The following is a 50,977-nucleotide window of genomic DNA, read 5'->3' as shown; positions in this document are numbered from 1 at the left end:
CCGGGGGTGAGAATTTCGTCGGCCAGCGTCGCGACGGGGAATTCGCCCATGGCTTCGGGCAATTCGCGCACCCGGCTGGCCCAGCGCCCGAGCCGGAACGGCCGAGTCCGCACGATGCCCAGGGCGGCGGCGGTGGCGAACATCGCGCCGCCCGGCCGGTCCAGATTGCCCGTGAGCACGTTGATCACGTCCACCAGCCACTGCGTGAGGGTGCCGAATTCGGCGGTGCAGGTGCCGATGCGCGCATAGACCGCGGCCGTCGGCGCCGCCGCCAGCTCCCGTGCCAGCCGCCCGACGGTCTCGGCCGGAATGCCGGTGCGTGCCTGCACCGCCTCGGGAGTGAACGGGAGTGCGGCCGAACGGATCTGCTCGAGGCCCGCCACCTCGACGCGGATTTCGGTCAGATCCTCGGCGAAGAGGGTGTGCACGATGCCGAACAGCAGATACGCGTCGCTGCCGGGCCGGATGAACAGATGCTCGTCGGCGAGGTCCGCGGTGCGGGTGCGCCGCGGATCGACCACGACCAGGCGCCCGCCGCGCTTGCGCAGCGCCTTCAACCGGCCCGGATAGTCCGGGGCGGTACACAGCGAGCCGTTGGATTCCAGCGGGTTGGCGCCGAGCATCAGCAGATAGTCGGTGCGGTCCAGATCGGGTACGGCGACCGTGAGCGGATCGCCGAACATGAGCCCACTCGACACCTGCTTCGGCATCTGATCGGCGGTGCTGGCCGAGTACAGGTTGCGGGTACTCAACGCCCGGATCAGTGCCGGCACGTACAGCGCGCCGGCGACGGTGTGCGCATTCGGATTGCCCAGATACAGCGCGGCGGCCTGGCGGCCGTATTCGTCGAGGACGGCCGGGGCCCGCTCGGCGATGAGATCGAAGGCCTCGGCCCAGGTGGCCTGCCGCCAGGTGTCGGTGGCGCGATCACGGATGATCGGTTCGGCCAGCCGGTCGGGGTCGGCGTCCAGCGCCCCGAGGCTCGCGCCCTTCGGGCAGATGAAACCACGGCTGAACGGGTCCTCGCGGTCGCCGCGCACGCGCGTCACCCGGTCCTGAGGGTCCAGGGTGATCTCGAGTCCGCAGACGGCCTCGCACAGCGGGCAGGTGCGGTAGGTGGTTCGGGATTCTGCGGTGACGCGCGTCATGGATCCATCATCGTCGGCGGTCGGTCGTCGCGCCGCGATTCATCCGAAATGCACGAAAACCGCGAAACCGCGAGAACACTGTCGTTCTCGCGGTTTCGCGGATGGTCGATTCAGCTGGCGATGCGAGCGACCTGCGGCTTGCGGCCGGAGTTCGCCGAACGCACGGCCGCGGCGATCGCGACGACCGGCGGCAGCCAGCGGGCCTCGGTCGGCGCTACACCCCAGCAGGCCTCGCCGGCCGAGAGCTGGGTGGGCGGCAACGGGATGCCCGCACCGTCGGTGTAGACGATCGCGCCGGCCGCGCGCAGCGCCTCGAGCGCCATGGCGGCTTTGGCGAGTCCGGTCACCAGGTGGATCTCGCGGCGCTCGGCGCCCGGGATCTCGATCACCGGTCCGGACAGGTTGTTGGCCCGCAGGAATCGGCGCACGTTCGCGGCCAGTTCGCCGGCGACCTCGATACCCGAGACATTCGTGTCGGTGATCAGGCAGATGCCGTTGGCCGTTTCAGCGACCGTCCACCCGCGCTGGATGTAGTCCTGCGCGGTAGCGGCCAACGTCGCCGCGTGGACGGAAGTCGGAAACGCTGTACGCACTGTGTTCTCCATTCCCCGGGTAGATCTGGGTCCTGCGTCGGTGTTCATGGGACGTATCGGGCCGCGCTACCGGCGGTGTTACAACTTGGTGGAAATTTCTTCGTGAGGGTCGGATACGTCACACGGGCGGGCGGTGATCGCGGGTGGCTATGAACCTTTCGGAGCGCCGTAGCCCGCCGTTGTGAACTGCTACGACTACCACCTTTGTGCGCGTGGCTGTGAATCGAATGCGTTGCCGCTGTTGGTTCCCTGGCAGCTCGCTGCGAAGAAAGGGGGAGAAAGTGTGACGTGAGTCGCATGTGACCGATGGGATTCGAGCCCGCCCGGAGATTGCTCGCTTCCGCTGTCCCGGGAGAGGATTCGAACCATGAGCGACGACCCGCAGCGGCCCAGGAACCGGGATTCCGAGACCGCGGCCGCGCGCGATTCCGCTGGGGGCCCACGGGATAGGGATGAGACACCCGAACCGACCGGACGCGACGGAGTCGACGACCGCTCCGGCGAAGACACGGGCGAGGCGGACTACGCCGTGGAGTCCCGCTGGCTCGCGTGGAAGGACTCCGCCCGTCGCCGCTGGTCGCCGGATGAGACCGCGGAGGACGAGCGACCCGAACCGTTCCGGAGTCCCGGCGCCTTCCGCGCCTGGTGTGGTGCGGCCGCCCGCGCTCTGCTGGATGTGCAGTTCCGCACCCCGGCCACGCGCACGCTGCTGCCCCTGGCCTATCTCCTGGGACTGGCCTTCGCGATCGGCATCCCGCTGGTCCTGGTGGTGGTGCTATGGCAGGTGTCGGCACTGCTGGGAGTGATCTTCGCGATCGTGGTGGCGATACCCCTCGGCCTGACCATCGCGGCGTCGGTGCGACTGGTGCTGGAATTCCTGGTCAACGCCTCGCGGCTGGCGACCCGGGTGGAACACATCAACACCCTCGCCGACGATCTGTTCCGCGCGCTGTCCGATGTCGCCGAGCCGGTGAACCAACTCTCGGAAGATGTTCGCGCCGTGCAATTCTGGCGGTTCCGCAAACGTCCGCCGCGCAGGTAGAAGGGTTCGCGGGGCCGGGTCGATCGGCGCGGCTGTCGGGTGCTGTTCTGTTGTGCGACAATCCGTTCGGGGGTGTCCGGAGCGAGTTCCGATGCCCGCGAAGGTTTCTGCCGAGGGGGGAAAATGGCTTCACCGCAGGGGATCACCGGTTCGACCATGCCGCGGCGGCAATTGGGCCGTCGGCTGCGTGACCTGCGTAATCGCGCGCGGATGACGACCCGGGTGGCTGCCCGCCGGCTGGAATGGTCGGAGGCCAAGATCTGGCGGATCGAGACCGGTCAGACCTCCCTGCGCAGCCTCGACGTGGAAGCCATGTGCAAGATCTACGGCGCGCCCGAGGCGGAGCTGGAACCTCTCACCGCGCTCGCCCGCGAAACCAAGGCCCGGGGGTGGTGGGCTCCCTACGGCGATGTGATCGCGGAGGGTTTCGACGCGTACATCGGCCTCGAAGAGGCCGCGACCCACATCTCCACCTTCGAGAACGAATTCGTGCCGGGCCTGCTGCAGACCGAGGACTACACCCGCGCACTGCTGACCGCGGCCCGGCCGAATCTGAGCCCGGCCGAGGTCGAGCGCCGGATCGAGCTGCGCAGGCAGCGGCAGCGTCTGCTCACCCGCACCCCGGATCCGGTGCGGTTGGTGGCGATCATCGCCGAGTCGCTGCTGTGGCGGCGGATCGGTGATCCGGCCGTGGTCGCGGGACAACTGGATCATCTGCGCCGGATGTGCGAGTGTCCGACCATCGATCTTCGGCTGGTGCCCAACGATTCCGGCTACCACGAGGGTCTCGATTCCGGACGATTCGTCCTGCTGGAATTCGGCGAAGCAGGCCTGGAAACGACCGAGCCGCCGGTGGTGTACGTCGAAAATTTCGCCGGCTCCACGTATTTCGACAAAAGTTCCGATGTCGACCGTTATCAGGGCGCATTCGCGAATATTCGCGCCGCCTCGGTGGACGGGCGAGCGGTCCTGGACGAGGCCATCGCCGCTGCGTGACGTTCGGCCGGATTCTGTGCGGGCCGGATTCAGTGCAGGGTGCGTTCCAGGACGTCGCGGTGAGTCGGGACGGCGGCGGTGTGGACCGCGCGGCCCTTGTCGGTGAGGCAGACGTAGATCGCGCGGCGGTCCTCGGTGCACAGGGTGCGGTCGACCAGTCCGTCGCGTTCCAGGCGTGCCACCGTACGGGACAGTGCGCTCTGGCTCAGGTGGATGTCGTGCGCCAGATCGCTCATCCGGTAGCTGTCGCACGAGGCGTCGACCAGGCGGTCCAGCGTCTCGAACTCGCTGAGGCCGATGTGGTGTTCACGCTGCAGATCCTTCTCCAGCGCGCAGGACACCGCGGCATGGCGAGCGAGTAGATCGCGCCATTCGCCGACCAAACCGCCCGGCCCGTCGTTGCGGACGATCGGCGCAGGGCAGCCGGTGTCCGTATCACTCGGCGCTATGGACGGCAGACCTGCGGAAGACGCCGTGTCCGGTGCTACCGCGTCCGTCGAATGCGCCGGAAACGCTGTCGACGCCTTTGTCATGTCGTCATCCTAGTGCCTGCGTCGGTTTCATGCAACCACATTAAATGCTTGTGCATTAGATGCGCACGCATGTAATGTCTCGCGACATGACTTCCACAGCAACACTTCCGGCCGCCTCGGCGGTCGACACTCGGTGGCCGATCCGGCTCTGGGGCATGCTCATCACGCTGTGCATCGTGCTGTTCCTGGACGGCCTCGACGTCTCGATGGTCGGCGTCGCGCTGCCGTCCATCGGCACCGAACTCCATCTCGAAACCTCGACCCTGCAGTGGCTGGTCAGCGGATACGTCCTCGGCTACGGCGGTCTGCTGCTACTCGGCGGCCGCACCGCCGATCTGCTGGGGCGCCGCAAGGTCTTCCTCATCGCACTGGCCGTCTTCGCGGTCGCCTCGCTGGCGGGCGGGCTGGTCAGCTCCGGGCCGCTGCTGATCGCGACCCGCTTCGTCAAGGGTCTGGCGGCCGCCTTCACCGCGCCGACCGGGCTGTCGATCATCACCACGAACTTCGCCGAGGGGCCGGCGCGCAACAAGGCGCTGTCCATCTACACCGTCTTCGGTGCGGGCGGCTACTCCATGGGCCTGGTCTTCGGTGGCCTGATGACCGGTTTCGGCTGGCGCTGGACCTTCCTGCTGCCGGTGCCGATCGCGCTGGCCGCCCTGGTTTCCGCGGCGATCCTGGTGCCGAAGGACAAGGGTGACACCGCCGAGGGCGGACACGATCTGCTGGGTGCGCTGTTCTCCACCACCGCCATGCTGCTGCTCGTCTACACCGTGGTGTCCGCACCGCAGGCCGGCTGGGGTTCGGCGCGCACCGTGGGCTCGTTCGCGGCCGTCCTCGTCCTGTTCGCCGCCTTCGTCGCGGTGGAGAAGCGGGTGCGGCATCCGCTGATCCGCCTCGGCATCCTCCGCAAGGCCACGCTGGTGCGGGCCAGTCTGGTGATCGTCGCGGTGGCGGGTTCCTACTTCAGCTGGCAGTTCATCGTCACCCTGTATCTGCAGGACAGCCTGGGCTGGTCGCCGCTGACCCTGGCGATGGCGCTGCTGCCGGTGGGTGTGCTGGTGGCGCTGTCGTCGGTGTTCTCCGACAAGTTGGTGGACCGGTTCGGCACCGGCCCGATCATCGCGGTCACCACCACCGTCATGGCGATCGGTTACCTGCTGTTCCTGCGGATCGACACCGCACCGTCCTACGTCGCGGTGATCCTGCCCGCGGTGCTGCTGATCGGTATCGGATGGATCGGCTTCCCGGCCATCAACATCCAGGCCACCAACGGCATCGACGACGAGGAACAGGGCCTGGCGGCCGGTGTGCTGCAGACCTCGATGCAGGTCGGGGCGGCGATCGTCCTCGCCATCACCACCGCGCTGATTTCCTCGGGCCCGCACGGCAATTCACCGCAGGCGGTACTCGACAGCTACCGTCCCGGCCTGATCTTCGCGGGTATCGCGGCGATCATCGGCGCCCTCATCGCCTTCACCCACTTCCTGCCCACCCGCAAGAAGCAGCAGGAGGTCGAGGACACCGAACAGGCACCGGAACTCGCGGCGGCCTGAGCTCCTCCCGAAACGCCACGCCCGGCTCCTCCGTTCGAGCCGGGCGTGGCGTCTGCGCGATCCGGGCCGGGACGGTGAAATCCGGCCGCGACTCTCAGCGAAGTTCGCGCAGGCGTGGCGCGGCCGCATCCTTCGGCGAGCGGATGAAGGTGAGCGGAGTGCCGTCGGAACCGGCCGTGGGCCAGTCGATTCCGAGATCCGGATCGAAGGCGTCGAGGTCCCGGTCGAATTCGGGGGAGTATTCGAGCGAGCAGAGATAGGTGACCGTGGAATCGTCGGCCAGCGACAGCAGGGCGTGACCGAGCCCCTCGCAGAGAAAGACCGAGCGGCGCGAGACGTCGTCGATCACCACGCTGTCCCAGCGGCCGAAGGTGGGGGAGTCGCGGCGCAGATCCACCACGACATCGAGGAAGGCGCCGCGCATGCAGGTGACGTATTTCGCTTGGCCGGGCGGATTCTCGGTGTAGTGGATGCCACGCAGGACGCCGGCCGCCGAGGTGGAGGTGTTCATCTGGAGCAGGTCCAGGGGCCGTCCGGTCGCCTTCTCGAATTCCGAGGCCTTGAACGTCTCGGCGAAGACGCCGCGCTCGTCGCCGCGCAGCTCCGGCGTGAACTCCCACGCACCGGGGACCGCCAGTTCTCGAATCCGCATGTCAACCGTCCTGTCCGTAGCTATCGTCGCGCCCGCGATTCAGCAGGTCCAGCAGGTAGGTCCCGTATCCGGAGCGCACCAGCGGCTCGGCCAGCCGGCACAGTTGTTCGTCGTCGATGAAGCCCATCCGCCAGGCCACCTCCTCGGGCACGCCGATCTTGAGGCCCTGTCGTTCCTCGATGGTGCGCACGTAGTTGGCGGCGTCCAGCAGCGAGTCGAAGGTTCCGGTATCGAGCCAGGCGGTGCCGCGCGCGAGGGTTTCGACCTGCAACCGCCCCTGTTCCAGATAGGTGCGGTTGATATCGGTGATCTCGTATTCGCCGCGCGCGGACGGCCGCAGTCCCCGGGCGATCTCGACGACGTCGTTGTCGTAGAAGTACAGGCCGGGAATGGCGTAGTTGGACCGCGGGCGTTTCGGCTTCTCCTCGATGGAAACGGCTCTACCCCGGTCGAATTCGATCACGCCGTAGGCCGAGGGGTCGGACACCCGATAGGCGAAGACCGCGCCGCCGTCGAGTCCGTCGAAGCGCCGCAACCGGGTGCCGAGACCGGGACCGTGAAAAATATTGTCGCCGAGCACCAGCGCCGCGCATTCGCCGCCGATGTGGTCGGCGCCCAGCACGAAGGCCCGGGCCAAGCCGTCGGGTTCGGGTTGCACCACGTAATCGATCACCACACCGAACTGGGTGCCGTCGCCGAGCAGCCGGCGGAAGGCCCCGGCATCCTCGGGAGTGGTGATCAGCAGGATGTCGCGAATGCCCGCCAGCATCAACGTGGAGAGCGGGTAGTAGACCATCGGCTTGTCGTACACCGGGACCAGTTGCTTGCTGACCCCGCGCGTGATCGGGTGCAGCCGGGACCCGGTGCCCCCGGCCAGAATGATTCCGCGCATGTGACGCAAGTCTGCCAGCTCTCGCCCGCTCGGGCTCGATGAGGTTCCGAGTAGACCGCGAAATGGTCACGATGGTTTCGCCGGACCCTGGTCGGGCGATCAAGTATTGCGTAGGTCACATATCCGTGGTGTTCTGAAACACCAGTATGTGAGATGTCAGCGCCGACACCTCAGCTACCGAATCTGCCGGTAGCCGGTCACTCGGCGCCGAGTGGCAGGTAGGTGCGCGATGACGGCGATTCCCATCGGCGAGGCCGAATACCGGCCGGGGCTCGAACCCGGTGTTGTCGTGGATCCGTTGGTGGTCAACCCGGACCGTGCGAGCCTGCATTCGCAGGCGGTGCTGCTGACCTGCCGGGGCGTGGTGGGCCCCGTCATCCGGCGCTATCCGATCACTCCGATGACCATGCCCGTCGCACGGGTCCTGATCGACCGGCTGGCGGCGCTGCGGCCGCAGGTGCGCGGCGTGGAACGTGAACAGGTGCGGATGAGCGGCTTCCGGATGGAGATCATCCGCCCGGCCGGCGCTCGGCGATCCCTGCGCGACGGTGCTGTGATGTACATGCACGGTGGCGGCTTCTTCCTGTGCGGACTGGATTCGCACCGGCCGGTGGCGGCCAGCCTGGCCCGCCGTACGGGTCTGCCGGTGGTGAACGTGGACTATCGGCAGTTGCCCGGGACGAATATCGCCGGGTCGGTCGAGGACTGCCTCACGGCCTATCGCTGGTTGCTGCGGCACGGCGCCGATCCGGCACGCATCGTCTTCGCCGGAGATTCGGCGGGCGGTTTCCTCACCTTCGCCACCGCGTTGCGGGCGGCGCAGGCCGGGCTGCCCGGCCCGGCCGGCCTGGTCGGCCTGTCGCCGCTGCTGGATCTCGATTACCGGCTCAAGGGCGAGTACATGAACGTCGGTCGCGACGCCTACATCCCGATGGCGGCGGTGCGGCAGATGGTGCGTTACGGGGCCGAGGCGGAGCGGCCGCTCGACCCGGCCTTGTCGCCGGTGAACGGATCGCTCACGGGGCTGCCGCCGGCGCTGCTGATCGTCGGTGAGGACGAATTGCTGCGCTGCGACAGTGAATTGATGGCCCGCCGGCTCACCGCGGCCGGTGTGCCGAATTCGCTGGAGCTGTGGCGCGGGCAGGTCCACGCCTTCATGAGCATCCTGCCGAATATGCCGGAGAGCCGCGCCGCGCTGGCCCGGGTGGCGCGATTCGTGCGGGCGCGGGTCGAACCGGAAGAGGCCGCGCGGACCGCCTGAGAGGGAAGGTTCGGAGGCGGCGGCGGAGTGTGACCACGGAGGGGCCTCCCCGTCGGGCGCATCGAACACCCACTGACAGGCGAAACGACAGTGCCCCGCCCACCGAACGGTGGGCGGGGCACTGTCTCTGATCCGAGGTATCCGCCCGCTCAGGGGGACGGGCGGCCTGCGGAATTACTTGGCCGGCGCCGGCGGGTTGAACGGCGCGGTGGTGGTGGCCCAGTACTGGATCGCGGCGCCGATCGCGACCGGAGCGGTCACGAAGATCTGGCCGGCGAGCACACCCAGGAAGCCGACAGCGGCGGCACCGGCGATGCAGCCACCGAGCGGGCCGAGGCCGAACAGGGTGGCCAGCGCACCGGTCGCGACGACACCGAGGGCAGCGCCCGCGATGCAGCCGATGGCCGCGCCACCGATACCACCGACCAGGGTGCCGATGGTGGCACCGGTGGAGATGGTGTCCTTCAGACGGGTGAAGGCCGCGACCTCACGGTCGTAGGGGGTCTTCCACGGGGCCGACTCCTCGAAGGGCAGCGCGACCGGCTTGTAGACCGCGTGCTGCTCGTCGAACTGCGGGGTCAGGGTGGCGGTGTTACCGGAGATGTCGGCGGCGATCGGGAACTCGAAGTCGTCGACCCGGAAGTTCAGCGGGGTGCCGGCGAGCACGGTGCCGTTGGCGGCCTTGATCTTCAGCATGCCGTCTTCGTTGACGATCGAGCCGCCGTCGGTCTTGATGACGGCCTTGTCGTTGTCGACGACGCTGGCCTTGTAGTAAACGCTCTCGGGCGCCGCGGGGGCGGCGGGGTCGGCCGTGGCGGTGCCGGCTGCGACACCGACGGCGGCGACCAGCATGGCGGCGGTCGCGACGAATTTCCTCATCATCATTTTCTGCGGAACCTCGATACAGAGTGGTTCTGGGACATGAGAAATAGAAATCGACGTCAGCTAACGAGCGGTGAACCTGTTGTGTCCGTTCATTCAAATTCTGTTCACCATCGGGTTCTTGCCGATTGTCAGGTTGTGGAAACATGCAGTATGCGTGCGGTTTTCGGACACCACCAACAATTCGAACAAATAGGACATCAAGAGCATGGTGTGATGAAGGTCACACGTCGCCATGTCGCCGGTGTGACTCGCAGGTGATTCAAAGTCCGTATTCGCGTCCACGTTAGGGTGGCACGGTGCGATTGCTCGTAACCGGCGGAGCCGGATTCATCGGCGCGAACTTCGTCCATCAGACCGTGGCGGATCGCCCCGACGTCCGCGTCACGGTGCTCGACGCACTGACCTATGCCGGAAATCGCGCCTCGCTGGCACCGATCGCCGATCGGATCGAGTTCGTACACGGCGATATCGCCGATTCCGGTCTGGTGGACCGCTTGGTCTCCGGAGCCGACGCGGTGGTGCATTTCGCGGCCGAATCCCATAACGACAATTCGCTGGCCCGCCCCCGGGCGTTCGTGCAGACCAATATCGTCGGCACCTTCACTCTGCTCGAGGCCGTCCGCAAATACGATGTGCGCTACCACCACATCTCGACCGACGAGGTCTACGGCGACCTCGAGGCCGACGATCCGGCATTCACCGAGAACACCCCTTATCAACCGTCCAGCCCGTATTCGGCCACCAAGGCCTCCAGCGATCTGCTGGTCCGTGCCTGGGTGCGGTCGTTCGGCGTGCGGGCGACGATCTCCAACTGCAGCAACAATTACGGCCCGTATCAGCATGTGGAGAAATTCATCCCGCGTCAGATCACCAACCTGATCGACGGGGTGCGACCGCGCCTCTACGGCGCCGGACATCAGATCCGGGACTGGATTCACGTCGCCGATCACAACCGCGCGGTGTGGGACATTCTCGACCGCGGGCGCATCGGACAGACGTATCTGATCGGGGCCGACGGTGAACTGGACAACCGGACTGTGGTGGAGTTGCTGCTCGCCGAATTCGGCCGCGACCCCGGCGATTTCGACCACGTCACCGATCGGCCCGGACACGATCAGCGCTACGCCATCGACGCCACCCTGCTGCGCGCCGAACTCGGCTGGCGTCCCCGGTACGGCGATTTCCGCGCCGGACTGGCGGCGACGGTCGCCTGGTACCGCGACAACGAGGCATGGTGGCGCCCGCAGAAGGAACACACCGAACGCGCCTACGCGGCGGCCGGCGAAAAGGTGCTCTAACCCCAGATCAGGACGTTGTATTTGATCGCGGCCGCGGCCAGCGCCACCACGGTCGCGACCACCACCGTGATCGCGGGCCCGCGTACCGGCGTCACGCCGCGGGAATCGCTCAGCCGCAACGGCATCCACCGCAGCAGCACCGCGAACCCGGCAATCGCCAGCGGCACGAAATAACGCCCCTGCACGCCGTCGATCATCCAGTAGCCCACGGGGGTGAACGACATGTAGAGCGTCACGTAGATCATCGCGACACTGGCCAGCACGGTGAGCGCGACGATCCAGGTGCGCCACCGGTTACCGGTCAGCCGATCCGCGATTCCGGCGCTCACCGCCAGCGCCAGCAGACAGGCCAGGATCGACAGCGCGGGAACGTCCACATAGGCGAATCCCAGCTCGCCGAAGAATTGGATGAACCATTTCTCGTCCCGATACCAGATGCTGTCGCCGAAGGTATTCGCGAAATGGACCGGATCGGAAAGAATTTCGTGCAGCTGGTCGCCGGGGCGCACCGACCGCCATTCCGACGGCTTGCGCATCAGACCCATGCCGTCGCCCGTCGGCGCGGCGATCTTCATCCATACCGCGAACAGGATCGCGCCCAGCGCCGCGAAACACCACGGCAGCCAGCGCAGCGCCTTCCCGAAGCCGTACTGCCGGGCGGGAATCAGGACCACCAGCATGGCGAGGATGACGTAGGTCGGCTTGCTCAGCGGCAGCGCCAGCGTCGCCGCCAGTGCGGCCACCATCTCCGGCTTCGACAGCCGGGTGTCGAGGAAGACCCCCTTCACCACCAGGCACGACACCAGGACGGCCAGGGCGTTGGTGACGGTGTCTGCGGTGACCGTGCCCGCCTGGAACAGCGCGATGGGCAGCACCGCGACCGTGAACACCAGCCATTGGATGCGGAACGTCCGCAGCGCCCGCAGCGCGAACGCCACGATCACCAGATAGGCGAGCAGTCCGGCGAGCCGGGTGAGCAGCACCGTATCGCCGACGTCGAGGCCGATCGCCTGGGCCAGCCGGATGCCCACGGCCGCGGGCACATACGGCACCGGCGAGTAGGCGGCGGTATTGGTGAACCACATCTGCTTGGTCGCGGTGGCGGTCACCGGTGCGGATCCGAGCCGGTCGTAGGCGGTCTCGTCGGCGGCCAGCGGGGCCGGCTCGGTCGGGTGGCGGTTGTAGTCGGTGAAGGCGTAACCCATCAGACCGTCGACACTCAACGGGATCTGCCCGCCGTAGGAGACGCCGCGGTCGTCGGTGATCCGCTCGGGGGTGAATCCGCCGTGCGCCACCTGGTACGCGCGGCCGAACTGGGTGATCTCGTCATGACCCCAGAACGGCGGGGTGATGGTCGCGAAGACGATGCCGAAGACGCCGGCCACCAGGACGAAAACCGCCGCGGCCGGGCCGAGGTGGTGCGCGATGCCGGATCGGGCGCGCCGGAGCAGGCCCGAGGGCTGCTCGGCGCCGACGCCCGCGGTGCCATTCTCGCGGTTCGCGTCGTCGCGGGTCGGTTGCTCGGTGCCGGCTTCGCTGGTCACGGCCTCGCGATCGGAGGGCCGCCTATCGGCGGCCTCCTTGTCGGCCTGGGTCGTCATCAGTGCGCCTGCCGCACCTGCTCGGGCGTTTCGGCGCCGACGGCCGAATACCGCAGGTACATCAGGCGGGCGGCCTCGTGCCGGGATCGGCGGATGCCGTCGAGGATCAGACCGGCGGTCCACGCCAGGCTGCCCAGCAGCAGCAGGGTGAAGCCGAGGAACAACGTGGGGAAGCGCGGAACCTGGTGGATTTCGTAGAACTGGATCACTATCGGCACGATCAGGATGACCGAGATCAACCAGGCCAGCGTGCCGAACAGTCCGTAGAACGCGACCGGGCGTTCGTGTCGGGCCAGACCGAAGATCAGGCCCAGAATCTTGAATCCGTCGTGGTAGGTGCGCAGTTTGGATTCACTGCCCTCCGGCCGGTCGCGGAATCCCACCCGCACCGAGGTCTGCGGTACGCGCAGATGCAGCGAATGCACGGTCAATTCGGTTTCGATCTCGAATTCGCGCGACACCGCGGGGAAACTCTTCACGAAGCGACGGGAGAACACCCGGTACCCGGAGAGCATATCTTCGACGTTCTCGCCGAATACCTTGCCGACCACGCCGTTGAGGACGCGGTTACCGGCTTCGTGGCCGGCGCGGTACGCCTGTGTGCCTTCGTCCTCTTTTCGCACGCCGAGGACGTGGTCGTAGGGGCCGGACAGCAGCGCCTCGATCATCTTCGGGGCGGCGAAGGCGTCGTAGGTGTCGTCGCCGTCGATCATCAGGTAGACGTCGGCCTCGATATCGGCGAATGCGCGCCGGACGACGTTGCCCTTGCCCTTGACGGTCTCGGTGCGCACGATCGCGCCCGCCTCCCGGGCACGTTCGGCGGTGGCGTCCGTGCTGCGGTTGTCGTAGACGTAGACGTCGATGCCCGGCACGGCAGCCTTGAGGTCCGTGACGACCTTGGCGACCGCAGCCTCCTCGTTGTGGCAGGGCACGACTGCGGCGATGCGAAGCTCGGTGGGGTTCACCCCGTCAATCCCTCATTTGATCGGCCGATGAAATACGGAACACCGGGAGGGTACAGGTCGGCGCCGGACTCGCGCCCGCTAACCCTCACTGTGTCGGGTGCGGGCCGGTGTACCCGCCGCGACCTCGCGCCCTTTGCGTCCGCTGTGAGCCGCCCGGTCGCACCCGCGGCGAGCCGCGCTTCCCACCGGCATCACGCGGTGGGGAACAGGGGTGCGGTACCGTCGCCGGGTGGCCAGCAGTGAGACGGCGACCGAACCGGTCGATCGAACCGGCGATACGTTGCGACACAAGGTCGTCACCGCCCTGCGGCAGGGATCGGCCTTTCTGGTGGTCGGCGCGATCGGATTCCTCGTCGACGCCGGAACCTATAATCTGCTGGTCTTCTGGGGCGGCGACGGAGTTCTGAATCACGCGCCGCTGGTCGCGAAGATCATCTCGATTCTGGTGGCCACGGTGGTCACGTATTTCGGCAACAAATGGTGGACTTTCGCGCACAAGCAGGGTGGCAGTCCCGCCCGCGAATATCTGCTGTACGCCGTTTTCAATGTGGTTGCCATCGGATTGCAGCTGGGGTGTCTGGCATTCTCCCGATATGTCCTGCACCTGTCCTCGCCGCTGGCGGACAACATCTCCGGCACCCTGATCGGCCAGATCGTGGCAGTGGTTTTCCGCTACTGGGCCTACGACACTTTCGTCTTCGCCGAGTCGCGCTCGGGTCGGGATTTGCGGGACACCCGTACCCGGTCGGGCCGGTGATCGTGCTTCGCAATTGTCGATCACCGGCCCTCCGGTCGGACGCCGCGACATGAGACGGACATAATGGGTATCGCTCGCACCGAGCCCGCACTTGACCGCGCCCGCGCCGGATTCGGCGCCATCGGACACTGTTTACGAGGGATTCCACCATGGATCAGTCGGCTGGCCAGGCCGTGACCGCCACCGAGAACGACCCGCGGATCGCCGAGCCCGCACCCGGCGCCCTGCGGACCGAGCACCGCGCCCCCGACCGCCTGGTTCTGGCCCGGGGCATTTTCACCGGCCCGGCGCCCAAGATCAGCGACGAACTCTATGCGGTGGTCAAGGGCAAATCGCATCGCGAACGGCTGTCGCTGCGGCTGGAAAAGGGCGCGCACGCCCACACCAACACCTATTTCGGCCGATTCGCGGCCAGCTATTGGCAGCGCTGGACGACGGTGACCGAGGTCCAGGTCTCGATGCGGGTCGCGGTCGGCGACCGGGCCCGGATCCGGCTGGCCGCCTCCGATATCGCCGGACACCGGCGCATCATCGACTCCGCGGATGTGAATTCCGACGGCGTGATCACCCTGCGGGCGCCGCTGGATCAGTACGTGGACGGTGGGGCGCTGTGGGTCGAATTCGATGCTGTCGGAGGCGAACTCGCGATCGGTGAGCTCACCTGGACCGCACCCGCGCCGGATCGCATCCGCCCGGTCGCGATCGCGATCTGCACCTTCAACCGGGCCGAGGACTGCGCGCACACCGTCGCCGCCCTCGCCTCGGATCCGGAGGTGCTGGCCGCCATCGACGCGGTGTACGTGGTCGACCAGGGCACCGACCTGGTGTCGGACCGGGAGCTGTTCCAGCAGACGCAGCCGCGTTTCGGTGACAAATTGCGCTACATCCGCCAGCCGAATCTCGGCGGGGCGGGCGGTTTCACCCGCGGGTTGTACGAGGTGTCGGCGGCGAACGAACACGCCGACGTCATCCTGATGGACGACGACATCCTCTGCGAGCCCGAAACGGTGTTGCGGCTCAACGCCTTTGCCAATCTCACGGTGGAACCGACTCTGGTCGGCGCGCAGATGCTGTTCCTGCTGAACCCCGACTATCTCAACGTCGGCGCCGAGGAGGTGCACCTGAACGAGCTTCGCCACGGTCAGAAGGTGCCCAAGGCGTTGCGCAACACCAGCATGCTCAAGCGCAATCAGGAGCGCCGCGTCGACGCCGGCTACAACGCCTGGTGGACCTGCCTGATCCCGGCCGAGGTGGTGGCCCGGATCGGATTGCCGCTGCCGATCTTCTTCCAGTGGGACGACGTCGAATACGGTGTCCGCGCCCGCGAGGCGGGATTCGTGACCGTGACGCTGCCGAATGCGGCGGTCTGGCACGCGGACTTCTACTGGAAGGACTTCGACGACTGGGCGCGCTACTTCAGCATGCGCAATTCGCTCATCGTCAGCTCCATGCACACCGATCTCGACGCGAAGGCGGTGACCCGCAAGCTGTTCCGTGAGATCGCCGAATATCTGGTGGGTATGCAGTACGGTCTCGCGCACACCACACTGCAGGGCATCGAGGACTTCCTGCAGGGCCCGAAGATCCTGCGCGACGGTGGAATTCAGGCGTTGGCGGCCGCCCGCACCAGCCGCGGTGACTACGGCGAGACCAAGAAGCACGCGGCCGCCACCGCACCGGTCCGGCAGTCCGACATCCAGCTCCGCCGCGCCGGCGGCGAACCGAGTCGCCCGCTGCTGGTGCTGGTCAAGCGTGCGATCCAGCAGTGGACCGGACGTACCCAGCACGGCGTCGTGGGCGTCACCCGCGAGGATGCGCACTGGTGGCATCTGGCCCTGTTCGATCACGTCGTGGTGACCGACGCCTCCCAGTCCGGCGTGCGAATCCGGCAGCGGGACAAGGAGAAAGCCCGTGCCCTGTTGCTGCGCACCATCCGGGTCCTGCGCCGGCTGCGCCGCGAACTTCCGGAGCTGAGCCGCCAGTACCGGGCCGCGGCACCGGAATTGACCAGCCGCGAGAACTGGGAACGGCTCTACGGCATCTGAGCCGCGGGCCCGCCCGGTACGCCACCGGGCGGGCACGCCGCAGATCAGCGGCCGAACGAGCCGGTCGGCGGTGGCGGCGGATTGTTGTCGACCACTGCGCCGAGATAGCGGTACGAGGTCGGGTAGGTCGGTTGCGGAAGGTCCGGGACGAACCGCGGCGGCTGCTGGTTCCAGGTGCCGTCGGGCCGCATGTCGGGCGGCGGGGTCTCGAAGTGGCCGGGGCCGCTCTCCATCGGGCACGCGTCGTTGATGCGGGCGTCACCGTGCGGCGGCACCCACGCCGTACCCCGGACCGTGCCGCCCAGGCCCGAGCAGACGATCTCGGCGTCCACTCGATAGGTGTCGTCGTTGTCGTTGTGGCAGCCGGCCCACTCGCAGAACACACCGGGTGAGACCTCTACGGCCGATGCGCCGGCCGCGCCCCCGATCAGTGTGCTCGCGGCGACGGCCGCCACGACCGTCGCGCCGAAAATCCAGCGGTATTCCATCGCGAATCAACTCCCCCCGATATCGCTGCGGTGAACTCTACCCTGCACGGCCGAAAACCGTTGTGGCACACATAATGCCGCGTCCGCACCGCATGCGCTGACCATCTTCGCACTCCTGTCGACAGCCCGACCCGTGTGCCAATGTATCGGCGTCGGATCGGGCTGTCGGTAGTGGCAACACCACTGTGGCGGGAGTGTGGACCGGCCTAGAGGAACAGGTCCGTGGTCAGCGGGCCGTCACCGGGGACCACACGGTACTTGTCCAGATCGGTGACGCCGTGCGCGTTCAGCACCTCGTCGTCGATGAAGAAGTTGCCGGTGGTGTCCTTGGCGGGGGAGGTGAGGACCAGATAGGCGGCGTCGGCATAGATGTCGGGGGTGCGGGAGGTCTGGACCATTTCCTCACCGCCGAGCAGGTTGCGGACCGCGGCGGTGGCGATGGTGGTGCGCGGCCACAGCGAGTTCACGCCGATGCCGTACTTGCGCAGTTCCTCGGCCAAACCCAGCGTGGTGAGCGACATTCCGTACTTGGCGATGGTGTAGCCCAGCGAGCTGCCGGCCCATTTCGGGTCGAGGTTCAGCGGCGGCGACAGGGTGAGGATGTGCGGGTTGCGCCCGGCCTCGGCCGATTCCTTCAGTGCCGGGATGCTGGTCTTCGACAGCAGGAAACTGCCGCGGCAGTTGATGTCCTGCATCAGGTCGTACTTCTTCATCGACAGCGTCTCGGTCGGTGACAGATCGATGGCCGAGGCGTTGTTGACGACGATATCGATGCCGCCGAACCGTTCCACCGTCTGCCGCACGGCTTCGGCGACGCCCTCGTCGTCGCGCACATCGCCGACGAATTTGTGCACCCGGCCGCCCGCGGCCTCGAGTTCCTCGGCGGCGGTGTGGATCGTGCCCGGAAGTTTCGGATGCGGCTGATCGGTCTTGGCGATCAGCGTGATGTTCGCACCGTCGGCGGCGGCCCGTTTGGCGATCTCCAGGCCGATGCCGCGGCTGCCGCCCGACATGATCATGGTGCGGCCGGCCAGTGGCTTACCAGCTTCGGTCATATCCCTGCTCCCATCTGTGCGATCACCCCGGCTCCATGATCGGCGATCCGAAGGAGCCGGGGTGCTGAACTACCCGATTCGCACAGTAGGGCACCGAGCTGGGCTATGCAATCAGTTGCATAGCGGTCAGCGACGATGGCGACGAGGATCACGTTCCTTGTACATCCGCCGCTGCGATTTGCTGATCTCGCGCCAGACCCGCTCCCGTTCGGCCCGTAACCGGGCATCGCTGCGGGCGGCGAGCCGGTCGTTCTCCCGCTGCAGTTTGCGGTAGCTGTCCAGTCGTCGCCGCGGCAGCTCGCCGGTGTCGAGGGCCGCGAGAATCGCGCAGCCGGGTTCGGTGCGGTGGTCACAGTCGGAGAATCGGCACTGCGCCGCGAGCGATTCGATATCGGTGAAGGTCCGGGCCAGACCCTGGTCGGCAGCCCAGAGCCCGATCGCCCGAAGACCGGGTGTGTCGATCAGAGTGCCGCCGCCGGGTATCGGCCGCAACTCGCGATGCACCGTGGTGTGCCGCCCCCGCTTGTCCGAGACGCGCACCCGGTCCGTCGCGAAAACCTCCTCGCCCAGCAGCGCATTGGCCAGGGTCGACTTGCCGGCGCCGGACGATCCGATCAGTGCGACCGTGCCGGTGGCCACCGCGCGCAGCGCATCCATACCGGCGCCGGTGGTCGCGGAGACCGGCACTACCGCCGCACCCGGCGCCGCGGCGCGCACGCCGGGCAGTGAAACATCCGGCGCCAGATCGCTTTTCGTCAGGACCACGACCGGCTGCGCACCGGACTCCCAGACCAGGGCCAGCATCCGTTCGATGCGACCCAGGTCGATCTCACCGTCGGCGGCGACACAGATCGCGACGGTATCCACATTGGTGGCCAGCACCTGTGCGTCGGAGCGACGGGATACCGTCGCGCGCTGCAGAATCATGCGGCGCGGCAACAACTTTCGTACCGTGAACGCCGGGCCGGCGGACGTTTCGGCCGGTGCGACGGCAACCCAGTCACCGGTACACAGGCCGTTGATGTTGGTATCCGCCCGCGGACAGGATGCGCGGGCGAGCCCGTCGGGCGTCGCGACATCGCATTCACTGCGATCCATCCGGATCACGCGGGCCGGGACCCAGCCGGTATCGAGCAGTCCTGCGTACGCGGCGGAGAGGTCGGCGGTCCAGCCGTAGGGAAGGAGACGGTCGTAATCGACCATGAGGGGAGACATCCTTCGTCGGGCACCGAGCCCGCGAAGGGCTCAGTGCATGGGGAGGAGAGTGGAAATACGTGCGGCGGAGCGCTTTTCGGTCTGATACCGGGCTCCGTCCGCGACAATCCGACTGCCGACGTTCACGTATTCCACCTCCTCGACCCTCTCGTGTCTCGATACTCGGGTTCGGTCGCCTCCGCGACCGGATGGATAAACAATGACAGCCCGCCGCGCGGGCCGCAACGTATTTTCCGGGCCTACTTCCTCCCGGGCCGCGAGATCAGATCGTGCAGGCGATCAGCAACTGCAGCAGGATGAACACCCCGACCACTCCGAGGCTGATGTAGGAGACGATCGCACCGGGCGCGGCCTGCGGCACCGGCCCGATGGCGCCGTTGATGAAGGCGATGGCGGGTGACTTGTAGTAGACGTGCGTGCTGTGGCCCTCCGCGACCGGCACGGTCGTCTCGGCCGGACCCATATCCCACAGCCACTTGGTCGCCACGCGCACGTGATGCTGCCCGGGACCGACCGGAATGTGGGTCTGTCCCCACTTCGCCATCGGCACCTCCATGCCGTCGACGAGGATCTTCGGGCCGGTCAGCGCCAGCAGGAAGCCCAGCGGGAAGTACGAGGCGTCGACGACGATGCCCTGCGGTCCCGGTTGCGGCTGGAACTGTACCGCCGGGCCGTAGGCGCCGTATTGGCCCTGCGGTGCCCCGGGATTGGGCGCACCGTAGGGCGCCGGCCCGCCGTTGAACGGCGGCTGGCCCGGATAAGGCTGCGCCCCATAGGGATTCGCCGGCGGCTGACCGTAGGGCTGCGGCGGAGCCTGGGGCGCGCCCCAACCCGGCGCGTGATGCGGCTGGGAGACGTTGTGCGGCTGGGGAATATGCGGCTGCGAGCCTGCGTGCGGTTGCGGATGTCCCGGCGCGGCAACGGCTCCGCTACCGCCCTGCGGCGGTGGCGCGCCGTAGGGACCGTTGGGCTGCGGAGCTCCGGGATACGGCTGCGCCGGTGGATACGGCTGTGCACCGTTCGGTGGGAATGGTTGCCCATAGGGTGGCTGCCCACCGTAGGGGTTGCTCACAGCCGTACCTCCTCATGCCAAAAGCACTGATCTAACCGGGTTTATGGAACTGCTCGCGTCGCCCCAGACGCCGCAGCCGCAACCATTCTCGCAGACCGGCCGGATCTTTTTGCTGTACGAGGAAGAACCAGGAGAACCGCGCCCATTCCTGGGGCAGCAGCTTGCGCATACCGGGCTGTGCCATCAAATAGCCACGGTTGCGGTAGGTGAAATAGCGTTTGACCGGATCGTCCGGATACTGGGTGTGCATGCGCCCGCCCAGAATCGGCTTGAATTCCGCCGACCCGTTGGGGTGCAGATACGCCGTCTGCAAACAGGTTCCGAACGGCAGGCCCGAACGCACCAGCCGCCGGTGCACCTCGACCTCGTCGCCGCGCACGAACAGTCGCAGATCGGGCACGCCGATCACCTCGAGCGCCTCGGCGGAGATCAGGGCGCCGTTGAACAGCGAGGCGATACCGGGCAGGAAATCCTCGTCGCCGAGCTCGGACCGCAGCCGCCGCCACACCACGCCGCGGCGCAGCGGAAATGCCAGCCGATCCGGATCGTCGATATCGGCCACCACCGGCGAGACTTCCGAAAGACCGTGGCGCCCGGCGCAATCGAGCAATTTCTCCAGCACGTCCGGACCTTCGGGGCGGCCGTCGTCGTCGGCCAGCCACACCCAATCCGCGCCCATGGTCAGCGCATGCAACATGCCGAGTGCGAAACCGCCGGCGCCACCGAGATTGTGTTCCGAACCCAGATAGGTCGATTCGATCGGCTGTTCTTCCACCATCTCGCCGACCTCGGGCTCGTTGCCGTTGTCGATGACGATCAGATGGTCGATCGGGCGGGTCTGTGAGGCGAGCACCTTCAGCGATTCGCTCAGCAGTTCCCGGCGTTTGTGGGTCACGACCACCGCGATGATCCGGGCCACTCCGCTGTCCGCGGACGAGGCCGCCTGATCACTCATGGTCGTGTCCTTGTCCTCTGGGACATGGGCGGAGCGCTGCGTGGTTACGCCGCGCTCCCGCCTCCGCGCTTGACCGCCCATGTCCGTGTCCTCTGCCGCCGTCGTCATGCGGGATTGCGTTCGAGTTCGAGCTCACGCAGGATCTGCTTCACGTGATCGCCCGCCTCCGGGCCCTCGTAGGCGCGCACCACATCCTCGATATCACCCTGCATACGCAGCGTGCCGTGGTCGATCCACATTGCGGTGTCGCACAATTGGGCCAGAAATTCGTTGGAATGGCTGCAGAACACCAGGATTCCGGAGCGCGCCACCAGATCGCGCAGCCGGTTGCGGGCCTTCTTCATGAATTCCGCGTCGACCGCGCCGATACCCTCGTCCAGCAGCAGGATTTCCGGGTCGATCGAGGTCACCACACCCATCGCCAGCCGCACCCGCATACCGGTCGAATAGGTGCGCAGCGGCATGTTCAGATATTCGCCGAGTTCGGTGAAGTCGGCGATCTCGTCGACCTTGGCCAGCATCTGCTTGCGGGTCTGCCCGAGGAACAGCCCGCGGATGATGATGTTCTCGTAGCCGGAGATCTCCGGATCCATGCCGACACCGAGGTCGAACACCGGCGCCACCCGGCCGCGCACCCGCGCAGTGCCGCGGGTGGGTTCGTAGATACCCGAGAGCAGCCGCAGCAACGTCGACTTCCCGGCGCCGTTGTGGCCGACCAGGCCGACCCGGTCACCCTCCTTCAGCGACAGCGTGATGTCGCGCAGGGCCTCCACGACGACCACATCGGACTGATTGCGCCCGATGGATCCGCCGGCCTTGCCCAGGAAAGCCTTCTTCAGCGACCGTGACTTGGCGTCGAAGATGGGAAACTCCACCCACGCCTGGTGGGTTTCGATGCTTACTCCGGTCATATCGTCCTCTACACCCAGTACGGCACGCGGGAACGGTATTGCTTCAACGCCAGGATCGCCACCACCCAGCCGACCACGGTGATCACACCGACGACCAGCCACGACCGCACCTGCACCGGATCGCCGAGCAGGGGCGCGCGCACGATCTCGAGATAGTGATAGGTCGGCACCAACTCGACCAGCTTGGCCCGCTCGCTCACCGCCCCGCCCTGATCGTGCAGCGACTTCGTGGTCCACATGACCGGGGTCAGCACGAACAGCATCAGCGTCATGCTGCCCAGGATCGGTGCGATGTCGCGGTAGCGGGTGGAGAAGATGCCGAACACGATCGACACCCACGCCGAATTCAGGAACACCAGCGCTATCGCCGGAATCGCCAGCAGCACAGTCCAGTCCAGATGTTCCCAGACGCCGAAGGCCACCAGCATGACCAGATAGATCACGATGTTGTGCGCGAAGAAGAGGAACTGCCGCCACACCAGCCGGTAGACGTGCACGCTCAGCGCCGACGGCAGCTGTTTGATCAGCCCCTCGTTGGCGATGAACACATCCGAACCCTCGAGGATGCTGGCGTTGATCACGTTCCAGATGATCAGGCCGATGGTCACGTACGGCAGATACGTCCACAGATCCTGATTCAGGATCGCCGCGTAGAGCACACCCATCGCGGCTGCCTGCACGCCGGTGGCGATGGTGATCCAGAACGGGCCGATCACCGATCGCCGATAGCGCTGCTTGATGTCCTGCCAGCCCAGCTGTAGCCACAGCTCACGCTGAGAGAACCCCTCGCGGAGGTCTTTGAAGGCCCGCGGAAACGTTTGCGCATCCGACATCAGGGGCACCGTGGCGTCGGCCGGACGTTCGGCTGTGGCCGAATCGGCAGGGGCAGCTGCTGGCACAGTGCACGACTGTAGCGCAGAGCCGATCCCCGCCGGTGGGGGCTCGAGGCTATCCGAAGATCAGCGGTGTTCAGAGGTACTGACCGCCTCCGGTGACCGATCCGCCCTGCCCGCCCTCGCGCGGGATGTGCGCACCCGGCGGCAGCGCGTGCCGCATCTGCTCGAGCTGTGCGCGGGCCGCCATCTGCTGGGCGAACAACGCGGTCTGAATACCGTGGAACAGCCCCTCCAGCCAACCGACCAGCTGGGCCTGGGCGATCCGCAGTTCCGCGTCGGACGGCACGGAATCCTCGCCGAACGGCAGGGCGAGCCGCTCGAGTTCGTCGCGCAACTCCGGGGAGAGTCCCTGCTCGAGCTCGTGCACCGAGGTCTTGTGGATCTCCTTGAGCCGGTTACGGCTGGCGTCGTCCAGCGGAGCCGCGCGCACCTCCTCGAGCAGCTGCTTGATCATGGTGCCGATCCGCATCACCTTCGCCGGCTGCTCGACCATATCGGCGAGCGATTCCTCGCCGGCGGTCTGCGCGCCTTCGGCAGCGGTATCGCCTTCGCCGACCACCTGCCCGGCGAACGGCGCCTCACCCTGGGCGCCTGCCGGAATGACCAGCGGCCGCCCCTCGGGTCCGATCACCACGATGGAATCCGGTGCTCCGTCCGATTGCGTCATGGCATCCATGATGTCTGCTTCCCGCGCCGAGCGCTAAGTGAACGACGCATCGCCCGGTGAGGGCCCGGTGCCGGAACGGGGTACGCGGTCCGATTTCGGGCGGAAGTATTCTGTTGCGGTTCTGTCCGCCTCGTGTGTGGTTCGGTTTGTGAAAGTCGGTTGCCATGTCGCGTGATATCGCATTGGGTCGGCGCACGGTTCCGCCGACTTGCCCGCTGCCCTTAGAGTGGCGAGCATGACTTACGACGTCGCGAGGGTTCGGGGGTTGATACCGTCCCTGGGCGACGGCTGGATCCATCTGGACCCCCAAGCAGGGATGCTGGTCCCGGATTCGGTATCGCGCGCCGTATCAACCGGTTTCCGGACCTCCGCTTTTTCGCACACCAATCGTCATGCCGCCGCACGCCGCAGTGGCGCGATTCTCGACGCGGCCCGGGAGGCGGTCGCCGATCTCGTCGGTGGCGATCCGGCAGGCGTCGTACTCGGTCCGGATCGGGCGGTGCTGCTGGCCTGGCTGGCCGAATCGCTGAGTTCACGGCTCGGCCTCGGCACCGGCATCGTGCTCTCGCGCCTGGACGACGAGGCCAATGTGGCCCCCTGGCTGCGCATCGCCAACCGCTACGGCGCCCATGTGCGCTGGGCCGAGGTGGAGATCGAAACCTGCGAGATGCCGGCCTGGCAGTTCGAGGAGCTGATCGGCCCGACCGCGCGCCTGGTCGCGGTCACCGCGGCCTCGCCGATCGTCGGCTCCGCGCCCGCGGTCCGGGTCGCCGCAGACCGGGTGCACGAGGTGGGTGGACTGCTGGTCGCCGACTGCTTCGGCGCGGCGCCCTACGCCCTGATCGACATCGATGAACTCAATGCCGACGTCGTCGCGCTCTCCGCACCGGCCTGGGGTGGTCCGCAGATCGGGGCGCTGGTGTTCCGCGATCCGGCATTCCTGGATCGCATCCCCTCGATGTCGCTGAACCCCTACGCCAAGGGCGCCGAGCGGCTCGAGGTCGGCGGACATCAATACGCGTTGCTCGCGGGGCTGACCACCTCCATCGACTACCTCGCCGGACTGGACGAACAGGCCACCGGCAGCCGCAGGGAGCGGCTGGAGATGTCGATCACCTCGCTGCAGGACTATCACGACCAGCTGTTCGAGAATCTCATGGAGGTGCTCGACGCCGTCCCGGATCTGACCGTGATCGGCCGCGCCTCCACCCGCATCCCTACGGTCAGTTTCACCATCGCGGGGATGCAGGCGGAGAAGATTTCCGCCGAACTCGCCGACCACCGCATCGGCACCGTCAGCGGCGCGCACGGCGGCAGCCGGCTGCTCGACGCCCTGGGCGTCAACGACGAGGGCGGCGCCGTCACCCTCGGATTGGCGCCCTACACAACGAAATTCGAGATCGAACAGCTGGGCCGGGCGCTGAACTCGCTGGAGAAGTAGCTCGCGGCGGGCGCGTCGTTCACGCCTCGTCGATGCGCAACACCACCTTGCCGACGGTCTCGGCCGAGTCGAGCAGTTCGTGGGCGTGCGCCGCCTCCGTGACCGGGACTTCGGCATGGACCACCGGCACCACCGCGCCCTCCGCGATCAGCGGCCACAGATGCCGCCGCAGCTCCGCGATGATCTCGGCCTTACTCGACTTCCCGGTCGCGGGCCGCTTGCGCAGATTGGTGGCGTGGATGGTGCCGCGCTTACCGAGCAGCTCCGCCAGATTCAGTTCGCCGGTCACTCCGCCCTGCATGCCGATCACACACAGTTGCCCGTCCTCGGCGAGTGCGGAAACGTTGCGCGGCAGGTATTTCGCGCCCATATTGTCGAGAATGATGTCGGCGCCACCCGATTCGCCGAGGATTTCGACGAAATCCTGTTCCCGATAATTGATTCCGATGCTCGCGCCCAATTCGGCGCAGCGATCCAATTTGTATTGCGAACCGGCGGTCACCGCGACGCGCGCACCGCGATTCACCGCGACCTGAATGGCGTGGGTGCCGATTCCGCTTCCGCCGCCGTGGACGAGCAGCAGCTGCCCGGCGTGCAATCCGGCCCGCATCACCAGATTCGACCAGACGGTGGCGGCGACCTCCGGAAGTGCCGCTGCCGCAGCCAGATCCAGCCCCTCGGGCACCGGCAGTACCTGACTCGCGGCGACGACCACGCGCTGGGCGTAGCCGCCACCGGACAGCAGCGCGCACACCCGATCGCCCGGCCGCGGATCCCGCACGCCCGCACCGACCTCGGCCACGACACCCGACACCTCGAGGCCCAGGATGTCGCTGGCGCCCGGCGGCGGCGGATAGAAACCCTGGCGCTGCAACAGATCCGCGCGATTGACCCCGGCCGCCACGACGTCGATCGCCACCTCGCCCGGACCGGGCGGCGCCGGATCCGGCACCTCTGCCCAGCGGATCACCTCGGGCCCACCGAAACCGTCCAACGTCGCCGCGTACATACCTCGACTCTAGGTGCTCGCCGCGCTGGAACGGGTGCGGCTGTGCGACCGATCCGGGTGATCTTGTCCGCAGGTCCCTGACCAGCCGACATTGCTTCCATTCGGGGCCAATAGAATGGCGCCATGGCTTACGAACCGAGCGGTCACCCGGCCTCCGCGCCGTGGTTGAGCTCGGCACAGCAGCGGGCATGGCGGGCGTTCATGGACGGCCATCAGCGCCTCATGGTGGAACTCAACCGCCAGCTCCAGGCCGACAGCGATATGAGCCTGCCCGAATACCGCATCCTCGTAATGCTCTCCGAGGCCCCGGGCGGTTCGCTGCGGATGAGCGATCTCGCCGACGGCGTACTGTCCTCGCGCAGCCGCCTCACCCACCAGATCCGCCGCATGGAGGACGAGGGCATGGTCCGCCGCACCAGCTGCGAAGAGGACGGCCGCGGCGTCCGCGCCCACCTCACCGACGAAGGTATGCGCCGCCTCCGCGCCGCCGCCCCCGGCCACGTAGCCGCAGTCCGCCGCACCTTCGTCGACCTGCTCAGCCCCGAAGAGCTCACCGCCATCGGCGACGCCTTCGACCGAGTGAACACCAAAACCGACCCCCGCCGAACCTGATCCGAAGCGCGCAGCACTCGATCAGGGACGTTGGTCCCTTGTTGCTGGCTGTTCGCGGGCGCGACCATTAGGGCGCTAGGCCCGGGACCGGGTTTTCCGGTTTTCCTTCGAAGGGTGACGTCGAAAGGTTCGAACCATGCACAGGAAGTCAGCGAAAGCTCTCGCCACCACCGCGATCATCTTGTCGCTCGGCGCCGTGGCGGCGCCCCTCGCCTCCGCCGACAGCGCTTCCGATACCACGGCGAAACCGATCGCCATCTGCATCACCATCCCGCTGCCGGGATCCGCCGATTGGGTGTGGTGCTTCTGAATCTGGGCCCGGCCGAGACCGAAACGATGGTGGCGCCGACCGATCCGCCGGTCGGCGCCACCGTCGTGATGCGTGGCCGTGAACCGCGATATCGGCTAGAGACGCACCGCGGTGCGGACGAGGTCGGCGACGGCTCTGGATTTGCTGTGTGGTGGCCAGGCGATGACGGTCGTGACCGCCGGCGCGTCCGGCACCGGCACGATCGCGTGGTCGTCTCGTAGGTGGGTGCGGACCGACTCGGGCATGATCGCGCAGGTTCGTCCGAGCGCGATCAGTTGAGCCAGTTGGGTGTGGTCGCGAACCGGCGGACCAGGGCCGTCGGGATAGCTCCCGTCCTGGCGGGGCCAGCGCGGCAGGGGCAGATCAGTCAAGGCGGAGACCTCGGCCGACGATATGTGGGCACGGGAGGCGAGGGGGTGGCCCGCGGGCAGGACCAGAACCTGCTGTTCGGTGTGCAGATCCTCGGTGTCGAATCCGGCGGTCGTGTCGAAGGGCCGGTGGAGCAGGGCGACGTCGGCACGACCGTCTCGCAGCAGTCCCTCCTGTTCGCCGGGCCCGCACAGGATCACCTCGACGGGGACAGCGCCCGGTTCGGCAGCGTAGGCGTCCAGCAGTTTCGACAGCAGTTCGCTGGACGCTCCGGCCTTCGTGGCCAGCACCATCCCGGGCCGGTGGGCGGCGGCGCGGCGGGTGCGGCGCTCTGCGGCTTCGACCGCGTCGAGCGCGGCGCGGGCCTCCCACAACAGCACCGACCCGGCCTCGGTCAGGGCGATCGAGCGAGTGGTGCGGTGCAGCAGAACCACGCCGAGTCGCCGCTCGAGCTGTCGGATCGCCCGGGACAGCGGTGGTTGCGCCATCGCGAGTCGCTGCGCCGCCCGCCCGAAATGCAACTCCTCGGCGACGGCGACGAAGTACCGCAACTCCCGCGTCTCCACCGGGCCATCGTATCCGGCGCTCACCGCCACCAATACCCGTGCGGTATGAATCGCCACCCAGCCGGTGTTGGACGCGCCACCCGAGACCGAACCAGGATCGACGGTATGAGTGAACGGACGATCGCGCTGGTGACCGGCGCGAACAAGGGAATCGGATACGAGATCGCTGCGGGTCTGGGCGCCCTCGGCTGGCGAGTCGGTGTGGGCGCGCGCGATGAGAAACGCCGCGAGGCCGCGGTGGAGAAATTGCGCGCGGCCGGGACCGACGCATTCGGCGTTCCGCTCGATGTGACCGACGACGCGAGCGTGGCCGCCGCGGCAGATCTGATCGCCGACCATGCCGGCGGGCTCGACGTCCTGGTCAACAACGCCGCGATCACCGGCGGCATGCCACAGACACCCACCACGGTCGATCCCGCGACCGTGCGAGAAGCCGTGGAAACCAACGTGATCGGGGTCATCCGTGTCACCAACGCGATGCTGCCGATGCTGCGCGCTTCGGCAGCACCGAGGATCGTGAACATGTCCAGCAGCGTCGGCTCTCTCACGCTGCAGACCACCCCCGGCACCGACACCGGCCCGATTTCCGCTGCGTACGCGGCCTCGAAGACCTTCCTGAACGCGGTCACCATCCAGTACGTCAAGGAACTGGCCGACACCGACATCCTGATCAACGCCGGCTGCCCCGGCTTCACCGCCACCGACCTCAACGGCTTCCGCGGCGTCCGAACCCCCGAACAAGGCGCGGCGATCGCCATTCACCTCGCCACCCTGCCCGACGACGGACCGACCGGCGGATTCTTCTCCGACGCCGGACCAGTGCCCTGGTGACAGGCCCTTCACCTGCGGTGGGTGTGGGATTTGAACCCACGGTGGCGTGAACCACGACGGTTTTCAAGACCGTTCCCTTAGGCCGCTCGGGCAACCCACCTCGTTCCGGGCGGGCCGGAACGGTGTCTCAGCCTACTGGCGCGGGTACGGGGATGCCGAATCGGACCGGCGGGCTCCGCAAGACTCGCCGGAGACCGGGCTGTCGTGGGTTTTCGACGCCTCGCACGACCTCTGGCAGGATGGCGGCCATGGTTCGTCGCCGGATGCGGCGTCGGCTGTCCGGCGCCACCATCGCCGCACTCCTGATGAGTGGGGCGATCTGGGGAGCGCCGTCGATTGCCGCCGCGCCCGCGCCCCCGGCCGATTCCGGTTCCGCCGAGGGGCCGCCTCCGGCGCTGGACGATCCCCGTCCGGCCACCGCTTCGATCGACCGCATCGAACCGATCAACGATCGCTGGTTGCGGGTGTTCGTGGACTCCCCGGCGATGGGACGCACGGTGCAGGTGCAGGTGCTGCTGCCGGCGGACCGCAGCCATCCGCGCCCGACCCTCTATCTGCTCGACGGGCGCAGCGCGAGCAACGAGTACAACAACTGGACCGAGCGCGGTGGTGCGGTGCAGTTCTTCGCCGACAAGGACGTCAACGTCGTCCTCACGATCGGCGGCCCGGCGGGGTACTACACGGATTGGCAGCATCCGGATCCGGTGCTCGGCACCAACAAATGGGAGACCTTCCTCACGCGCGAACTTCCGCCGTTGATCGATGCGACATTCGAGGGCAACGGCCGGAACGCGGTGGAGGGTGTCTCGATGGGTGCGGAGGCGGCGATGATGCTGGCGATACGCGACCCGCAGGCGTATCTGGCGGTTGCCGCCCACAGTGGTTGCTACGCAATGGGTTCCGATTTCGGGCAGGCGCAGGCGCGGGCGGTGGTCCGCACCTACGGCGGCGATCCGGACAACATGTTCGGCAAACAGGACGATCCCGACTGGCTGGCCCACGACGTGATGATGCACGCCGACACCCTGCGCGGTAAGGCGATCTTCCTGTCCGCCGGTTCCGGTGTGCCGGGACCCTACGACGTTCCGGGCAATCCGGAAGCGGTCTCGACGATCGGATTCGGCGGCCCGCTCGAGGCCGGCGCCAACGCCTGCACGATGGCCCTCGCGGATCGGCTGGAGCGCATGCAGATCCCGGCCGACGTCGATCTACGCCCGGTGGGGACGCATTCCTGGCCGTACTGGAAAGACGAGCTGCCGAGGGCCTGGCCCACCCTGGCGGCAGCCCTCGGCGTGCGCTGACCGCCGCGCGGGTTCAGCCGGCGAAGCGCGCGACGGTGTCCGGTGCGGTGGCGAAACTCAGGAACCGATCGTTCTCGTGCGGATCGCCCGCGGTGATCCGCACCCCGTCGGTGCCGTAGGGCCGCACCAGGACTCCGGCTTCGGCACTGGCCGCGCCGAACTCCGCGCTGTGCTCGCCCAGTGGCAGCCAGACGAAGTTGGCCTGGGACGGAGGCACCCGGTATCCGGCCGCCAGCAGCGCGTCGCGCATACGTTCCCGTTCGGCCACCACCTGGTCGGTGCGGTCGAGCAGTTCGTGCCGCGCCTGCAGGCAGGCCATGGCCGCGGCCTGCGCGAGCCGATTCACGCTGAACGGGATGTGCACCTTCATCAGTGCGGTGATCAGTTCCGGTTCACCGACGGCGTAACCGACACGCAGGCCCGCGAGTCCGTACGCCTTCGAAAAGGTACGCAGCACAACGACATTCGAGCGGCCGCGGCCGATCTCCACGCCGTCGGCCCGATCGTCGGCGGGCAGGCGCAGATACTCGAAGTACGCCTCGTCGAGCACCACCAGCACGTCGTCGGGGATCGCGTCGAGGAAGCGGGTCAATTCGGCGCGGCCGTACGCCGTTCCGGTGGGGTTGTTCGGATTGCAGACGAAGACGAGCCGGGTGCGGTCGGTGACCGCGGCCGCCATCGCATCCAGATCGTGCGCGAATTCGTCGTTCAGCGGTACCGGCACGGCCGTCGCGTTGCCGACCTGCGTGACGATCGGATACGCCTCGAACGAGCGCCAGGCGAACACCACCTCGTCGTCGGGGGAGGCACACGTGATCTGTACCAGTTCCTGGCACAGTGCGACGCTGCCGCAGCCGATCGCGACATTGTCGACCGCTACGTCGTGGAACTCGGCGAGGGCTGCTCGAAGTTCGCCCGAGGAGTTGTCCGGATACCGGTTGATGAGTTCGGCTGCCTCGGCGATCACCTTGGCCACGCTCGGGAGCGGGCCCTGGGTGGTTTCGTTGCTGGCCAGTTTCACGGCGCCCGGATGGCTGCGACCCGGAGCGTAAGCCGGAATGGACTCGAGGTCCGGACGAATACGAGCACTCACCCCAACACCTTAATTCCTCGCACGTCGCGGCGGCTCGCCGCGGTTGTCGCGAAGGCTCTGCCGGTCCGTCGGACGGTCCGAACCGGCTGGGCGGTATGTCGGAAAATTTTCCGAGGAATGGGTACTTCCGTGCAACTTCTCCCGAATGTAACGGATGCGAACTACCCTGGTTTCATGTCGGGCATCTATCGAGATGAAGCACCATTGCGCGACAGCGGGCAGGTGGTCGACGGCGCTCCCGAACCGGCGGCCGGAGGTCGGGTGCCCATCACGGTGATCGAGCCGGAGGGCTACGCGCGCGGCGGCATCGTCGTACTCCACGAGTCCCGTCAGTTTGCCGATGTATTGCTGGAAATGATGAAATCGCTGGCCGGTGAAGGCTGGATCATGGTGGCGCCCAATCTGTTCCACCGCTTCGATCGGCAGGGGGAAGGCGCCGGGACGGTCAACGACCGCGATCTCGCCGCCGTCGGGGCACGTGTCTCCGACGGGCCGGGTGCGCTCGCCACCGCGGTCGCGAACGGCGCGGGGGTCGAGCAGGTGTTCGGCGCGGATCTGTTCGCCGATTTCGACGCCTGCTTCGACTGGCTGGTGGGCCGGGGAGTTTTTCCCGACACCGTGGGCGTGCTGGGCTTCGACAACGCCGGCACCGCGGCACTGCTGGTCGCCACGAACCGGCCCATCGGGGCCGCTGTGAGCGTCGCGGCACCCGGCATCATGGAGCCGCTGACCGCGGAGGCCACGGCGCTGGTGGACGCCGCCCCGCAGTTGCAGGCCCCTTGGCTCGGTCTCTACGGCGACGACGATCCCGTCACCCCGGCCGTCCACGTGGAACGCCTGCGCGACGCGGCGGCGCGAGCCGCGGTGGCCACCCTGGTGGTCAGCTACCCCGGCCTGCATCACCGGCCGGACACGCCCGGTTTCGATATGGCCGACTTCGAGCAGCTGCCCGACGACGAGAAGCGACTGCTGATCGACGCACAGACCAGAATCTTCGATTGGTTCGACAGTCACCTACGTTGACCAGCCGTTTTGCGTCCTGACCGGTTGCTCTGTACTCTTGCCTCTCGGCGGTTCGAAAGGACCGGCGCCCTCGAAAGAAGGCTCCAGGAGGCGTGCCAGAGCGGCCGAATGGGACTCACTGCTAATGAGTTGTCCCTTCACGGGGACCGGAGGTTCAAATCCTCTCGCCTCCGCCACGTCCGGGTAACCGGGCACACAACTGAACAGGACCTGCGCCCGTAGCTCAACGGATAGAGCATCTGACTACGGATCAGAAGGTTGGGAGTTCGAGTCTCTCCGGGCGCGCAGCAGAAGGCCCCGTCGCATTGCGGCGGGGCCTTCTTCGCATTCCGTCGAGAACGCCGGTTTACCCTGGCCGGGTGGAGGATCGCGCGGCTGGGTGGGAGATCGTGCGCCCGCGCGAGGTCGCGGACGGGCTTGCGATGCTCGGGTATCGCGGTGGCGCGGACGCCGGGTTGGAGCTCCGGGTGGCGGTGATTCCGGCGGTGACCGTGGCGGTCGATTTCGGTGGGGGTGGGCTGGTTGTGGAGACTACGACGGCCAGTCGGGCGAGTGGGGGGATGGTGGCGGGGTTTTCCGGTGGGCTGACGGGGATTCGGGCTGAGCGGGCGGCGTGTGTCGAGGTGCGGATGTCGCCGCTTCGGGCGTATTCGGTGCTGGGGGTGGGGCCGGGGGAGTTGGGTGCTGCTGTGGGGTTGGACGAGGTGTGGGGGGCGTCGGCGGAGCGGCTGCGGGCGCGGCTGGCGGAGGCGGGGGATTGGGAGGAGCGGTTTGCGCTCACGAGAGCGTTTCTGGCGCAACGCTTCCGGCCCGATCGCATACCCGACCCGGAAGTCCGCGCGGGCTGGAATCGCATCGTGGCGACCCGCGGGCAGGTGAGAGTCGCCGAACTGGCCGAATCCTGCGGCTGGAGTCGCAAACGGTTGTGGACGAGGTTCGAATCGCAGATCGGGCTCACTCCCAAGCGGGCCGCGATGCTGGTGCGGTTCCGGCATGCGGTGGAGGGGCTGGTGGCGGGCCGGCCGGCCGCCGATGTCGCGGCGTCCAGCGGGTACAGCGATCAGGCGCACATGTCCCGGGAGATCGCGGGTTTCGCCGGTCGCACGCCGAGCATGCTGGCACGCGAGACGCACACCCCGATCGGTCAGCACCGGTATCGAGCCTGGGGAACATTTTTTCAAGACCCGGCGGGGGTGGTCCGCCGAGAGTGAAGGCCCGAACGAGAAAGGGCCGGCCATGGCAGACGACGATCTTCACGATTTCGAACACGCGACTTTCACCCATGAGGGCAAGTCCCGCACGATCTTTCGGCAGGGCAGTGGGCCCGCGGTGATCGTCATGGCGGAATTCCCGGGCATCTCGCCGGACGTCTTCGACTTCGCCCGGCGGGTGGCGCGCATCGGGTGCACCGCGGTGGTGCCGCATCTGTACGGGAATCCGGGGCGGGACCCGGATCCCAGCGCGCACGGCACTTTCGCCGCGGTGGCGAATATCGCCGGTCAGTTCGGGCCGATCTGTGTCAGCAGGGAGTTCGTGGTGCTGGCGACGGGGCGCACCTCACCGGTGGTGCGGTGGTTGCGGGCGCTGGCCGAGGCCGAGCATCGGCGGTGCGGCGGGCCCGGAGTCGGTGCCGTCGGGATGTGTTTCACCGGGGGCTTCGCGCTGGGGATGGCCGTGGACGATCGGCTGGTCGCGCCGGTGCTGTCCCAGCCGGGTCTGCCGTTGGGCTTCACCGCGCGGCAGAAGGGCTCGATCGACGTCTCGCCCGACGACCTCGACCGCATCAAACAGCGGTGTGCCGCAGGGCTTTCCGTGATGGGCCTGCGCTTCCGCGGTGACCGTCGTTCACCGGCGCAGCGTTTCGACTTCCTGCGCGCGCAGCTCGGCGACGCGTTCATCGCCATCGAACTCGACGACGCCGCGGCCAACGCGGAGGGCGTGCTGAGCGCGCATTCGGTGCTCACCGAACATCTCATCGACGAACCGGGCGAACCGACTCAGGCCGCGCTGCACCGCGTGCTGGATTTCCTCGCCGAACGGCTCGAGGTTCCGGGACGTGTGGATCGGTGAGTCCGGCGCCTCACAACCACGCGGGCAGATTCGGCAGATGACCGGTGAGCCCCACGCCCTCGCTGCGGCCGATCAACCATGCCAGCAGGTCCGCTGCGGGCCCGGAAATGGTGTCGGAAGGGTCCGGGCCCACCTTGGCGGTGAAATCGGTGTCGGTGGCGACGAGGGTGAAGGTCGGCGGCGGGGGCTGGTCCGGGTCGGAGGTCATCGGCTTGGCATCGGCAGGGCGGTGGGCGGAGGCCGCGTGGTCGAATCCGGCGGACACCTCCGGCAGCATCCGGGCCACGAAGGCGGACGGCCAGTCGGCGGGCCGGTAGCCGATGTTCAGGTCGACGCGGTGAATCTCGATCTCGCGCAGGCGCAACCACGGCACCACCGCTGCGGCCAGTTCCTTACCCGTGCGCGCCCGCACCCGGTACTGCCAGCGTTCCGGCGGCATGGCCCGGGCCAGGCCGAGGAAGCGATCCGCGGACGCGCGCAGGTCGCTCAGCTGCTCGGCGAGCGGGCGCGGCGCGCCGGCCTCGATATCGGAGTCACGCAGCAATTGACTTGCGTACTGCGGGGTTTCGATGCCCGTGCGGGCCCACAGCAGTAGGTTCACCAGTCCGTCGGCATTGCGGGACAGGTGGGCCAGCAGATGGCCGCGGGTCCAGCCCGGCAACAGTGACGGTTCGGCGATATCGCTGTCGTGCAACGCTTCCACCGCGCCGACCAGTGACTCGGTCGCCGCATGCACGGCTTCGAGCAGGTCGACGGGAACGGATGATTCCGGCGCTTCGCTGGTCACCCGGGTGACCCTACCCAGCGCTGGGAACGCTCGCTGGGCGAACTCGATTGCCGTCGGATAACTGTTCAGGTTCCCGACAGCTGATCGTCGACTCGGCAGGATAGGTATCACCGGTGGGAACCAGGCATCTGCTCCGATTCGCCCTCGCCGGCGCCGTGCTCTGCGCCGCCGCCTGTTCGTCCGGCGGTGGCGAACCACAGTGGCACACCGACCGGGACCGGCCGCTCGTCGTATCGCTCGACGACCTGTCCGCCCGCACGGGCGGCGGCGCGGCCGTCGCCTTCGGCACACCGGCTCACGGCCGCCTCGACCGCACCGCCGACGGTTCCGTGCGTTACACGCCGGAGTCCGGCTACCAGGGCGACGACACCTTCACGGTGACCACCTCCGATGCGGTGCACCTCTACACCACCGATATCGCGCCGCTCGGTGACTTCGGCGGCACCACGGTGCAGGGCAGCGGATTCGGGTCCGCGTGGACACCGGTGCCGGGTTCGCCCGACGAGTTCTACGGGCTCACCGACCGCGGCCCGAACGTCGACGGGCCCGGCAAGAACGAAAAGCTCGTCCCCATCCCGACTTTCGTGCCGAAGATCGGAAAATTCCGGCTGACCGGAACGCGCGCGGTCCTGGAATCCACCATCGACCTGAAGAACCGTGCGGGCGTCGGCTTCAACGGACTGGTCGACACCGCCGCGTCGACCGGGGAGACCATGCGCGATCTGGACGGTCACACCTTGCCGCCCATCGACCACGGCTTGGATCCGGAGGGACTCGTCGCACTGCCCGACGGCACCTTCTGGGTCTCGGACGAATACGGTCCGTTCCTCGTGCACTTCGACGCGTCCGGCACCGAAATCGAACGTCTCGCACCGGGTTCCGGCCTCCCACGGGAACTGACGATGCGAACGCCGAACCAGGGAATGGAAGGCCTGACGGTCACCCCCGACGGCCGGCGATTGGTCGGTGTGATTCAAAGTGGTTTGCAGACACCGGGTTCGGTCTCCGCGCGCGAGGTGCCGATGACCCGGATCGTCACCGTGGATCTGCGGACCCGCGCCGTCGCCGAATTCGTCTATCCGCTCGAGGAACCGAAGCGCAAACTGGCCGTCTCCGAAATCACCGCGCTCGACGACCACACCTTTCTCGTGGACGAACGCGACGGTGAACTCGCGCCCGAGGCGAACAAGAAACTGTGGACGATCGATGTGAACGGCGCCACCGATGTCGGACCCCGGGCGAATGTGCCCGGCACCCGATACGACCCGAACCTCGGCCTGCTCGTCGGCGACACACCGCTGGAAACCTATGTCGGCAAGGTATCGACCGCCGATGGGATCGCCGCGCTCGGCAAGGCCGGTATCACCCCGGTCGCGAAGAAATCGAACCTGGACCTCGCCGGATTGCTCGCGGGACTGAATCCGGCCGGCACATTCTTCGGCCACGACAAAATCGAAGGCGTCGCCACCACCGACGGCGGCCGCACGCTCTACATCTCCGACGACAGCGATTTCGGTGTGGCCGGCAGCACCGGCAGCCTGCCGCCCTTCGGCCTGAAACCGAAAATTCTGCCGGACGGCCGTCAGGACACCGGTGAAATCCTGTGGGTCGACACCGGGGCGCTTCCGGCGCGCACCACGACGCACACCGTCACCGTCTCGGTGGGCTAGCCGGCATTCTCAGGCTTTACCCAAGTTACGCACAAATGCATGCCAGTCGGCGCTGTCACCGTGGGGATATGAACACAGTTGTCGAGGTACTGGTAATGGGCGTCATGCTGGCCACCTTCGCGGCCATGGCGATCGCGGGCGCGGTGGCGGAATCGGCGCCCCGCTCGCTGGTCATGCTGGGAAACGAGGAGCCGGAGGCCGTGCGCGCTTACGCCCGTCGCCGCTGATCGCACGCTGCGCGACCCAGATCTGCACGGCGAGCGCGATCAGCCACAGCGACATGGATCCGACCTGGATGCGCTGGGCGATGCCCAGTGCGTAATTGCCCGGCAGATTGTCGGCGATCAGCATCCAGGCCGTCGCGGCCGAGCCGACGATCAGGATCCACAATCCGGAATGCCGCAGAATCGGCCAGCGCCGATAGCGGAAGGCGGCGACGCTGAACGCGATCATCGCCACGAATATCGACGTGACCGCCAGCGTGCTGGTCAGCGCGTGAATCTGGTGCAATTGCGGAAACATGCCGCTGTCCGACGGCGGGCACGGCGCCGAGCAGGTGTGCAACGGCCATTGCGCGTCGGCGATCGTGGACGCGCCGAAACAGCCCAGCGCCACCCAGCCCACGGTCGACAAGCGCCGCCGCGAGAAGACGAACATCGCCGCGACCGCGGAAATCAGGGTGAGCGAACCGGCGATCGTGTCGCCGAGATCGAACACCCAGCGATAAGGACGCCCTTCGGCATCCAATTCGCTGAGGAACGACCTGATCGGGTTCAGATGGATCGGCAGGACGAATTCCAGGATCCACGACGAATAGCAGACGCCCGCGACGGCGACGGCGGCCGCGATCAACGAGCGGACGAGGCGGAACCGGACGCGCACGGGCGCGGGGTCTCGCTCCAGTACGGCGACCGCACCGGATTCGTCCGCCGCACGATCGTGCGGCCCGCTCGGCGTCATTGCCCTCGATTCACGTCATCGCCCACGTTCGGAATGTGCCGGATTCCCGCTGCAATGTCGGCTGCACTTTCCATCATGGTCTATCGCTGCGACAAAGCCGACTGCACTCGATCCGCGGCGGCGACCGAATTCTCGTGTTCCCACACCCGCACCACCAGCCAGCCCGCGGCGGCGAGCCGCGCATCGGTATCGCGGTCGCGGGCCACGTTGCCGGCCAATTTCTCCGCCCACCACTGCGCGTTGTTCTTCGGATACGTGGCGTGTAGCGGGCAGCGATGCCAGAAACACCCGTCCACGTACACCGCCACCTTGCGGCGGGGAAACACCAGGTCGGCGCGGCGGCGCAAACCCGGAAGCGGAGCGCGGTCCACGAAATAACGCAGGCCCCGCCGATGCAGTTCGGTACGCAGCGCGGTCTCCGGGGCGGTCCCCGTCCGACGCTGCCGGGCCATCCGGGCACTGGTCACCGCGTCGGTGACGGGACGGCCGGAACTCATGCACAACCCTTACAGCGTCCACCGGCGGGCCGGTGTTCCCGGGGCCCGATTCGGTGACCGATTCGACACTTCACACCGCCGCCGAGACGTACGTGACATCCGCACCCGCCCGCGGCAGAGCTCCCATGCGGATCAGGTGGTTTTCCATATCGGTGATGAAGCCGGGAGGGAAGCGCAGCGTGCCGCGCGCGGCACGGCGCAGGAAACCCGCGGTAGCACGCGCCGACAGCAGGCGGGCATCGTCGAGGAACCAGCGCAGATCCTCGTACGGCTCGTGCACCGGCCACGTCGACACCGGGACCCGATAGGCCTTACCGGCATGGCCCCACGCCGCCGCCGGCCAGCGGTGCGCGGTCAGGGGCGCGTACTCCGCGGCCACCCCGTCGGCGGGCGCGGCCAAGCGGGATCCGATCCACGACGCCATCCGCACACTCACCGCATTGCCGACCAGCTTCCACCGATGTCCCGGACGGACCCCCGCCGCGGCCAGTGCCGGCGCGGTCCAGTCGTGGGAAAAGCCTTGCAGCCGTTCGGCATCGGTGATTCCGGGAGTGACGATCTCACCTGCGGGCAATCGGACCGCGGGCGGACTGGCGATACCGAGCCCCGACCCGCCCTTCAACGTCGGCACCGCATTCACCGCCCAGCCCAGTCCGCGCACCCCCTCGGTCCAGTAGAAGCCGCAGGGATCCACCTCGGGGTCGCCGATCGTGCGCGGCCCCGCATCGGTTCCGAACAGCACCGGCCGCGGATCCTCCGACCGCGACGCCAGCATCAGCACCCGCTGCCGCCGCTGCGGCAGCCCGAACGCGCGCGCGTCGACCACTCGGTAGGCCCAGGTATAGCCCAGCTCCTCCAAGGCGGCCGTGATGTGCCGCATCGCCTGCCCGCGCCCCAGTTGCAGCATGAACGGGACGTTCTCGATCAGCAGCCAGCGCGGACCGCGCTTGCGGCGAACCAGGCGGAACACCTCGTCCACCAGACCCGAACGCGCGCCGGTGATCCCCGCCGTCCGACCCGCCTGCGAGAGGTCCTGGCAGGGAAATCCGGCCGCCACCAATTCGGTCCCGGCGGGCAGTGCGCGCAAGCGGGTGACATCAGCGTGTGTTTCGACCTCGGGAAAGCGGGCAGACAGGACCGCGCGCGCACCCGGATCGATCTCGCAGAGCAATTCGGTATGCCAACCATGGGCGTTGAGCCCGAGTTCCAGTCCCCCGATCCCGGCGAACAACCCGACCATCCGCGTGTTGTTCACAGCCGGTGGTCCTTTCGCCCGAATCCCCGTCGGGCACCGGCGCGGTCGCGAAGGGCCCGGGTGTGGAGGTTACTCGAGCAGGTGGGCGACGTCAGCAATCAGTGGGTGATGTCGGTCCGATGCGCACAGCCGCGTAGCGGTCGAAAATCGGTTGGCGGGCGGCCGGAGCGCTGGCAATCTGGAAGTTCGTACGCGCGCTCGGTCGGGGGCCGGGGCGGTGCGACGGTGATCGATTCGGCGAAAGACGACCTGGCGAAGGGGGAGTGTTGTGTCCGTCGCTACGACGGAGACCGTATCCGATTCGGAGGACGACAGAACCGGAACGGTCGACGAAAACTTCGGCGCCCGAGTGACGGCCGCGGGTTCGCTGCGGCGTCTGTGGCCGGAGATCCGGCCCTATCGGGCGGCGCTGTTCGGCAGTGCCGTGCTGTCGGGGCTCGGCATGCTGTGCGATATCGCGTTGCCGTTGGTCACCGCGCGGATCGTCGACGGCCCGATCGCGCAGCGGGATTTCGGCGGCATCTGGGTGCCGATCGGGCTGGTGGTGGGGCTGGCGGTGCTCAGCACGGTCACCTCGTGGTGGCGGCGATGGATCATCGCGGCGCCGGCGAGCCGGCTCGAGGTGTCCTTGCGCGGCAAGCTCTTCCAGCGATTGCAGGTGCTGTCGGTCGGCGTGCACGACGGGATGGAGTCGGGCCAGCTCACCTCGCGTGCGATCACCGACATGTCCACCCTGCGGCGCTTCTTCGCCTTCGTCGCGCCGTCGCTGCTGTCGCTGAGTGCGACGCTGGGCGTCGGGGTGGCACTGCTGTTCGTCCTGAGCTGGCAGATCGGGCTGATCGAATTGCTCATCGCGGTTCCGCTCGTGCTGCTCGCGCTGCAATTCGAACAGGGCTACGGTCACGCCTCGCGTCGCGCGCAGGACCAATCCGGGCATCTCGCCACGACGGTCGAGGAGTCCGCGCAGGGTATCCGCGTGCTGAAGGCGTTCGGCCGCGGCCCGTGGTTCGGTCGCCGGTTCCGCGCCGAGGCGCGGGAACTGCGATCCCTCGAGCTGGCGAAGGTGCGGTTGGCCGCGCGGCTGTGGACGGCGCTGAACACGTTGTCCGCGTTGGGTATCGCGGCCGCACTCGCCATCGGCGGATATCTGCTCACCGAACAGGCGATGACGGTCGGCGCCCTGGTGGCCGGCATCACGCTGACCACCTACCTGCAGTGGCCGATCATGGGCTTCGGATTCCTGCTGGCCGAGATGAACCACGCCCGCACCGCGGCGCAACGGTTCTGGGAGGTGATCGACACACCCGTCGAGATCACCGATCCGGAACATCCCGTGGCCCCGCCGCAGCCGCTGCGTGGCGAATTGCGGTTCGACCGGGTGCGTTTCCGCTTCCCGGACGCCGATCGCGATCTGCTGCACGACATTTCGCTGCGGCTGCGGCCGGGTGAGACGGTTGCGGTGGTCGGCGCCACCGGAAGCGGTAAGTCGGCGCTGCTGGGACTGGTGCCGCGACTGTTCGACGTCGCGGCGGGCGCGGTGACGATCGACGGGATCGATGTGCGCTCGATGCGGCTGTCGGATCTGCGGTCGCAGGTCTCGGTGGCCTTCGAGGATCCGGTGCTGTTCTCGGCCAGCGTGCGCGAGAACATCACCCTCGGCTATCCCGACGCCGGCGAGGACCGGATCCGCGCCGCACTGGAGGTGGCCTGCGCCGCGCGGTTCGTCGACGAGTTGCCGTGGGGCCTGCACACCCGGATCGGGGAGCAGGGCCTGAGTCTGTCGGGCGGTCAGCGGCAGCGGCTGGCGCTGGCCCGAGCCGTGCTGGACCGGCAGAAACACCCCGGTGGGCACATCGTGGTCCTGGACGACCCGCTCTCCGCCCTGGACGTGAGCACCGAGGAGCAGGTCCAGGTGCGGCTGCGCGAGGCGCTGGCCGGAGCCACCGTGCTGCTGGTGGCCCACCGTCCGTCGACCGCGGCCTGGGCGGACCGGGTCGCCGTCCTCGACGGGGGCCGCATCATCGCCGACGGACCCCACGAACGACTACTCGAAACCTGTTCGCGCTACCGGGAATTGATGGGAGGTGAGCTCGATGCCGGAGAACCCGAGCGAGGACGCAGCTACGCGCACGAACGCTGACCGGGTGGGCACGAACACCGACCGCCCGGACGCTACGGCCCATAGCGAGACCGTCGGCGCAGTGGCCGTCCACGTCGACGCCGAGGGCGAGGCCGACTGGCGGGGCGTGGCGGCCGAGGAGGGCGAGCAGACCGATGCGGTCAATCTCGCCCTGGCGGCGCGGTCGCGCCGCCTGCTGTGGTCGCTGATCCGGCCCTACCGCCGGTTGGCGGTCGCCGCGCTGGTGCTGATCGTGATCGACAATGCCGCCCTGGTGGCGACGCCGCTGTTCGTCGCCCACGGCGTCGACACCGGGGTGGGGCGCGCGCTCGACGGTGACTGGTTGCCGCTGGCGCTGGCCGTGGGCGGCATCCTGGGCTGCACCGCGCTCGGCGGCGTGACGACCTTCCTCTTCCTGCGCATCTCCGGCAGGTTGAGCCAGCAGGTGCTGTTCGATCTGCGGCTGCGGGTCTTCACGCACGTGCAGCGGCTCTCGATCGATTTCCACGAGAACTACACCTCCGGCAAGATCGTCGCGCGGCTCACCAGTGATCTGGAATCGCTCGAGGATCTGCTCGAGCGTGCGCTCAACGACGCGCTGAGTGCCGTGCTGTCGGTGGTGACGATCGCCGCGATCCTGCTGTGGCTCGATATTCCGCTCGCCGCGGTGGTGCTGCTGGGTTTCGTCCCGTTGGTGTTCGTGACGCGCTGGGCGCAGCGGCGCCAGCGCGCCGGCTACCGCCGCACCCGGGGCGCGATCGCGAAGGTGGTCGTGCATTTCGTCGAGACCATGGGCGGAATCCGCGCGGTGCAGGCCTTCCGGCGCGAGGGGCGCAACCAGGCCATTCTGGTCGACTCCGATGCCGAATACCGGGCCGCGAATATCAGTGCGCTGCACGGGATGGCGGCCTACATCGGCCTGGTCCGGTTGATCAGCAATGTGACGAACGTCGTCATCCTGGTCGTCGGTGCGTGGCGAGTCATCCACGGCCACACCGAAATCGGTGTGCTCGCGGCATTCCTGCTGTACCTGCGGCAGTTCTACGGCCCGCTGGACGAATTGGCCCAGGTGTTCAACTCCTACCAGTCCGCGGCGGCCGCGCTGGAACGGATCTCGGGCGTGCTGGAGGAGCGGCCGAGCGTGGCCGAACCCGATGCCCCGCATCCGCTCGAGCGCGCGCGAGGTGAACTGCGCCTGACGGATGTCGTCTTCGGCTACCCGAGCCGCGACGACGTGTCCGGCACCGAGACTCGCCCCGCGCGATCGGTGCTGCCGCGATTCTCGCTCACCGTCGAGGCCGGCCAGATCGTCGCGCTGGTCGGTGCCACCGGTGCCGGAAAGTCGACCCTGGCCAAGCTGATCGCGCGGTTCTACGACCCCTCGTCGGGCACGGTGTCGCTGGACGGCATCGACCTGCGCACGATCGCCGACGCGGATCTGCGCTGTGCGATCGCGATGGTGACGCAGGAGTCGTACCTGTTCTCCGGTTCGGTCGCCGACAACATCCGGCTCGGCCGGCCCGACGCCACCGACGCCGAGGTGTTCGCGGCGGCCCGCGCGGTCGGACTGTACGACTTCGTGATGTCGCTGCCGGACGGATTCGACACCGATGTGCGCAAGCGCGGCGGGCGGTTGTCGGCCGGTCAGCGCCAGCTCGTCGCCTTCGCTCGGGTCTTCCTGGCCGATCCCGCGGTGATCGTGCTGGACGAGGCCACCTCGAGCCTCGACATTCCGGGCGAGCGGCAGGTACAGCGCGCGCTCGAGACCGTGCTGCGCGGGCGGACCGCGGTGATCATCGCGCATCGGTTGTCGACCGTCGCCATCGCCGACCGGGTGCTGGTGATGGATTCCGGGCGCATCGTCGAGGACGGTACGCCCGCGGAGTTGATCGCGTCGACCGGACGTTTCGCGGCTCTGCACACCGCGTGGCGCGAATCGCTGGTGTAGCGCAGGTGAACAACTCGCGCGCCGCGACCGCACCGCAAGCCCGGTTGTCACCTACGGTAGAGGGGTGAGTAAGCCAGCCCCGGGCAATTCCGAGACCGCCCAGGCGAGCGCGGCCGTGGCGCCCCGCTGGCCGGCGGTGCTCACCTGGCGCGCGCACGACGCGTCCCGGATGGAATCGGTCCGCGTGGTCCTCACCGGTAACCGGATCCGCGCCTCCGGTCGTATCATCGCCGGGGGCTGCGGTGAACATCCCGCGTTCAGCGCGTCCTACGACCTGGTCACCGACGAGGTGGGACGCACGAAGCGGCTGTCGCTGCGCAGCACCGTCGCCTCGGGCGAACGGCATGCGTCGATCGCCCGGGACGAGGAGAACTACTGGCTCGTCGATGCCGGCGGCACCCACGTGCGGTCCATGTTCGGCGGTGCGCTGGATGTGGACGTGGTGCTGAGCCCGTTCTTCAACACCCTGCCGATTCGCCGTTTCGGTCTGGCGCATGCCACGGAGGACGTACAGGTTCCGGTTGTCTACGTGCGGGTTCCGGATCTGCTCGTCCAGGAGGCGATCCTCACCTACAGCAGCGGCGCCGACGGGATCCATGTGCTCTCGCCGGTGTCGAGCGCGACCGTGACCGTCGACGACGACGGATTCGTCCTCGACTATCCGGGCCTCGCCGAACGGGTCTGACTCCGCGCGGTTCTCAGTCCAGTGAGCGGATCACGCCGCCCTGGCGTCCCGCGTCACGCAAACGTTCCAGCCAATCCTGATCGCCGGGGCGGATATCGGTGATGTCCCAGCGCCGCAGGGTGTCGTACCGGTCGCGTTCGCTGTAGCCCGCGTCGATCAGTTCGCCGAGGGTGCCCTCGTCGCGCAGGCTGTCGCGCGCGGCCTCGAGCAGGCGCAGCGCGTCGTCGAGCGCCTCGGTGAGCGCGGTCGCGTTCGGTTCGCAGATCGCGCGCACCAGCTCGGGCGCGGTCGCCGCGACCCGGGTGCCGTCGCGGAACGATCCGGCGGCCAGACCCAGAGCCAGATCGCCCCCCGCGGCCCCCGCGACCGCCAGCGCCTCGGCCAGCACGTGCGGCAGATGCGAGATGCGGGCGACCGCGCGGTCGTGTTCGTCCGCCAGGACCGGCACCACGATCGCACCGCAGTCCAGCGCCAGCCGCGCGACCCGGAGCCACGGTTCGGCGCGGGTGCCCGGGTCCACGCCGACCGCCCAGGCCGCGTCGCGAAACAGATCGGGAGACGATGCGGCCCAGCCGGATTCGGCGGTCCCCGCCATCGGATGTCCGCCGACGTAGCGCGCGCCCAGTTCCTGCCGGTGGACCTCGGCGCGCACCGGTTGCTTCACACTCACCACATCGGTCAGCGGGCAATCGGGCGCGAACGTCTTCACATCCGCGAGAACGGTATCGATGGCCGGCATCGGCACCGCCAGCACGATCAGCGCCTCGTCGGCGGCGGCCCGGGACAGCACCGCCGCGATATCGGATTCGACGTCGAATCCGTCGGACCGGGCGGCCTGCGCACCCGGAGCCGACCGGTTGTAACCCCAGGCCCGGTAGCCGGCCGTGGCCGCCGCGCGCAGCAGCGAACCGCCGATCAAACCCGTACCCAGCACGCACACCGAGGAATTCCGATCGCCTGTCATCGGATCAGATTCGCATACGACTTCAACATTTCCGCCGAAGCCGACTACCGTTGCGGCCATGGCACAGCGCTCGAGCACGAACAGGGCCGCGTCGGACGATTACGACGATGTGGAAGGGTTCGCCGTGGCGGTCGTCCGCGAAGACAGCACGTGGCGCTGCAGCCCGCTCAGCGCCGCGGCGTTGTCGAGTCTGTCCGCGGCCGAGGACGAACTGCGCGCCCTGCGCAGCACCGGTGCGGTATTCGGATTGCTGGACGTCGACGACGAATTCTTCATCGTCCTGCGGCCGGGTCCGACCGGGAGCCGGTTGCTGATCTCGGACGCCACCGCCGCGATCGATTACGACATCGCCGTCGAGGTGCTCGACGCGCTGAATGTCGAAGTCCCCGATATCGATCCGGACGAACTGGATGAGATCGATCCGTGGGAGGAAGGCGATCTGGGTGTCCTGGCGGACCTCGGCCTGCCCGAGCCGGTGCTCAGCGTGATCCTCGCGGAAACCGATCTGTATCCGGACGAACAGCTGGGAATGGTCGCGCAGCGGCTGGGCTTCGCCGACGAATTCTCCGCGGTTCTGGACAAGCTGCACCGTTGAGTCCGGGGGCAGCGCCGAGTCCGGGGTCACCTCCGGGAGACGAGGATCTCGTCCGGGCCGCGCTCGCCGCCGCGGCCCAGACCGACCCGCGTGACGTCCCGGTCGGTGCGGTCGTCTTCGACGCGAACGGCCGCGAACTGGCCCGGGCCGGCAACGCCCGGGAAGCGCTCGGCGATCCGACCGCGCATGCGGAGATCCTGGCGTTGCGCCGCGCCGCCCAAGTGTACGGCGACGGCTGGCGGCTCGAGGGCGCGACGCTGGCGGTGACGTTGGAGCCGTGCACGATGTGCGCCGGAGCGCTGGTCCTGGCCCGGGTCCGCCGCGTCGTCTTCGGCGCCTGGGAGCCCAAGACCGGTGCGGTCGGCTCGCTCTGGGACGTGGTGCGGGACCGCCGCCTCAACCATCGGCCCGAGGTTCGAGGGGGCGTGCTCGAGGCCGAATGTGCGGCCGTTCTGGACGACTTCTTTCGCATTCAACGCCGCTGAGCTCTGCTCCATATGTCGCTGACCACCCGATTTCGGTTTCGCTCCGTCCGTCCGGTAAAGTCACCTGCGGTGGCGTGTCCGAGCGGCCTAAGGAGCACGCCTCGAAAGCGTGTGTGGGGTAACCCCCCACCGAGGGTTCAAATCCCTCCGCCACCGCCACAGCCCCCACCCGGATTCCGGGTGGGGGCTTTTTCGTCCCTACCGGTCGTCGTCACCCGGCCGAACCGGTGCGAACCTTCGGCGCGTCCGGGTCGTGGTGGACGGCCTTGAAGAAGCTGATCCGGGTCGGCTCCGTCCGCAGCACCGTGGTGTCCGTACCGCCGATGGTGTCGGGCCGCTCGATCACCAGCGGCGGGCACTCCACACCTTTCACGGGCACCGTCTCGTGCGCTCGCACGACCATGTTGAACGGGGTTTCGGTCTCCGCGGTGCTGCCGACGACCCGGCAGTGTTGCCACGCCTCGATCAGATAGGTGTCGTCGGTGTCATTGGTGCAGGTCGTCTCCGAGCATGACACTCCGGCGGGAAACGGCTGTGCGGATGCCGAGGGAGCGATGGCGGCGACCGCGGCGCACAAGGCGCCCGCAACGATGCCGGCTGCCAGAATCCGTGTGTTCAAGTTCCGATTCCTTTCGGCCTCCACGCGACGCTCGCGGTCGAGGTCCAGATTCGTAACGATGACGACAAATCCGTCGTCGTCCCCATTGTTCGGTACGGCCCTGAGGGGTTACCGCCATTGGTAAGCCGGCAGATGTGCGCGGTCGCTACGGACGGGTGGTGTCGTGCCTTGCCGGGATACGGCGACCGGATGGATTGCCACGGGTGGGGAGTCGCTGGAATCGCGCGCGAACGAGGGGGGTTGCCCGCGGTTCACTGTGTGACGTCGCCGAAGTAGCGACGAATACCGTCGTGAATATTTTTGAAACGCAACTGTTTTCACGACTGCGCGCGGTAGCGATTGTGATCCGGGCGGGTGAGCCGGCCGCGCTCGAGGTGTATTTCGCGCAGGGGTGCGGGATTCGGCGGGGCTGCAGAGCAGTTGCCCTGTGGTGGGAGTGTGGCCCGGTCCGTGGAGCGTGTCGTACCGGCGTGATCTACTCCACGTTACCGACTGGTAGGGAGCGTCCCGGGCTGAGGTAATCTAGCGACCAGTTCGCTGGCCGGACGTTTCGCCGATGTGGTCGGCGGTGTGCAAATCAGGTGAGGGACAACAGTTTTGAGCAGAACCGGGAGTCCGGTCGTGCGGACCGCGACGCGCGACGACGTCACCGGAATGGTGCGGGTACTGGCCGCGGCCTTCGCCCGCGACGATCCGATCGAGGAATACGTCTTTCCGGACGAAACCGTCCGGCACCGGCGGGCGCCGCGGATGCTGCGAACCATGATCGAGCATCGCTTCCTGCCGGCCGGTGGTGCCGAGGTGGCGGAGTTGGACGGCCGCATCGTCGGCGCCCTGCTCTGGTACCCCGACGGTTACCGCCCTGGTGGGCTACGCGAATTCCTGGCGGGCCCACTGTTTCTCGCGGGAATGGGCACCGCCGTGGGAAGGGGAACCGAGGTCGACCGGACCATGGATCGGGCGGCACCGGCCGAACCGCACCTGTTCCACGTCTACCTCGGCACCGATCCGGCACTGCAGCGCAGCGGCGTCGGCCGCGCGCTGTACGCGTCGTTCACCGACAAGGCCGACCGGCAGGGCGTACTCCTGTGCGGAATCTGCAAGGACGAGAACGTCGGCTACTACGAGGCTCTGGGTAACGAACGCACCGGGTCCGTCCGGCTGGGCAAAACGGGTCCGGAAATGAACATCATGATTCGCCGACCGCGTCCGCTCTGATCAGCGGGAATTTCCGAGTCGGCCGAGGAGTCGCTGTGTCTGACATTGCCATCGTCGGAATCGGATGCCGGTACGCCGGCGGTATCGATTCGCCGGAGTCCTTCTGGGACTTCGTGATCAACAAACGGGACGGGGTCACCGAGATCCCGGCCGACCGCTGGGACTGGCGGCGCTACTACGACGCCGACCGCCGCACCCCCGGACGCATGTACACCAAACGCGCCGCCTTCATGACCGGCGATCCATGGGAGTTCGATCCCGACTTCTTCGGCATCTCCCCGCGCGAGGCGGCCGCCATGGACCCGCAGCAGCGGCTCGTCCTGGAAGTGGTGTGGGAGGCGCTCGACGACGCGGGTGTCGCCGGTCGCAGCGCCGGTTCGGGGTTCGGCGTCTACATCGGCGCCTTCACCCTCGATCAGCTGGCGGTATCGGTCGGCGGTCCGGCGCTGCCGCATGTCGACATGCACACCGCCGCGGGCGCGTCGTACACGATGCTCTCGAACCGGATCGCCTACGCGCTCAACCTGACCGGTCCGGCCGTCACCGTCGACACGGCCTGTTCCTCGTCGCTGGTCGCCCTGCATCTGGCCTGCCAGGCCATCGAGAGCGGAGACTGTGAATACGCGCTGGCCGGCGGCGTGACCGTGATGGCGCAGCCGGAGCCGTTCGTCTCCATGTGCAAGGGCGGATTCCTCGCCGCCGACGGCCGCAGCAAACCGTTCGACGCCGCCGCCGACGGTTACGGTCGTGGCGAGGGCGCCGGCATCGTGGTGCTGAAGAAGCTCGGCGATGCCGAACGCGACGGCGACCGCATCTACGCGGTGGTCAAGGCCACCGGATCGAATCAGGACGGCCGCACCACGGCCATCACGGTTCCGAACGCGGATTCCCAGGAAGCGCTGGCCAAGACCGTGATCGAGCGTTCCGGAATCCCGGCGCACGAGATCACCTACGTGGAGGCACACGGAACCGGCACGCCGGTGGGCGACCCGCTGGAGCTGCGAGCCATCGGGCGGGCCTACGGCGCCGCCACCGGACGGTCCGGGCCGGTCGGCGTCGGCTCGGTGAAGGCGACGCTCGGGCACACCGAAGCCGCGTCGGGTATCGCGAGCGTCATCAAATCGGCGCTGGCCATCACGCACCGAACCATCGCGCCGCAGGGCTGGCTGGACACGCCCAATCCCGATATCCCGTTCGAGGAACTGGGAATTCGCCTCCAGACCGAGGCCGAACCGGTCGGCCCCGAGGTCGAGCGCATGACGGTGGCCGTCAACGGTTTCGGATACGGCGGCACCAATGCGCACGCGATTCTGCAGGAGTATGCGGGCTCTGCCGAAACGGGCCGGGCGCCACAGCATTTCGGCGTACTGCCGCTCTCCGCGCGAAACGAGACAGCCGTTCGGCAACTGGCTCGCGGCGTCGCCGAACTGATCGCCGAGGGCGCCGACCCCGGCCGGCTGGCCGAGGCCGCGTGGCGGCGTCGCAATCACCACAACCATCGCGCCGCGATCACCTTCGGTGACGACACCGAACTGGTCCGGGGCCTGGTGGACCTGGCGAACGGTGAGGGGCGAGTCGGTCGCACCGTCGCCAAGCGCACCGCCGAGCCGGTGTACGTCTTCACCGGGATGGGCCCGCAGTGGTGGGGTATGGCGCGCGAATTGCTCACCACCGATACTGCTTTCGCCGACGAGGCGCGCCGCATCGACGCGGTGTTCACCGACATCGCGGGCTGGTCCGTCGTCGAGGAGTTGCTGCGTCCCGAAGAGGAGTCGCGGGTCACCTCGACCGCCATCGCGCAACCGGCGAACTTCCTGGTCCAGGTCGCGCTGTACGCGGCGTTGCGGGAATACGGAATCGAGCCCGCCGTCGTCGTCGGTCACAGCGTCGGCGAGGTCTCGGCCGCCTACGTGACCGGAATGCTGTCGCTGCGCGACGCGCTGCTGGTCAGCTACCACCGTGCCCGGTTGCAGGCCACGACGGCCGGGACGGGCGGCATGCTGGCGATCGGATTGCCCGCCGAGGCGGTTCGCGAGGTCATCGCCACCGACAGCTCGGTCGATATCGCGGCGATCAACTCACCCTCGGCCGTCACGCTGGCCGGTGCGGTCGACCGTCTCGACGAGATCGCCGAAAAGCTCACCGCCGACGGCATTTTCGCGCGCCGGCTACAGGTCGAGGTGCCCTACCACAGTCATCTGATGGATCCGATCCTGGACGAGCTGCGTGAGGTGCTGGCCGGGCTCACCGTCGCCGAACCGCGCATCCCGCTGTACTCCACGGTCACCGGCGAACAGGTCACCACGGCCGACTGGAATGCCGACTACTGGTGCGCGAACGTGCGGCAGCCGGTGCGGTTCGCCGATGCGATCACCGCACTGGTCCGTACGGGGAACCGGGTCTTCGTGGAGGTCGGCCCGCATCCGGTGCTCGGCGCCAATATTCGCGAGATCCTCATCGGCGCGGGCGAAACCGGGACGACGGTGGCGACCCTGTACCGCAAACAGCAGGACGCCGACAGTCTGCGCCAGACCCTGTCCGGGCTGTACGCGGCCGGAGTTCTCGACATCGACGCGCTGTTCGCCGGAGTGCCGGATCCGACGCCGCATATCGATCTGCCGCGCTATCCGTGGCAGCGCACCCGGCTGCGCAACGAACTGCCGGAATTCCGGCTGCTGCGCCACGGCACACCCGACGCGCACCCGATGCTCGGTGATCAACATCCCGACGAATCCAACGCCTGGCGGGTGGAACTGTCGCTCGCGGCGCTACCGTGGCTCGCCGATCACGTCGTGGGCGGCACCCGGATCCTGCCCGGCGCGGGATATCTGGATGCCGCGTTGAGCGCCGCCGCGGTGCGCACCGAATCGGATCAGGTGGCCGTGGAAGGCGTGCGGTTCGTCGCACCCCTGGTCGTCGAGGAGGGCGAGGCGCCGATCGTCGAACTCCACGTCGAGGATTCGACCGGGCGCTTCACCATCCGCTCCCGGGGCGCGGCCGGAACCATCTGGACCGTCCACGCACTGGGCCGCCTGGTCGAAGGCAGCTACGCGCCGATCACCGCGGACGT

49 protein-coding genes and 4 tRNA genes (1 of these 53 cut by a window edge) are annotated in these 50,977 nt (G+C 67.8%); 27 read left to right on the top strand and 26 right to left on the bottom strand.

All coding sequences use genetic code 11. The features are described 5' to 3' along the window. A partial coding sequence (locus NMI01S_RS04955) for a molybdopterin-dependent oxidoreductase (protein ID WP_157126032.1) occupies positions 1 to 1,148 on the bottom strand: 1,148 nt, incomplete at its 3' end. Between the two features lie 110 nt (positions 1,149 to 1,258). Further along, complete coding sequence (locus NMI01S_RS04950) at positions 1,259 to 1,741, bottom strand: hypothetical protein (protein ID WP_036525405.1); 483 nt, start codon at positions 1,739 to 1,741, stop codon at positions 1,259 to 1,261. 367 nt (positions 1,742 to 2,108) lie between these two features. Here NMI01S_RS04950 and NMI01S_RS04945 point away from each other — a divergent pair, with 367 nt between their 5' ends. Both NMI01S_RS04945 and NMI01S_RS04940 read left to right on the top strand, forming a co-directional pair. Then, complete coding sequence (locus NMI01S_RS04945; protein WP_084512308.1) at positions 2,109 to 2,783, top strand: DUF4282 domain-containing protein; 675 nt, start codon at positions 2,109 to 2,111, stop codon at positions 2,781 to 2,783. 123 nt (positions 2,784 to 2,906) lie between these two features. Then, positions 2,907 to 3,779: a helix-turn-helix domain-containing protein gene (locus NMI01S_RS04940; RefSeq protein ID WP_062994710.1), complete on the top strand. Its 873-nt coding sequence runs from the start codon at positions 2,907 to 2,909 to the stop codon at positions 3,777 to 3,779. A gap of 29 nt (positions 3,780 to 3,808) precedes the next feature. Here the strand turns inward: NMI01S_RS04940 and NMI01S_RS04935 are convergent, their stop codons facing one another. Next, a complete protein-coding gene (locus NMI01S_RS04935) occupies positions 3,809 to 4,312 on the bottom strand; it encodes a MarR family winged helix-turn-helix transcriptional regulator (RefSeq protein ID WP_084512305.1) in 504 nt (167 codons plus the stop codon). Positions 4,313 to 4,398: 86 nt separating this feature from the next. Between NMI01S_RS04935 and NMI01S_RS04930 the strand changes: the two genes are divergently transcribed. Beyond that, entirely contained in the window at positions 4,399 to 5,865 is a 1,467-nt protein-coding gene (locus NMI01S_RS04930) for an MFS transporter (protein WP_062994709.1), read from the top strand. A 94-nt stretch (positions 5,866 to 5,959) separates the two neighbouring features. Here NMI01S_RS04930 and NMI01S_RS04925 read toward each other — a convergent pair whose 3' ends face one another. Continuing rightward, positions 5,960 to 6,517, bottom strand: coding sequence for a dTDP-4-dehydrorhamnose 3,5-epimerase family protein (locus NMI01S_RS04925; RefSeq protein ID WP_062994708.1), 558 nt, complete (start codon positions 6,515 to 6,517; stop codon positions 5,960 to 5,962). A 1-nt stretch (position 6,518) separates the two neighbouring features. Beyond that, the gene (rfbA, locus tag NMI01S_RS04920; protein ID WP_062994707.1) at positions 6,519 to 7,409 is read right to left on the bottom strand and encodes a glucose-1-phosphate thymidylyltransferase RfbA; all 891 of its coding nucleotides are present in this window, start codon (positions 7,407 to 7,409) and stop codon (positions 6,519 to 6,521) included. A 229-nt stretch (positions 7,410 to 7,638) separates the two neighbouring features. Between rfbA and NMI01S_RS04915 the strand changes: the two genes are divergently transcribed. After that, positions 7,639 to 8,670 carry an alpha/beta hydrolase gene (locus NMI01S_RS04915; protein WP_084512302.1) on the top strand — a complete coding sequence of 344 codons (1,032 nt, stop codon included), beginning with the start codon at positions 7,639 to 7,641 and terminating at the stop codon, positions 8,668 to 8,670. Between the two features lie 174 nt (positions 8,671 to 8,844). Here NMI01S_RS04915 and NMI01S_RS04910 read toward each other — a convergent pair whose 3' ends face one another. Then, positions 8,845 to 9,555: a DUF8020 domain-containing protein gene (locus tag NMI01S_RS04910; RefSeq protein WP_062994706.1), complete on the bottom strand. Its 711-nt coding sequence runs from the start codon at positions 9,553 to 9,555 to the stop codon at positions 8,845 to 8,847. 296 nt (positions 9,556 to 9,851) lie between these two features. Here NMI01S_RS04910 and rfbB point away from each other — a divergent pair, with 296 nt between their 5' ends. Next, positions 9,852 to 10,853 (top strand): dTDP-glucose 4,6-dehydratase, encoded by a 1,002-nt coding sequence (gene rfbB / locus NMI01S_RS04905; RefSeq protein ID WP_062994705.1) that lies wholly within the window; start codon positions 9,852 to 9,854, stop codon positions 10,851 to 10,853. Here the strand turns inward: rfbB and NMI01S_RS04900 are convergent. Beyond that, the gene (locus NMI01S_RS04900) at positions 10,850 to 12,454 is read right to left on the bottom strand and encodes a DUF2142 domain-containing protein (RefSeq protein WP_062994704.1); all 1,605 of its coding nucleotides are present in this window, start codon (positions 12,452 to 12,454) and stop codon (positions 10,850 to 10,852) included. The genes rfbB and NMI01S_RS04900 overlap by 4 nt on opposite strands. Further along, the gene (locus tag NMI01S_RS04895) at positions 12,454 to 13,419 is read right to left on the bottom strand and encodes a glycosyltransferase (protein ID WP_062994703.1); all 966 of its coding nucleotides are present in this window, start codon (positions 13,417 to 13,419) and stop codon (positions 12,454 to 12,456) included. The genes NMI01S_RS04900 and NMI01S_RS04895 overlap by 1 nt, the downstream gene beginning before the upstream one ends. Before the next feature lie 229 nt (positions 13,420 to 13,648). Between NMI01S_RS04895 and NMI01S_RS04890 the strand changes: the two genes are divergently transcribed. Beyond that, a complete protein-coding gene (locus NMI01S_RS04890; RefSeq protein ID WP_062994830.1) occupies positions 13,649 to 14,176 on the top strand; it encodes a GtrA family protein in 528 nt (175 codons plus the stop codon). Positions 14,177 to 14,325: 149 nt separating this feature from the next. Next, on the top strand, positions 14,326 to 16,221 hold the full coding sequence (locus NMI01S_RS04885) for a glycosyltransferase (protein ID WP_084512295.1): 1,896 nt from the start codon (positions 14,326 to 14,328) through the stop codon (positions 16,219 to 16,221). A 44-nt stretch (positions 16,222 to 16,265) separates the two neighbouring features. Here the strand turns inward: NMI01S_RS04885 and NMI01S_RS04880 are convergent, their stop codons facing one another. The 8 genes from NMI01S_RS04880 to NMI01S_RS04845 all read right to left on the bottom strand — a co-directional run bounded on the left by NMI01S_RS04880 (position 16,266) and on the right by NMI01S_RS04845 (position 23,480). Beyond that, positions 16,266 to 16,709, bottom strand: a complete 444-nt coding sequence (locus tag NMI01S_RS04880) for a hypothetical protein (protein WP_062994702.1) — start codon at positions 16,707 to 16,709, stop codon at positions 16,266 to 16,268. Between the two features lie 206 nt (positions 16,710 to 16,915). After that, positions 16,916 to 17,764 (bottom strand): SDR family oxidoreductase, encoded by an 849-nt coding sequence (locus tag NMI01S_RS04875; protein ID WP_062994701.1) that lies wholly within the window; start codon positions 17,762 to 17,764, stop codon positions 16,916 to 16,918. A gap of 126 nt (positions 17,765 to 17,890) precedes the next feature. Continuing rightward, positions 17,891 to 18,967 (bottom strand): ribosome small subunit-dependent GTPase A, encoded by a 1,077-nt coding sequence (gene rsgA / locus NMI01S_RS04870; protein WP_062994700.1) that lies wholly within the window; start codon positions 18,965 to 18,967, stop codon positions 17,891 to 17,893. A 274-nt stretch (positions 18,968 to 19,241) separates the two neighbouring features. Next, entirely contained in the window at positions 19,242 to 20,051 is an 810-nt protein-coding gene (locus NMI01S_RS35765; protein ID WP_245716697.1) for a hypothetical protein, read from the bottom strand. A 31-nt stretch (positions 20,052 to 20,082) separates the two neighbouring features. Then, a complete protein-coding gene (gene glfT1 / locus NMI01S_RS04860; protein ID WP_062994699.1) occupies positions 20,083 to 21,006 on the bottom strand; it encodes a galactofuranosyltransferase GlfT1 in 924 nt (307 codons plus the stop codon). A gap of 104 nt (positions 21,007 to 21,110) precedes the next feature. After that, positions 21,111 to 21,917 (bottom strand): galactan export ABC transporter ATP-binding subunit Wzt/RfbE, encoded by an 807-nt coding sequence (wzt, locus tag NMI01S_RS04855; protein ID WP_036497055.1) that lies wholly within the window; start codon positions 21,915 to 21,917, stop codon positions 21,111 to 21,113. Between the two features lie 8 nt (positions 21,918 to 21,925). Then, positions 21,926 to 22,750, bottom strand: a complete 825-nt coding sequence (gene wzm, locus NMI01S_RS04850; protein ID WP_062994698.1) for a galactan export ABC transporter permease subunit Wzm/RfbD — start codon at positions 22,748 to 22,750, stop codon at positions 21,926 to 21,928. A gap of 136 nt (positions 22,751 to 22,886) precedes the next feature. Beyond that, positions 22,887 to 23,480 (bottom strand): bacterial proteasome activator family protein, encoded by a 594-nt coding sequence (locus NMI01S_RS04845; protein ID WP_062994828.1) that lies wholly within the window; start codon positions 23,478 to 23,480, stop codon positions 22,887 to 22,889. A 235-nt stretch (positions 23,481 to 23,715) separates the two neighbouring features. Between NMI01S_RS04845 and NMI01S_RS04840 the strand changes: the two genes are divergently transcribed. Then, positions 23,716 to 24,921, top strand: coding sequence for a cysteine desulfurase-like protein (locus NMI01S_RS04840; protein ID WP_062994697.1), 1,206 nt, complete (start codon positions 23,716 to 23,718; stop codon positions 24,919 to 24,921). 19 nt (positions 24,922 to 24,940) lie between these two features. Here the strand turns inward: NMI01S_RS04840 and NMI01S_RS04835 are convergent, their stop codons facing one another. Then, positions 24,941 to 25,930, bottom strand: coding sequence for an NAD(P)H-quinone oxidoreductase (locus tag NMI01S_RS04835; protein WP_062994696.1), 990 nt, complete (start codon positions 25,928 to 25,930; stop codon positions 24,941 to 24,943). Between the two features lie 123 nt (positions 25,931 to 26,053). Here NMI01S_RS04835 and NMI01S_RS04830 point away from each other — a divergent pair, with 123 nt between their 5' ends. Together NMI01S_RS04830 and NMI01S_RS35275 are read left to right on the top strand one after the other, a co-directional pair. Beyond that, on the top strand, positions 26,054 to 26,542 hold the full coding sequence (locus NMI01S_RS04830) for a MarR family winged helix-turn-helix transcriptional regulator (RefSeq protein WP_062994695.1): 489 nt from the start codon (positions 26,054 to 26,056) through the stop codon (positions 26,540 to 26,542). Between the two features lie 136 nt (positions 26,543 to 26,678). Next, on the top strand, positions 26,679 to 26,852 hold the full coding sequence (locus tag NMI01S_RS35275; protein WP_167331944.1) for a hypothetical protein: 174 nt from the start codon (positions 26,679 to 26,681) through the stop codon (positions 26,850 to 26,852). 95 nt (positions 26,853 to 26,947) lie between these two features. Here the strand turns inward: NMI01S_RS35275 and NMI01S_RS04825 are convergent, their stop codons facing one another. Then, positions 26,948 to 27,787 carry a LysR family transcriptional regulator gene (locus NMI01S_RS04825; protein WP_062994827.1) on the bottom strand — a complete coding sequence of 280 codons (840 nt, stop codon included), beginning with the start codon at positions 27,785 to 27,787 and terminating at the stop codon, positions 26,948 to 26,950. A gap of 105 nt (positions 27,788 to 27,892) precedes the next feature. Here NMI01S_RS04825 and NMI01S_RS04820 point away from each other — a divergent pair, with 105 nt between their 5' ends. Continuing rightward, positions 27,893 to 28,618: an SDR family NAD(P)-dependent oxidoreductase gene (locus tag NMI01S_RS04820; protein WP_062994694.1), complete on the top strand. Its 726-nt coding sequence runs from the start codon at positions 27,893 to 27,895 to the stop codon at positions 28,616 to 28,618. A 15-nt stretch (positions 28,619 to 28,633) separates the two neighbouring features. On the opposite strand, the gene NMI01S_RS04815 is transcribed toward NMI01S_RS04820, so the two are convergent. Beyond that, positions 28,634 to 28,718 (bottom strand) — tRNA-Ser (locus NMI01S_RS04815). A gap of 205 nt (positions 28,719 to 28,923) precedes the next feature. On the opposite strand from NMI01S_RS04815, the gene NMI01S_RS04810 reads away from it, so the two are divergent. Further along, on the top strand, positions 28,924 to 29,919 hold the full coding sequence (locus tag NMI01S_RS04810) for an alpha/beta hydrolase (RefSeq protein ID WP_439956222.1): 996 nt from the start codon (positions 28,924 to 28,926) through the stop codon (positions 29,917 to 29,919). Positions 29,920 to 29,932: 13 nt separating this feature from the next. On the opposite strand, the gene hisC is transcribed toward NMI01S_RS04810, so the two are convergent. Then, positions 29,933 to 31,012, bottom strand: coding sequence for a histidinol-phosphate transaminase (hisC, locus tag NMI01S_RS04805; RefSeq protein ID WP_062994693.1), 1,080 nt, complete (start codon positions 31,010 to 31,012; stop codon positions 29,933 to 29,935). Between the two features lie 174 nt (positions 31,013 to 31,186). Here hisC and NMI01S_RS33900 point away from each other — a divergent pair, with 174 nt between their 5' ends. From NMI01S_RS33900 to NMI01S_RS04780, 5 genes are all read left to right on the top strand, one after another. Further along, a complete protein-coding gene (locus NMI01S_RS33900) occupies positions 31,187 to 32,035 on the top strand; it encodes a dienelactone hydrolase family protein (protein ID WP_062994692.1) in 849 nt (282 codons plus the stop codon). Between the two features lie 86 nt (positions 32,036 to 32,121). Further along, positions 32,122 to 32,211, top strand: a tRNA-Ser gene (locus NMI01S_RS04795). A gap of 36 nt (positions 32,212 to 32,247) precedes the next feature. Continuing rightward, a tRNA-Arg gene (locus tag NMI01S_RS04790) sits at positions 32,248 to 32,320 on the top strand. A gap of 74 nt (positions 32,321 to 32,394) precedes the next feature. Then, positions 32,395 to 33,246, top strand: coding sequence for a helix-turn-helix domain-containing protein (locus NMI01S_RS36220; RefSeq protein WP_281186630.1), 852 nt, complete (start codon positions 32,395 to 32,397; stop codon positions 33,244 to 33,246). A 25-nt stretch (positions 33,247 to 33,271) separates the two neighbouring features. Further along, on the top strand, positions 33,272 to 34,105 hold the full coding sequence (locus tag NMI01S_RS04780) for a dienelactone hydrolase family protein (RefSeq protein WP_062994691.1): 834 nt from the start codon (positions 33,272 to 33,274) through the stop codon (positions 34,103 to 34,105). A 10-nt stretch (positions 34,106 to 34,115) separates the two neighbouring features. Here the strand turns inward: NMI01S_RS04780 and NMI01S_RS04775 are convergent, their stop codons facing one another. Next, positions 34,116 to 34,892 (bottom strand): maleylpyruvate isomerase family mycothiol-dependent enzyme, encoded by a 777-nt coding sequence (locus NMI01S_RS04775; RefSeq protein ID WP_062994690.1) that lies wholly within the window; start codon positions 34,890 to 34,892, stop codon positions 34,116 to 34,118. 113 nt (positions 34,893 to 35,005) lie between these two features. On the opposite strand from NMI01S_RS04775, the gene NMI01S_RS04770 reads away from it, so the two are divergent. Further along, positions 35,006 to 36,562 (top strand): esterase-like activity of phytase family protein, encoded by a 1,557-nt coding sequence (locus tag NMI01S_RS04770; RefSeq protein ID WP_167669866.1) that lies wholly within the window; start codon positions 35,006 to 35,008, stop codon positions 36,560 to 36,562. A 68-nt stretch (positions 36,563 to 36,630) separates the two neighbouring features. After that, on the top strand, positions 36,631 to 36,789 hold the full coding sequence (locus NMI01S_RS34695) for a hypothetical protein (RefSeq protein WP_157126031.1): 159 nt from the start codon (positions 36,631 to 36,633) through the stop codon (positions 36,787 to 36,789). Here the strand turns inward: NMI01S_RS34695 and NMI01S_RS04765 are convergent. From NMI01S_RS04765 to NMI01S_RS04755, 3 genes are all read right to left on the bottom strand, one after another. Further along, positions 36,734 to 37,522, bottom strand: coding sequence for a DUF998 domain-containing protein (locus NMI01S_RS04765; protein WP_084512292.1), 789 nt, complete (start codon positions 37,520 to 37,522; stop codon positions 36,734 to 36,736). The two genes, NMI01S_RS34695 and NMI01S_RS04765, sit on opposite strands and share 56 nt — an antisense overlap. A gap of 80 nt (positions 37,523 to 37,602) precedes the next feature. Then, a complete protein-coding gene (locus NMI01S_RS04760) occupies positions 37,603 to 38,019 on the bottom strand; it encodes a very short patch repair endonuclease (protein ID WP_062994689.1) in 417 nt (138 codons plus the stop codon). A gap of 70 nt (positions 38,020 to 38,089) precedes the next feature. Beyond that, positions 38,090 to 39,259: a DNA cytosine methyltransferase gene (locus tag NMI01S_RS04755; protein WP_062994822.1), complete on the bottom strand. Its 1,170-nt coding sequence runs from the start codon at positions 39,257 to 39,259 to the stop codon at positions 38,090 to 38,092. 283 nt (positions 39,260 to 39,542) lie between these two features. Between NMI01S_RS04755 and NMI01S_RS04750 the strand changes: the two genes are divergently transcribed. The 3 genes from NMI01S_RS04750 (at position 39,543) to NMI01S_RS04740 (ending at position 44,026) form a co-directional block, all read left to right on the top strand. Beyond that, positions 39,543 to 41,414: an ABC transporter ATP-binding protein gene (locus tag NMI01S_RS04750; RefSeq protein ID WP_084512289.1), complete on the top strand. Its 1,872-nt coding sequence runs from the start codon at positions 39,543 to 39,545 to the stop codon at positions 41,412 to 41,414. A 61-nt stretch (positions 41,415 to 41,475) separates the two neighbouring features. Beyond that, positions 41,476 to 43,341, top strand: a complete 1,866-nt coding sequence (locus NMI01S_RS04745) for an ABC transporter ATP-binding protein (RefSeq protein WP_062994688.1) — start codon at positions 41,476 to 41,478, stop codon at positions 43,339 to 43,341. A 64-nt stretch (positions 43,342 to 43,405) separates the two neighbouring features. Then, entirely contained in the window at positions 43,406 to 44,026 is a 621-nt protein-coding gene (locus NMI01S_RS04740; protein ID WP_439956220.1) for a putative glycolipid-binding domain-containing protein, read from the top strand. 13 nt (positions 44,027 to 44,039) lie between these two features. Here NMI01S_RS04740 and NMI01S_RS04735 read toward each other — a convergent pair whose 3' ends face one another. Then, entirely contained in the window at positions 44,040 to 44,990 is a 951-nt protein-coding gene (locus NMI01S_RS04735) for a prephenate dehydrogenase (RefSeq protein ID WP_062994687.1), read from the bottom strand. A gap of 58 nt (positions 44,991 to 45,048) precedes the next feature. Here NMI01S_RS04735 and NMI01S_RS04730 point away from each other — a divergent pair, with 58 nt between their 5' ends. From NMI01S_RS04730 to NMI01S_RS04720, 3 genes are all read left to right on the top strand, one after another. After that, complete coding sequence (locus NMI01S_RS04730; RefSeq protein WP_039775235.1) at positions 45,049 to 45,585, top strand: tRNA adenosine deaminase-associated protein; 537 nt, start codon at positions 45,049 to 45,051, stop codon at positions 45,583 to 45,585. Further along, positions 45,582 to 46,070 (top strand): nucleoside deaminase, encoded by a 489-nt coding sequence (locus NMI01S_RS04725; RefSeq protein ID WP_062994686.1) that lies wholly within the window; start codon positions 45,582 to 45,584, stop codon positions 46,068 to 46,070. The genes NMI01S_RS04730 and NMI01S_RS04725 overlap by 4 nt, the downstream gene beginning before the upstream one ends. A gap of 68 nt (positions 46,071 to 46,138) precedes the next feature. Beyond that, a tRNA-Ser gene (locus NMI01S_RS04720) sits at positions 46,139 to 46,229 on the top strand. Between the two features lie 52 nt (positions 46,230 to 46,281). Here the strand turns inward: NMI01S_RS04720 and NMI01S_RS04715 are convergent. Further along, on the bottom strand, positions 46,282 to 46,689 hold the full coding sequence (locus NMI01S_RS04715) for a hypothetical protein (protein ID WP_157126029.1): 408 nt from the start codon (positions 46,687 to 46,689) through the stop codon (positions 46,282 to 46,284). Between the two features lie 621 nt (positions 46,690 to 47,310). On the opposite strand from NMI01S_RS04715, the gene NMI01S_RS04710 reads away from it, so the two are divergent. Both NMI01S_RS04710 and NMI01S_RS04705 read left to right on the top strand, forming a co-directional pair. Next, positions 47,311 to 47,907, top strand: a complete 597-nt coding sequence (locus NMI01S_RS04710; protein ID WP_245716696.1) for a GNAT family N-acetyltransferase — start codon at positions 47,311 to 47,313, stop codon at positions 47,905 to 47,907. A 35-nt stretch (positions 47,908 to 47,942) separates the two neighbouring features. Further along, positions 47,943 to 50,977 carry the start of a type I polyketide synthase gene (locus NMI01S_RS04705; RefSeq protein WP_063920643.1) on the top strand. Its footprint extends 3,292 nt past the window's final position, so 3,035 of the gene's 6,327 nt are visible here — the first part of the coding sequence; the start codon lies at positions 47,943 to 47,945; its stop codon lies off the right edge, out of view.

The organism is Nocardia mikamii NBRC 108933 (genome assembly GCF_001613505.1).
GTDB lineage: Bacteria > Actinomycetota > Actinomycetes > Mycobacteriales > Mycobacteriaceae > Nocardia > Nocardia mikamii.
Note: the sequence above shows the minus strand (reverse complement) of the source record. Positions and strands in the feature narration are given on the sequence as shown.

Excerpts from the sequence above, each read along its gene's own strand:
- NMI01S_RS04900 (WP_062994704.1), bottom strand. The coding sequence starts at position 12,454 with ATGACGACCCAGGCCGACAAGGAGGCCGCCGATAGGCGGCCCTCCGAT.
- NMI01S_RS04780 (WP_062994691.1), top strand. The coding sequence starts at position 33,272 with ATGGCAGACGACGATCTTCACGATTTCGAACACGCGACTTTCACCCAT.
- NMI01S_RS04875 (WP_062994701.1), bottom strand. The coding sequence starts at position 17,764 with ATGACCGAAGCTGGTAAGCCACTGGCCGGCCGCACCATGATCATGTCG.
- NMI01S_RS35275 (WP_167331944.1), top strand. The coding sequence starts at position 26,679 with ATGCACAGGAAGTCAGCGAAAGCTCTCGCCACCACCGCGATCATCTTG.
- NMI01S_RS04940 (WP_062994710.1), top strand. The coding sequence starts at position 2,907 with ATGGCTTCACCGCAGGGGATCACCGGTTCGACCATGCCGCGGCGGCAA.
- NMI01S_RS04935 (WP_084512305.1), bottom strand. The coding sequence starts at position 4,312 with ATGACAAAGGCGTCGACAGCGTTTCCGGCGCATTCGACGGACGCGGTA.
- NMI01S_RS04945 (WP_084512308.1), top strand. The coding sequence starts at position 2,109 with ATGAGCGACGACCCGCAGCGGCCCAGGAACCGGGATTCCGAGACCGCG.
- NMI01S_RS04925 (WP_062994708.1), bottom strand. The coding sequence starts at position 6,517 with ATGCGGATTCGAGAACTGGCGGTCCCCGGTGCGTGGGAGTTCACGCCG.
- NMI01S_RS34695 (WP_157126031.1), top strand. The coding sequence starts at position 36,631 with ATGAACACAGTTGTCGAGGTACTGGTAATGGGCGTCATGCTGGCCACC.
- glfT1 (WP_062994699.1), bottom strand. The coding sequence starts at position 21,006 with ATGAGTGATCAGGCGGCCTCGTCCGCGGACAGCGGAGTGGCCCGGATC.
- NMI01S_RS04930 (WP_062994709.1), top strand. The coding sequence starts at position 4,399 with ATGACTTCCACAGCAACACTTCCGGCCGCCTCGGCGGTCGACACTCGG.
- NMI01S_RS04730 (WP_039775235.1), top strand. The coding sequence starts at position 45,049 with ATGGCACAGCGCTCGAGCACGAACAGGGCCGCGTCGGACGATTACGAC.
- wzm (WP_062994698.1), bottom strand. The coding sequence starts at position 22,750 with ATGTCGGATGCGCAAACGTTTCCGCGGGCCTTCAAAGACCTCCGCGAG.
- NMI01S_RS04830 (WP_062994695.1), top strand. The coding sequence starts at position 26,054 with ATGGCTTACGAACCGAGCGGTCACCCGGCCTCCGCGCCGTGGTTGAGC.
- NMI01S_RS04735 (WP_062994687.1), bottom strand. The coding sequence starts at position 44,990 with ATGACAGGCGATCGGAATTCCTCGGTGTGCGTGCTGGGTACGGGTTTG.
- NMI01S_RS04910 (WP_062994706.1), bottom strand. The coding sequence starts at position 9,555 with ATGATGATGAGGAAATTCGTCGCGACCGCCGCCATGCTGGTCGCCGCC.
- NMI01S_RS04810 (WP_439956222.1), top strand. The coding sequence starts at position 28,924 with ATGAGTGGGGCGATCTGGGGAGCGCCGTCGATTGCCGCCGCGCCCGCG.
- NMI01S_RS04765 (WP_084512292.1), bottom strand. The coding sequence starts at position 37,522 with ATGACGCCGAGCGGGCCGCACGATCGTGCGGCGGACGAATCCGGTGCG.
- NMI01S_RS04880 (WP_062994702.1), bottom strand. The coding sequence starts at position 16,709 with ATGGAATACCGCTGGATTTTCGGCGCGACGGTCGTGGCGGCCGTCGCC.
- NMI01S_RS04755 (WP_062994822.1), bottom strand. The coding sequence starts at position 39,259 with ATGGTCGGGTTGTTCGCCGGGATCGGGGGACTGGAACTCGGGCTCAAC.
- NMI01S_RS04845 (WP_062994828.1), bottom strand. The coding sequence starts at position 23,480 with ATGACGCAATCGGACGGAGCACCGGATTCCATCGTGGTGATCGGACCC.
- wzt (WP_036497055.1), bottom strand. The coding sequence starts at position 21,917 with ATGACCGGAGTAAGCATCGAAACCCACCAGGCGTGGGTGGAGTTTCCC.
- NMI01S_RS33900 (WP_062994692.1), top strand. The coding sequence starts at position 31,187 with ATGTCGGGCATCTATCGAGATGAAGCACCATTGCGCGACAGCGGGCAG.
- NMI01S_RS04760 (WP_062994689.1), bottom strand. The coding sequence starts at position 38,019 with ATGAGTTCCGGCCGTCCCGTCACCGACGCGGTGACCAGTGCCCGGATG.
- NMI01S_RS04885 (WP_084512295.1), top strand. The coding sequence starts at position 14,326 with ATGGATCAGTCGGCTGGCCAGGCCGTGACCGCCACCGAGAACGACCCG.
- NMI01S_RS04820 (WP_062994694.1), top strand. The coding sequence starts at position 27,893 with ATGAGTGAACGGACGATCGCGCTGGTGACCGGCGCGAACAAGGGAATC.
- rfbA (WP_062994707.1), bottom strand. The coding sequence starts at position 7,409 with ATGCGCGGAATCATTCTGGCCGGGGGCACCGGGTCCCGGCTGCACCCG.
- NMI01S_RS04915 (WP_084512302.1), top strand. The coding sequence starts at position 7,639 with ATGACGGCGATTCCCATCGGCGAGGCCGAATACCGGCCGGGGCTCGAA.
- NMI01S_RS04835 (WP_062994696.1), bottom strand. The coding sequence starts at position 25,930 with ATGTACGCGGCGACGTTGGACGGTTTCGGTGGGCCCGAGGTGATCCGC.
- NMI01S_RS04840 (WP_062994697.1), top strand. The coding sequence starts at position 23,716 with ATGACTTACGACGTCGCGAGGGTTCGGGGGTTGATACCGTCCCTGGGC.
- rsgA (WP_062994700.1), bottom strand. The coding sequence starts at position 18,967 with ATGGTCGATTACGACCGTCTCCTTCCCTACGGCTGGACCGCCGACCTC.